Genomic DNA, 55565 nt, shown 5'->3' on the forward strand with positions numbered 1-55565 from the left:
AGCAAATACCGGCAGATGCCTGCTTTGTGACCGCGCAAATACATGTTCGATCAATGATCGCGCCTGTGTCGTTCTTGCAACGTCGGGCCGGACGCCGCGCCCGGCCGCGTCGTGGGAAAATACGCGCCATGGCACTTTCTCCCGTCCCCGAATCCCGTGACAGCATCGATGCGCTGTGCGAAATCGACGCCGAGCGCCGCTTTGGCGGGCTGGCCCGCCTGTACGGCCCCGACGCGCCGGGCCGGCTGCGCGATGCCCACGTGGCGGTGGCCGGGCTGGGCGGCGTCGGGTCGTGGGCCGCCGAGGCGCTGGCGCGCTGCGGGGTGGGGGCGCTGACCCTGATCGACCTGGATCACATTGCCGAATCCAATATCAACCGCCAGGTCCATGCGCTGACGCCGAGCCTCGGCCAATCGAAGGTCGAGGCCATGGCCGCGCGCATCCAGGCCATCAACCCGGCTTGCGTGCTGACGCGCGTGGACGACTTCGTCGAGCCGGGCAATGTCGGCCAGGTGCTGGCGGGGTATTACACGGCGGTGGCCGACTGCACCGACCAGATTTCCGCCAAGATCGCCATGGTGCTGCACGCGCGCGAGCGCGGCCTGCCCCTGTTGTTGTGCGGCGGGGCAGGCGGCAAGACCGACCCCCTGGCGCTGCGCGCCGGCGACCTGTCGCAGGCGGTCAACGACGCGCTGCTGGCCAAGCTGCGTAATACCCTGCGCCGCCAGCACGGTTTTGCCAAGGCCAGCGATGCCCGCGGCAAGCCCCTGAAGCGCGTGCCGCGCATGGGGGTGCGGGCGCTATGGTTCGACCAGCCGGCCATCCTGCCGGCGGCCTGGAGCCGGGCCGCCGAGGCCGACGACGACCTGGGCGCCGCGCCCGCCCCGGCCGCGCCGCAGGGCCTGTCGTGCGCCGGATACGGCTCGGTGGTGATGGTCACCGCCGCCATGGGCCTGGCGGTGGCCAACGAGGCCGTGCGCCTGGCGCTGGCCGCGCCGGCCCGCTGATCAGCGCCCGGCCAGCAGGTCGAATTCCATGCGGATCTTCTGGAACGGGAATTCCAGCCGCGCGAAATAAACCACCCGGTCCGCGATGCAGGCAAAGCGGCGCAGCTCGGCGACCGGCGCCGAGACGGGGATGTGCAGCGCCTCGGCGGATTCGCCGCCGGCCTCGATGACATTCAGCACCTGGCGCGCCTGCGAAATCTGGCTGCCGTAGAACTGGTCCAGCACCGGCGCCACGGTGCTGGTGCGGATGCGTGCCCGGTGCTTGCGGAACAGCCCGCTGTCCAGGTAGACCTCGCTGTAACAGAACGGCCCGGCCTGGGTGACGTGCACGCGGCGCAGGTGCTGGAAACGGCCATCGCGCGCGAATTCGCAGGGCATGCCGAGCGGGTCGGGCAGCGCGACGCCGGCGCTGGACTCCATCAGCGAGACGGTGCCGAGCTGGTTGCTGAGCGCCACCGTCTCGTCCCAGCTCTGGGGGATCAGCAACGTCGGCGTCTGCGGCAGGGCTTCGTTGACGAAGGTGCCGGCCCCGCGCGAGCGGCGGATCAGGCCTTCGCTCTCGAGCAGGCCGAAGGCTTGCCGCACGGTCGAGCGCGCCACGCCATAGCGTTCGACCAGGACTTCCAGCGGCGGCACTTGCTGGCCGGGGCGCCAGCAGCGGCTGTGGATGTTGCTGCGGAATACCGCGGCCACCTGCAGGTACAGCGGCTGGGGGCTGCGCGCGAACAGTCGGCCGGCCGCCATGATCAGGCGCCGCGGCCGGCCAGCAGCGCATCCGCCATGTCGCGCAGCCGGTGCTTCTGGATCTTGACCGAATTGGCGCTTTCCACCGACGGGAAGGCGTCCAGCGCCTGGAAGCCGACGGGCACCTTGAAACCGGCCAGCGCGCGGCGGCAGGCGGCGCGCCAGCCATCGGGGTCGGGCCGCGCGCCGTCGCGCAGCAGCACGAACGCGTAGGGCACGGTCTTGCCCTGGTGGGTCGCTCCCACTACCTGGCAGGCCCGCACGCCGGGCAGGGTCTCGACCAGCCGTTCGATCTCCGCCGGGTTGACCAGGAAGCCGGCCAGTCGCAGCGAATCGCCCATGCGGGCCTGGAATACGAACTGGCGCTCGCTGAGCGTATAGCCCAGGTCGCCAGTTTTGAAGTAGCCGTCGTCGACGAGGGCGGCGGCGGTGGCCGCCGGGTTGTCCAGGTAGCCGCGCATCAGGCTGGGCGCCTGGATTTCCAGCTCGCCGGACTGGCCGTGCGGCAGCACCTCGCCGGATTGCGGATCGCGGGCCCGCACGCGCGCTCCAGGGTAGATGAGGCGGCCGCCCGCCAGGTAGCGCACCGACACGTCGCCCTGGCTCGCGTCGAGCGGCTGCGCGGCCACCAGCGCGACCAGTTCGCTGGACCCGTACAGGCCGGTCAGCGGCACGCCGTGTGCGGCGGCCAGGTCCAGCAGGTTGTCGAGCGCCGGCGCGAAGCTGGCGAAGCCGCACAGGCGCAGCGTGTCGAAGTCGCCCGGGCGGCCATCCTGGAACCATTGCGCCAGCGCCTCGTTGTTGGCGTAGGCATGAGTGACGCGGTGGCGCCGGATCGCGTCGATGGCGCGGCCGGCGTCATACACCGGCTCGCACACCACCGGCACGCCGCGCGCCAGCGCCCCGGCCAGCATGGCGAAGCCGAATGCGCCGCAGAAGGGCGCCGCGGCCAGCACGCGGGTGGCGTCGTCGTAGCCGTAGGCATGGGCGATGGCGTCGCCATGGCGCAGCAGCGTGCGCTGGTCGTGCAGCACGAACTTGGGCAGCGAGGTGGTGCCGGAGGTGGTGAAGCACAGTACGCCGTCGTCGCGCCCGGCCGGCGCCGGCACGGGAGCGGCGCTGCGCGCCAGGCTGTCGAAGTCCAGCAGCGGCAGGCCATGCGGCGGCGGCGCCTGGCCGGCCGCGTCCAGCGCGATCACGCCGCGCAGGCCGGCCAGCGCTTGTGCCGGCACGTCGGCCAGGATGGCCGGGAAGTCGATGCCCTTGAAGCCGGGCCAGTACACCAGCCAATCGGCCCGGCCCCGGCCCAGGATGTCGGCGACTTCCGCGGCGCGGAAGCGCGTGTTGACGGCCAGCACCAGCGCGCCCAGGTGCGCGCAGGCCAGGAACGACACGACCCATTGCGCGCAATTGGGCAGCCACAGCGCCACCCGGCTGCCCGGGCCGACGCCGGCCTCGGCCAGGCCGGCGGCCAGGGTGCGCGAGGCGTCGCGCAAGGCGGCGAGCGACAACGGGCGGTCGCGGTCGATCAGCGCCACGGCGCCGGGGTTCCTGCGCGCCAGGCTTTCCAGGCGGGCAGTGAAAGCCGCGGCGGGCCGCGGGGGTGTTGTGTGGGCCGACATTCTTGTGGTTATATGCTTAAAGTACGTATTTAAGTACTTTATTGAAATCCCATGGCGGATACAAGCGTGCCCCGGCACGACGACAAGAGGAGACAATCCATGCGGCAACCCTCGCGCTTTTCCCTGATGAAACGCCTGGCCGTCGCGGCGTTGGCGGCGCTGTGCGCGCCGGCGGCGCAGGCCGCGTACCCCGACCACCCCGTGACTGTGGTGGTGCCGTATCCGCCCGGCGGCGGCGCCGATATTTTCGGCCGCGCCATCGCCCATGCCATGGAGCCCGGGCTGAAGCAGACCGTGCTGGTGGAGAACCGCCCCGGCGCGGGCGGCAATGTCGGCATGGCGCATGTGGCGCGCAGCGCCGCAGACGGCTACACGCTGGGCCTGGGAACCATCGGCACGCAGAGCATCAACCAGTTCCTGTACGACAACATGCCGTTCGACCCGGCCCAGGACCTGGTTCCCATCGCGCTGGTGTCGACCACGCCGAACGTGCTGGCGGTGCGCACCGATTCGCCCTTGAAGACGCTGGCCGACGTCATCGCGGCGGCCAAGGCGCGCAAGGACAACAAGATCACCTACGCCTCGCCCGGCGTCGGTTCGTCGGTGCACCTGACCGGGGCGTACTTCGAGGCGGTGGCCGGCATCGAGCTGCTGCATGTCCCGTTCAAGGGCACGTCCGCGTCGCTGCCGGCGGTGGCGGGCGGCCAGGTCGACCTGCTGTTCGACAACCTGCCCGGCTCGCTGGCGCAGATCCGCGATGGTTCGCGGGTGCGCGCCATTGCCGTCACGTCGCTACAGCGCGATCCCGCGGTGCCCGACTTGCCGACCTTCGCCGAGGCCGGGCTGCCGGGTTTCGACGTGACCGCGTGGTTCGCCCTGTACGCGCCGCGCGGCACGCCCGAGCCGGTCGTGCGCGCCTTGATCGACGCGGCGCGCGCCGGCCTGAAGGCGCCCGAACTGGGGCGCCAGTTCGCCGCCATGGGCGCGCAGCCCGGCACCTTGTTCGGTGCGGACCTCGGCGCTTTCGAGCAGCGCGAGCGCGACAAATGGGGCAAGCTGGTCAAGCAGCGGGGCATCGCGGCCAAATGAAGCACGCTACTGCCCTGGTCACCGGCGCCAGCCGCGGCATCGGCCGCGCCATCGCCGCGCGCCTGCTGGAAGACGGCTACGAAGTGGTGAACTTCAGCCGCGGCGCGCCGGCCAACCTGATGCCGGGCGAGACCTTCGTCTCGGTCGACCTGAACGATGCCGAGCGCACGCGCCAGGCAGTCGCCGAGCTGGCCGCGCAGCGCGAGGTCCTGCAACTGGTGAACAACGCGGGCATGATCAAGGTCGCCGAGATCGACCAGGTGTCGCCGCAGGCCTTGCAGGACACCCTGGCGGTGAACCTGGTGGCCCCGCTCCTGTTGCTGCAGGGGCTGCTGCCGGCGATGCGGCGGCGCGGCTATGGGCGGGTCGTCAACATCGGCAGCCGCGCCGCGCTGGGCAAGCCGGGGCGGACCGCCTACGGCGCCAGCAAGGCCGGCCTGGTGGGCATGACGCGCACCTGGGCCCTGGAGCTGGCGCCCGCCGGCATCACCGTCAATGCGGTGGCGCCCGGCCCCGTGGCGACCGAGCTGTTCAACTTGTCGAATCCGCCCGATCATCCGCGCACCCGCGAGCTGGCGGCTGCCATTCCCGTGGGGCGCATCGGCCAGCCGGAGGAAGTGGCGCACGCGGTCGCCATGCTGCTGGATCCGCGCGCCGGCTTCATCACCGGCCAGACCCTGTACGTGTGCGGCGGGTTGACGGTGGGCGCGGCCTGAGCCGTCCCGCCGTCAGCCGCCGCGCAGGGTCACGTCGAACCAGCCGCGCAGCGCGTTGGACAGGCGGATGCCTTGCGCCGCGTGCAGGTCGTCCAGGGTCAACACGCGCTCCTGCGCGCGCCCGCTTGCCAGCAGGTCGGCACGCTGCACGCCCGGCAGGCAGCCGCTGGCGGGCGGCGGCGTGTACCACACGCCGCGCACTTGCAGGTAGACGTTGGTGCGGCTGCCTTCGCACAGTTCGCCGCGCTGGTTCAGGAACAACAGGTCGAAGACTTCCGGGCGCGTCGCCAGCCAGGCGGCGGCCGCGCCGTACCAGGGGCGGTGCGTGGTCTTGTAGCGCAGCAGCGGCTGGTGGGCATCCAGCAACTGGTCGGCCAGCATGACTTGCTGGCCGGGCGCCAGCGGCGGCAGCGGCGCGGTCTGGATGCTGCGCCGGCCGTCGCGGTCGAGCAGCAGGCGCAGGCGATGCGGGCCGGGCGTGGCCAGCGCGGCCGCGGCGGCGCGCAGTGCGTCTTCGACGGCGGCTCCCGGCCACGCGTAATCGAGCGCGGCACAGGCGGCTTGCAGGCGCGCCAGATGGCGGGCCAGCAACGGGATGCGGCGCCCGGCGTCGACCAGCAGGGTTTCGATCAGTTCGACAGACATGTGGCGTTCCAGTGCGCGGTTCGTGGGGCGTTGGTTCGTTTCATGCGGAGGGCAGTGTTCGTCGGGCGTCCTGGCCAGGGCCGGGCGGTGCGGGCCGGCCACGTCGCTCGGCTCGGGCGCGCCAGCAGGCGCCCTCGGCCCCTGCGGGGGCTGCCCTCGCTCCAACTGGCCGGCCCGCACCGCCCGGCCCTGGCCAGGACTCACGACAATGGTATGCCTCGGGGCCGCTGAGCCGGTGGCGATGGCGGACGTGGGTGTCAGGTCCTGTGCCAAGGAGTGGCGGGCGGGGCGTCCTGCAGGATGCGGGCTTTCCATAGGCATTCCTGCCATTCGAGTTCGGGGTCGGAGTCGTGCACGATGCCGCCGCCCACACTGTAGACGCCGCGGCCGGCTTTATCCAGCACCAGCGTGCGGATCGCCACGTTGAGCGAGAAATCGCCGTCGGGCGCCAGCCAGCCGATGGCGCCGCAATACAGCCCGCGTGGCGCGATCTCCATCTGGCGGATGCGGCGCATGGCCGCCACCTTCGGCGCGCCGGTCACCGAACCGCAGGGGAACAGGGCACGCAATACCTGTGCCAGGGTGGCGAGTGGCGCCCGCGCGGTGACAGTGGAGGTCATGGTCCATACCGTCGGATAGCGCTCCAGCGAGAACAGCGACTCGACCCGCACCGAGCCGGGTTCGGCCAGCCGGCCCAGGTCGTTGCGCAGCAGGTCGACGATCATCAGGTTCTCGGCGCGGTTCTTGGGGCTGGCGTGCAGTTCGCGGCCCAGCCGCGCGTCTTCGGCGGGGTCGGCGTGGCGCGGCGCGGTGCCTTTCATGGGGCGTACCGTCAGGCGCGCGCCGTCGCGCCGCACGAACAGCTCGGGCGAAAACGACAGCACCACGCGCTCGCCATCGTCGATGCAGGCGCCGTGCGCCACCGGGTGCCGCGCGGCGATGCGTCGGTACAGCTGCTGCGGGTCGCCCTGCACGCGCACGTCCAGCGGCTGGGTGTAATTGACCTGGTACAACTCGCCGGCCGCGATCAGGGCGCGGATCGCCTCGACCTGGCGCAGGTAATCGGCGCGCGCCATGCGCGGCTGCAGCGATTCGATGCGCGCGTCGTCCGGGCCGGCCGGCGCCGGCCATGGAGCCTCGCGCGCCATGCGTTCGGCCACCAGCGCCACCAGGCGCGGCGCGCCGTCCTCGCCGCGCGGCGCCACCGGCACGCCGCCGGGCGGCGGCAGGGTGGTCTCGGGGGCCAGCCACTCGCCCAGTTCATAGTCCAGCAACAGCGCAACCCAATGGCCGGCGCGGCGCGCCGCCTCGATGGCATCCAGCGCGGCCGGCAACTCGTCCGGCCGGCGCGCCTCGATGCGCTGGCGCAGGCCGCCCAGGCTCAGCGCGCGGCCCGCCAGCCGGTCCTCAAAACGGCATTGCATGATATCGAGGCGCCAGGCACCGGGTTGTAGAGAAGGCAGCCATCGCGACACGACAGGTGTCAGACACCCGGCGCGCCGGCCGTCGCCATGGCGCGGGCCTGCAGGCCGGGAGTCTGACACCGCCCGGGGAGGCAGCCATCGCGACACGACAGGTGTCAGACACCCGGCGCGCCGACCGTTGCCGTGGCGCGGGCCTGCAGGCCGGGAGTCTGACACCGCCCGGGGAGGCAGCCATCGCGACACGACAGGTGTCAGACACCCGGCGCGCCGACCGTTGCCGTGGCGCGGGCCGGCAGGCCGGGTATCTGACACCGCCCGGGGAGGCAGCCATCGCGACATGACAGGTGTCAGACACCCGGCGCGCCGGCCGTTGCCGTGGCGCGGGCCGGCAGGCCGGGTGTCTGACACCCTCTGTGGGCGGCGTGTCCTGCACATCCAGGAAACCTGCCGCTCTCCCAATATGCGACTGCATGACGACCCTATCGTTGCTGCGCCAGGAACTCCGTCAGCACCCGTCCGGTATGGGAGCGCTCGCGCAATTCCATGACCTGCTCGGGCGAGCCCTCGGCCACCAGCCTGCCGCCGCCCGTGCCGCCTTCCGGCCCCAGGTCCAGCAGCCAGTCGGCCTCGGCGATCACGTCCAGGTTGTGTTCGATCACCACCACGGTATTGCCTGCCGCCACCAGCCGGTGCAGCACGTGGATCAGCTTTTCCACGTCGGCCATGGAAAGGCCCACCGTGGGCTCGTCCAGCACGTACAGCGTATGCGGAGCGCGCGAGGCGCGGCCCGTGGTGATGACGCCTTCGGTCAGGCGCGCCTTGGACAGCTCGGTGACCAGCTTGATGCGCTGCGCCTCGCCGCCGGACAGGGTGGGCGAGGGCTGGCCCAGGGTCAGGTAGCCCAGGCCGACGTCCTGCATCAGCTGCAGGGGCCGGTGGATCTTCGGATGCGCCGTGAAATAGTCCAGCGCGTCATCGACCTCCATATTGAGCACCTCGCCGGCATTCTTGCCGCGCATCTGCACCGACAGCGTATCGCTGTTGAAGCGCGCGCCGTTGCAGGCGTCGCACGGCACTTTCACGTCGGGCAGGAAGCTCATCTCGATGGTGCGCATGCCCTGGCCTTCGCAGACCGGGCAGCGGCCGTCGCCGGTGTTGAAGGAGAAGCGCGCCGCGCCCCAGCCGCGCATGCGCGCCTCGCGAGTGTCGGCGAACTGCCGGCGCACGTCGTCCCAGAAGCCGATATAGGTGGCCGGGCACGAGCGCGGCGTCTTGCCGATGGGGGTCTGGTCCACCTCCAGCACGCGGTCGATGGCCTGCCAGCCGGTGATTTCCTCGCAGCCGTTCCAGCGCGGCGCCTTGCCTTGCGAAACGGCCTGCACCAGGTTGTCCAGCAGCACTTCGCGCGCCAGGGTGGACTTGCCCGAGCCCGACACGCCCGTGACCACGCTCAGCCGGCCCACCGGGATGCGCGCGTCGACGTGGCGCAGGTTGTGCAGCCGCGCGCCGCGGATCTGCATCATGGGCGTGTCGGCCTCGACCGGCCGGCGGCCTTGCAAGGGGTGGGCCAGTGGCTTGGCCAGGTAGCGGCCCGTCACCGACTCGGGGTTGTCGATCAGGTCCTGCGCGGTGCCCTGCGCCACCACGCGGCCGCCGCGCACGCCGGCCCCGGGGCCGATGTCGATGATGTGCGAGGCGCGGCGGATGGTGTCGTCGTCGTGTTCGACCACCACCAGCGTGTTGCCGTTGCCTTCCAGGCGCGCCAGGGCGTCGAGCAGGATGCGGTTGTCGCGCGGGTGCAGGCCGATGGTGGGCTCGTCCAGCACGTAGCACACGCCCTGGAGGTTCGACCCCAGTTGCGCGGCCAGGCGGATGCGCTGCGCCTCGCCGCCGGACAGCGTGGGGGCGGCGCGGTCCAGCGCCAGGTAGTCCAGCCCGACTTCCTTCATGAAGTTCAGGCGGCCGCGGATTTCCGCCAGGATGTCGCGCGCGATCTCGCCCTCGCGGCCGCGCGCCACCAGGCCGGTGAAAAACGTGTGGGCGTCGGATACCGGCATGGCGGCCAGCTCGGCGATCGAGCGGTCGCGCCAGCGCACCGCCCGGGCCACGCGGTTCAGGCGCTGGCCGTCGCACTCGGTACAAACGCCGGCTTCGCCTTCGTAGGCGGCGTTCCAGGCGTTCTCCTCGCCGGTCTGCTCGGCGTCGAAGTCCTGCAGTTGCAGCCCGGTGCCGAAGCAGCCGGGGCACCAGCCGTGCTTGGAGTTGTACGAGAACAGGCGCGGGTCGGGCTCGGGAAAGCTGGTGCCGCACGACGGGCAGGCGCGCTTGACCGAGAAATGCTGCTGCTGCAGTTCACTGTCGAGCGCTTCGTGCAGCTTGTCGACCGGCCACACCATGCTCATCACGCCCTGGCCGTGTTCCAGGGCGCTCTTGACGGCCTGGCGCAGCGCCGCCTCGTTGTCGGGATCGACCACCAGGTCGGCCACCGGCAGCTCGATGGTGTGTTCCTTGTAGCGGTCCAGGCGCGGCCAGGGGCTTACCGGAATGAACGCGCCGTCGACCCGCAGATGCGTATGGCCCTTCGAGCCGGCCCATTTGGCCAGGTCGGTGTAGTAGCCCTTGCGCGCCGTCACCAGCGGCGCCAGCAGGCCGATATGGCGGCCCTTGTGCTCGCGCATCAGGCGCGCCACGATCTGGTCGGCGTTCTGCGGTTCGACCGCCACGTTGCAGTCCGGGCAATACTGCGTGCCCAGCTTCACGTACAGCAGGCGCAGGAAGTGATGGATCTCGGTCATGGTGGCCACGGTCGACTTGCGTCCGCCGCGGCTGGTGCGCTGCTCGATCGCCACCGTGGGCGGAATGCCGAAAATCGCGTCCACGTCCGGCTTGCCGGCCGGCTGCACGATGGCGCGCGCGTACGCATTGAGCGATTCCAGGTAGCGCCGCTGTCCTTCGTTGAACAGGATGTCGAATGCCAGCGTGGACTTGCCCGAGCCGGACACGCCGGTGATCACCGTGAACTTGTCGTGCGGGATCTCGACGTTGACGTTCTTCAAGTTGTGCTCGCGCGCATTGCGGATCTCGATCGCCTGCGCCTCGCGGCGGCGCCGCACCACCGATTGCAGCGGCGTGCCGCCGCCCGCGCCATAGGCCGCCACCGGTTCGGCCAGCACCGGCGTCAGGCCGGCCTGCTCGGCGATCTGCGCATCGGCGTCGTCGGCCACCACCACGTCGCCCGGCAGCACGCTGACCGCGTAGTCGCGCAGGGCCGCGCCGGTGTGCGAGCGCGGATTGTCCATCAGGTCCTGCGGCGTGCCCACGCCAACCACCTCGCCGCCGGCGTCGCCGCCTTCGGGGCCCAGGTCGATCAGCCAGTCGGCGGCGCGGATCACGTCCAGGTTGTGCTCGATCACCAGCAGCGTATGGCCCGCCGCCAGCAGCTTGCGGAACGCCCGCATCAGCCGCGCCACGTCGTCGAAGTGCAGGCCGGTGGTGGGTTCGTCGAACAGGAACAGGCTGCCTTTCTTGGCCACCTTGGCGGTGGCGATGCCGCTGCGCGCCGCCTCGGCCAGGTGGCCGGCCAGTTTCAGGCGCTGCGCCTCGCCGCCGGACAGGGTCGGCACGGGCTGGCCCAGCCGCACATACTCCAGGCCGACGTCGGCCAGCGGTGCCAGGCCGGTCTGCACGTCGCGCAGGCCCTTGAAGAAATCCAGCGCCTCGCTGACCGTCATTTCCAGCACCTGGTCCACCGAGGCGCTCTTGCCCAGGTGCTCCACGCGCACTTCCAGCACCTCGGGGCGGAAGCGCCGCCCGTCGCAATCGGGGCAGCGCAGGTAGACGTCGGACAGGAACTGCATCTCGACATGCTCGAAGCCGGTCCCGCCGCAGGTGGGGCAGCGGCCGTCGCCGCTGTTGAAGCTGAAGGTGCCGGCGGTGTAGCCGCGCTCGCGGGCCAGCGGCGCCTGCGCGAACAGCTTGCGGATGGCGTCGAAGGCGCCCACGTAGCTGGCGGGGTTGGAGCGCGCGGTCTTGCCGATGGGGGTCTGGTCCACCATCACCACGTCGGCGATCTGCTCGGCCCCGAGCAGGCGCTCGTAGGCGCCCGGTGCCTCGGTGGGCTTGCCCTGGTGCTTGAGCAGGGCCGGATACAGCACGTCCTGCACCAGGGTGGACTTGCCCGAGCCCGATACGCCGGTGACGCATACCAGCCGGCCCAGCGGCAGTTCGACCGAGACATTGCGCAGGTTGTGGGCGGTGGCGCCTTCCAGCACCAGGCGCGGCGTGTTGGCGGCCACCGGCATGGGACGCGGCGCCTCGACGCGCTGCCGCCCGCCCAGGTAATCGCCGGTGAGCGTGGGCGTGGCGCGCAATTGGGCGGGCGTGCCGTCGAACATGATGCGTCCGCCGCGCTCGCCCGGCCCCGGGCCGATGTCGATGATGCGGTCGGCCGCCACCATGACCTGCGGATCGTGCTCGACCACCACCAGCGTGTTGCCGGCGTTGCGCAGCCGGTGCATGACTTCCACCACGCGGTGCATGTCGCGCGGGTGCAGGCCGATGGACGGCTCGTCCAGCACGAACAGCGTGTTCACCAGCGAGGTGCCCAGCGCCGTGGTCAGGTTGATGCGCTGCACTTCGCCGCCCGACAGCGTGCGGCTCTGGCGGTCCAGCGTCAGGTAGCCCAGGCCTACGTCGCACAGGAACTTCAGGCGCGCGCGCACTTCGGCCAGCAGCAGGTCGGTGGCCGCATCCAGCGCGCCGCTGAACGACAGGGTGTCGAAGAACGTGCGCACGCGCTCGATGGGCAGCAGCATGACATCGTGGATCGACAGGCCATCCAGCGATTCGAGCTGTTCGCGGGTCCAGGCGGCGCTGGCCGGCATGAAGCGCTGGTAGCGTGCGTCGCCGGGCGGGAGCACTTGGTCGGCTTCCATTTTGCTGCCTAAGCGCCACAGCAGTGCGTCGGGCTTGAGCCGCGCGCCGTGGCAAGTGGGGCAGGGCGTGTAGCTGCGGTACTTGGACAGCAGCACGCGCACGTGCATCTTGTAGGCGCGGCTTTCCAGCCATGCGAAGAAGCGGTGCACACCGTACCACTGGGTTTTCCAGGCGTTGTTGCCGCCCTTCCAGTCGGGGTCGCCGTGCAGCACCCAGTCGCGTTGCGCCTCCGTCATGGCCCTCCAGGGCACTGACATGGGCACGCCGGCGCGCGGCGCGTACTTGGCCATGTCGTCCTGGCATTCCTTGAACGAGGGCGTCTGCCAGGGCTTGATGGCGCCCTCGCGCAGGGTCTTGTTCTCGTCGGGAATGACCAGGCCGTAGTCGATGCCGATGACCCGTCCGAAGCCCCGGCAGGTCTCGCACGCGCCCAGCGGCGAATTGAACGAGAAGCTGCTGGGCAGCGGGTCGGTGTATTCGATGTCGCAGTCGGCGCAGTGCAGGCGGTCGCTGTATTTCCACACTTGCGCATCGGCGCCGTCGTCGTCCAGCACGTGCACCGCCATGTGGCCGCCGCCCATGCGCAGGGCAGTGTCCAGCGCTTCCATGACGCGCTCGCGTTCGGCGCCCGACCAGCGGAAGCGATCCTGCACCACGTGCAGGATGCGGCGCTCGCCGGCCGCCGCCGCGGCCTTGGTCTTGCCCTTGCCCGCCCGGCCCTTGCCGGCGGCCGGCGCGCGCGCCGCGGCGCTTTCTTCATGGTGCACGCGCGTATAGCCCTGCTGCTCGAGGAAGCCGCGTACTTCGTCTTCGGTGAAATTGGCGGGCACCGCGATGGGGAAGGTCACCACCAGGCGCGCGTCGCCGGTGGCCGGCGACCGTTGCGCCAGCGAGGCGTGGATCGAGTCCGGCGTGTCGCGCCGCACTTCGGTGGCGCAGCCCCGGCAATACAGCTTGGCGCCGCGCGCGAACAGCAGCTTGAGATGGTCGTTCAGCTCGGTCATGGTGCCGACCGTGCTGCGCGAGCTGCGCACCGGGTTGGTCTGGTCGATGGCGATGGCCGGCAGGATGCCTTCGATGCGGTCGACCTGCGGCTTGTCCATGCGGTCCAGAAACTGGCGCGCATAGGGCGAGAAGGTTTCCACGTAGCGGCGCTGGCCTTCGGCGTACAGCGTGTCGAAGGCCAGCGAACTCTTGCCCGAACCCGACACCCCGGTAATGACCACCAGCTCGCCGGTGGCGAGCGTCAGGTCGAGGTTCTTCAGGTTGTTCTGGCGTGCGCCGACAATGCGAATGTGGGAGCTCATGGCGGGGAGGGGAAGGGCAGGACGAGGATGGCCGGGAAGGCGACAGGATATCGCTGAAAATATCTGTATATATAAACAGTATCTCAGATTCTCATTATTCCCGGTAGCGCGCCATCGACAGGAGGAGAATCGCCGTGGATAATGCCTATATTGTGAATATATTGTCCATATTATGGTCAATTATGGCGGCCGGTGCGGGTTCCGGCAGCTTGCCGATGCGATGATAATGAATACCGGGCGCGGGCCTTGCCGCGCCGCCCGCCGGACCTTTTGCGAGACACCCATGAATTCCGAAGCTGCCGCCGCCCCGCTGTCCCGATTGATGGCCGACCGCGTCGTGCCGGTACTGCGCTACGGCGATGCCGCCACTGCCGGCTATGCGGCCGAGATCGCCATCCAGGCGGGCTGCGCCGCGCTCGAGCTCACCTGGACCATTCCCGGCGTGGCCGACCTGGTGCGCGCCCTGCGCGACAAGCACGGCGACGCGCTGGCGCTGGGCGTGGGGACCGTGCTCGATGAAGCCCAGGCGCGCGAGGCGCTGGTGGCCGGCGCCGATTTCATCGTCTCGCCCGGACTGGTGCCCGGCATTGCCGACATGGCCCATGCGGCGGGCGCGTTGTGCCTGCTGGGCGCCTTCACGCCCAGCGAAGTGCTGCAGGCGCGCCGCGCCGGCGCCGACATCGTGAAGATCTTCCCGGCCGACACGGGCGGCCCGCGCCACCTCGCCGCATTGAAATCGGTGTTCCCCGACACGGTGTTCTGCCCCACCGGCGGCGTGACGCGGCAGAACATGGGCGAATACTTCGCCGCCGGCGCGGCCCTGGTGGGCATTGGCGGCAACCTGTACGACAAGACGGCCTTCGCCGCGCGCGACACCGCCGCGCTGGTGCGCCAGGTCATGCAGACGCGCGAGGCCGCCCATGGCTGATTTCGACATCGTGGGGCTGGGCGAGGCGCTCATCGAATTCAACCAGACGCGCCGCGGCGAGCCCCAATACCTGCAGGGCTATGGCGGCGACACCTCCAACGCGGTCATTGCCGCGGCGCGCCAGGGCGCGCGCTGCGCCTACCTGACGCGCGTGGGCGGCGATGCCTTCGGCGAGCAGATCCTGCAGCTCTGGCGCGCCGAGGGGGTCGATACCTCGGGCGTGCGGGTCGACGAACAGGCGCACACCGGCGTGTACTTCGTGCAGCATGGCGCCGACGGCCACGTGTTCAGCTACCTGCGCCGCGATTCCGCCGCCAGCCGCATGCAGCCGGGCGATCTGGACAGCAGCCTGCTGGAGCGCACCCGCTACCTGCACGTGTCGGGCATCAGCCTGGCGATCAGCGCCAGCGCCTGCGACACCGCGTTCGCCGCCATCGAGCGCACGCGCGGCGCGGGCGGGCTGCTCAGCCTCGATTCCAACCTGCGCCTGCGCCTGTGGCCGGTCGCCCGTGCCCGCGCGATCCTGCGCGAAGCCTTGAGCATGGCCGACCTGTTCCTGCCCAGCATGGACGACCTGCGCCATCTCACCGGCCACACCGACCCGGACCGCACGCTCGACTGGATCCGCGCCGCCGGCGCGCCGGGCGTGGTGGTGCTGAAGCTCGGCAAGGACGGCGCCATCGTCGATGACGGCCGCGAGCGTCGGGCCGTGCCGGGCGTGACGGTGCAGGCCGTGGACGCCACCGGCGCGGGCGACTGCTTCGCCGGCAACCTGCTGGCGCGCCGCTGCGCCGGCGACGACTGGCTGGCCGCCGTGCGCTACGCCAATACCGCCGCGGCCCTGTCGACCACCGGCTACGGCGCCGTGGATCCGCTGCCGCGCCCCGCCGCGGTGCAGGCGCGGCTGCGCGCCGGACAGGCCGGGCCGGCCTAGGCCGGCTGGCGGCCAAGCCGTTTTCAGGCTAGAATGCCGAGTTATTCCGTTTTTTGCCACCAGCCTGTAGCCCCTGGCCAGGACCGATCCGGTTTCTTTCCAAGGGCGCGCCGGGCGGGTTTGGGCACCATCGAACCTTACCGGAGAATCCATCATGGCTGAGCGTAAACGCGTCCGTCGCAACACCCTGGAACGCCGTTGCCTGGGCAAGTCGTTCAAGCGCCTGTTCGTCAACGCGCCCAAGGGCGTCTTCAAGATGCTGGAAAAGATCAAGCGCGTGTAATTCGCCCGCTTGCACAAAAAACCGCCGGCTGCCGGCGGTTTTTTTTCGCCTGCCTGCCGGCCCTATTGCGCGGCCGCCAGGTGCGCCCGGCCCACCAGCGTCTTCCAGCGCGCCACCTCGGCCTGCACGAAGCTGCCCAGTTCCTGCGGGGTGCCGGACTGCGCCTCGGCGCCCTGCTCGTGGAATTTGTCGATCACGCCCGGGTCCCGCAGGGCGGTGTTCAGCGCCGCGTTCAGGCGCGCGACGATGGCCGCGTCGGTGCCGGCCGGCGCGAACAGCGCATACCACTGCGGCACGCTGACGTCCGGCACGCCCAGCTCGGCCAGGGTAGGCACGTCCTTCAGGGCCTCGGCGCGGCGGTCGCCCGCCAGCGCCAGCGCCTTGACCTTGCCCGACGCCAGGTGCGGATAGGCGCTGAACAGGCTCGGGAACATGACCTGGGTGACGCCGGCCAGCGTGTCGGTCATGGCCGGCGCCGATCCCTTGTAGGGCACGTGCAGCATCTCGATGCCGGTGCGCAGCTTGAACAACTCGGCGGCCACATGCGGCGCGGTGCCCAGGCCGGCCGAGGCATAGCTGAGGCTTTCAGGGTCTTTGCGGGCCTGGGCGATCAGCGCGTCCACCGAATCGATGTGGGCGCTGCTGGACACCACCAGCAGGGTCGGCGAGGAGGCCATCATGCCGATAGGCTGGAAGTCGCGCACCGGGTCGTAGCGCAAGTGCTGCAAGGCCGGGTTGATGCCGTGCGTGGCGATGTAGCCCAGCATGATGGTGTAGCCGTCGGGCGTCGATTGCGCCACGTATTCGCTGGCGATCGCACCCTGCGCGCCGGCCTTGTTCACCACGATGACCGGCTGTCCCAGCGCGGCGCCCATTTTCTCGCCCACCACGCGCGCCAGCGTATCGTTGCCGCCGCCGGGCGCGGTGGGCACCACCAGCGTGATGGGGCGTTCCGGCCATGCCGCCTGGGCGGCCGCCGCGGCGCCGGCGCAGAGCAGGGCCGCGCAGGCGCGCAGCGCGTGGAATGGGATGCGGGAAAGAATCGGCATGTTTGTCTCCGTGAGTGTTCTTCGATGGGCCGGTCGCCGCGCGCCTCAGAATAGGCCGGCGGGCACGTACAGCTGGCCGTCCATGATCTTGCGGGCCGTACGGATCAGGCTGGCGGCGCGCACGCGGCCGGCGGCCGGCGCGGCGGCGATCTCGATGTCGATCTCGATGCGCCCGGCGGGGTGCGCCACGGCAATGCGGTGCCGGCCGGCCGGCCGCGCCGCCAGGGCGGGGCAGGCCACTGTCCCGGGCGTGACGAAGGCCGTGGCCACGCCGATGGCGCCCGTCACCGCATGCGAGCGATGGCAGCTCGCCGGCGTGAAATAGCGCGACACCACTTCATCGGGCGTGGCGCCGGGGCTGACCACGACCGGCTTGGGCACCACGCTGTGCGCGACCTCGCCCAGGCCCATGCGCCGGGCGGCCTGCCGCCGCAACGATTCCAGCCGCGCCAGCAGGCCGGCGTCGGCGTCCAGGGCGGCCGGCGTCTCGTCGCCGCGCAATCCCAGCGCTTGCGCCGCGATCATGACCAGCGGCATGGCCGCGTCGATACACGTGACCCATATGCCATCGACCAGGTCGCGTGGCTGGCCGGTGGGGAACAGCCGTCCCGAGGTCTTGCCCCAGGCGTCGACAAAATCGAGCCGGATCGGCGCCCCGGTGCCGCTAACACCGTCGATGCGCGCGTCGCCTTCGTATTCGGGCCGGCCATCCGGTGTCTGCACGGTGGCGTCGATGGTGGACTGGGTGTTCACATTGAAGATGCGCACCCGCGTCTCGCCCCGGCGGCCCCGCACCAGGCCCTGGTCGATGGCGAACGGGGCCACGCCCGACAGCATATTGCCGCAATTCGGCCGCGTATCGACGGCGGCGCGGTCGACGCTGACCTGCGCGAACAGGTAGTCGACGTCGCAGCCGGGGCGGCGCGAGGGCGCCACGATGGCGACTTTGCTGGTCAGGGCGTGGCCGCCGCCCAGGCCGTCGACTTGCAATTCATGCGGCGAGCCCATCGCGCACAGCAGCACGCGGTCGCGCCGCGCGGGGTCGGGCGGCAGCCAGTCGGCGCGGAAGAAGGGGCCGCGCGAGGTGCCGCCGCGCATCAGTACACAGGGAATGGCTTTCAACATGATCGGCATCATCGAACAAATGCCATAATCAGTGAATTGCAAGTTTTATATTGATTAGTGCATGGCACGCATCAAATTCGATTTGCAGGAACTACAGGCTTTCGTGGCGGTGGCGGAACGCTCCAGCTTCCGCGCCGCCGCCGATGACCTGCACCTGTCGCAGCCGGCGCTCAGCCGGCGCATCGAGAAACTGGAAACCCTGCTGGGCGCGCGCCTGCTCGAGCGCACCACGCGCCGCGTGGCGCTCACCCAGGTGGGGCGCGTCTTCCTGGAGCGTTCGCGCGCCGCGCTGGATGAACTGGAAAGCGCCATTCTGGGCGTCGATGACCTGGCCGGACAGCTCAGCGGGCTGGTGACTGTGGCCTGCGTGCCGTCCGCCGCGTATTACTTCCTGCCCTCGGTGCTGCGCGAGTTCGCCGCCCGCCACCCGCGCATCCGGGTGCGGGTGATCGACGAGGGGGCCAATGCCGTGCTCAACGCGGTCACGTCCGGCCGTGCCGATTTCGGCATCAATTTCGTCGGCACCCAGGACGCGGAAGTCGATTTCCGCGCCATCTTCAAGGAAAGCTTCGTGCTGGCGGTGCGCAACGACCATCCGCTGGCGGGCCGCAAGAATCTCATGTGGGACGAGCTGGCCGGCGAGCGCTTCATGACGGTCGCCAAGGAAAGCGGCAATCGCCTGTTGATCGATGTGGCGCTGGCCAAGGCCGGCAAGCGCGCCATGAGCGCGTTCGAGGTCAGCCACATATTGACGCTGCTGGGCATGGTGGAAGCAGGGCTGGGCGTCGCCGCGGTGCCGCAACTGGCCCTGCCGCTGACCACGCACCCGACGCTGGTGGGCGTGCCGCTGTCCAGGCCGCGCGTCAGCCGCACGCTGGGCCTGATCGTGCGGCGCGGCCGGCCTCTCTCGCCGGCCGCCCGGGTGCTGTATACGCTATTGAAAGATGCCGGCCGCGCGGCGCGTGGCTGAAATAGGCCTTGCCCGCCGGCGCGGGCCGTCTCATTCGACCGGATCCAGCCAGGGGCGCAGGAAGTCCATGAAGACGCGCGTCTTGGCCGGCAGCACGGGCGACGGGAACACCGCGAACACCGACAGCGGGTCGGTGCTCCAGCCCGGCAGGATGCGGCGCAGGCCGTTGCGATGGATGATGGGCGCCAGGGCGCGGCAATTGGGCAGCCGCGTGATGCCCAGCCCCAGTCCCGCGAGCGTGCCGATGACGCTGATATTGTTGCCGGCGATCGCGCCCCGGATTTGCACGCGCTCGCTGCGCTCGCCGTTGCGCAGGGTCCAGAACGAATGCTCGTGGTCGATGGCGGTGCGCAGGCATTCGTGCGCGGCCAGGTCGCCCGGCTGGCGCGGTTCGCCGTGCGCCTGCAGGTATTCCTGCGACGCATACAAATAGCTTTCCAGCGCGACGATCTCGCGCACGGCCGGGTCTTCCGCCGCGCCGGGCTCGGCCGCGGCCGGATGGCGGTCGAAGCGCAGCGCGATATCGAACGGGCCGCCCTGCGAATTCTCGACAGCCTTCTGGTTCAGGTCGAACTCGCATTCCAGGTCGGGATAGCGCTCGGTGAACGCCTTGAGCGCCTCAGGCAGCAGCCAGATGGCCATGCTGTACGGAATGGAAATGCTGAGCCGTCCCTGCGGGCTGGCGGACAGGGCGAGGATCTGTTCATGCGCCAGGCGGGCTTCGTCGACCAGTCCCTGGCAGCGCCGGAGGTAGGCGGCGCCCGCGTCGGTCAATTCCAGCCGCCGCGTATTGCGATTGATCAGCCGCAGGCCGATGGCGCGCTCCAGTTGGCCGATACGACGCGACAAGGTCGATGTCGGCATGGACAGTGCGCGGGCAGCCAGGCTGAAACTCTTGCGCCGGGCCACCTCGACGAACAGCGCAATATCGTTGAGCTGGACGGGATGGGATTCCATGAATATTCCGGATGGCGGGGCAGAGTTTACCCGCCGCGGCCGCCGTAGAAGCCCGGTTTCGTACAAAAATGAAAAAACATGACAGATTTTTTTGCAAAATCAGGCGGGTCGGATACGTTGACAACACGCATATCCCATACACTGGAGCCCTTGTTTTTACCCATCACATAATCAGAACAGACCGTCGCAGTCGTCCACCCGCGAGCCGGCACAGCGCATGAGTGACCCGCATTACGTGTTTACGGTACTGACGCCCACCTATAACCGGGCCGCCACGCTGTACCGTGTCTATGAATCCCTCAGGCGGCAGACCTGTCGCAATTTCGAGTGGCTGGTCGTCGACGACGGCTCCACCGACCGCACGCACGAGGCCGTGCTGGCCTGGCAGGCGCAGGCCGATTTCCCCATACGCTACGTCTGGCAGAAGAACCAGCACAAGAAAACCGCTTTCAACCGCGGAGTGCGCGAGGCGCGCGGCGAATTCATCATCACCCTCGACAGCGACGACGAAATCCCTCCCGATGCGCTGCAGATCCTGCGGGACGCATGGGAGCGCATCCCGCCCGACCGGCGCGATGCCTATGTGGCGGTCACCGGGCTGTGCGCCCGTCCCGACGGCACCATCGTGGGCGATCGCTTTCCCCAGGATGTCTTCGACACTTCGGCGGTCGAGCTGTATTTCCGCCACCGTATCAAGGGTGAAAAATTCGGCAGCATGCGCACCGAAGTGTTGCGCCGCTTTCCGTTCCCCGAGGACGTCGCCGGCTTCGTGCCGGAAAGCCTGATCTGGTGGGCCATGGCGCGCGCCGGCTATCTCAGCCGCTGTATCAACCAGGTGGTGCGCATCTATCACCCCAGCGCCGACGGCTTGAGCCGCGGGGCCGTTTCGGTGCGCAACAATGTGCAAGGCTTGTATCTATTGGCCTGGGACATCCTGCAGCATCACATGGACTGGTTCCGCTACCGGCCCAAGGAGTTCCTGATGGCCGCGGCGCGCTATACGCGCTTCCGCCTCGATCTCGAATATTCGGGCCTGCCCACGGCGGTACGGGCCTACCGCCTGACGCAGCCGGCGGCGCGCGCCCTGGTGCTGCTCATGTGGCCGCTGGGATATCTGCTGTACCGGCGCGACCGGCGGCGCGGGCTGGCGTAGCGCAGCTTGACTTAGCGCGCGCTCTAACTTCTAGCATGGCCGGCATGGAATCCTTCCTCACCATCGAGCAGATGGCGCGCCGGGCCGGGCTGAGCGCGCATGCGCTGCGCTATTACGAGCGCATCGGCCTGATCCGCGATGTGCCGCGGGGGCCGGGCGGCCAGCGCCGCTACGGTCCGGGCGAGATCGCGTGGGTGGAATTCCTGCTGCGCCTGCGAAACACCGGCATGCCCATTGCGCAAATGCGGGAGTTCGCGGCGCTGCGCCATGCGGGAGACGCCACCGCCAGTGCGCGGCGCGCCATGCTGGAGCGCCACCTGGACCAGGTACGGGCGCAGCTCGACGCGCTGGCCCGCGCGGCCGGCGCGCTGGAGTCCAAGATCGCCGTCTATCGCGCCATGGAAGGCGCTGCCGCATCGGCTTCCTCCTCATCTTCGTCAAGGAACCGCGATGCACAACCCACACTTCGACCCCAATCCGTCCGCCGGCGCGCCCGACCGCTTTGAGCGGGGCCTGGAAAAACTGCGGGAGATCGACGGCGCGGCCGGCCAGGCCGTGGTCGACAGCCTGGCCGACATCGCGCCAGACTTCGCCCGCTACCTGATCGAGTTCCCGTTCGGCGACATCTACGCGCGGCCCGGCCTGTCGATGCGCGATCGCGAGATCGCCGTGGTGGCGGCCCTGGCCGCGCTCGGCCATGCCCAGCCCCAGCTTGGCGTGCACGTCCAGGCCGCGCTGAACGTGGGCGTCACGCGCGACGAGATCGTCGAGATCCTCATGATGATGTCCGTCTATGCCGGCTTCCCGGCGGCCCTTAATGCCTTGTCCACCGCGCGCGCCGCGTTCCGGGCCCATGCGGGCGAGGCTCATCGGGCGGCACAGGTGTCAGGCACCTCCGCCGGAGGTGTCTGACACCTATGAACAAGCTACCGGAGTTCCAGCGCACCTGGCAGGCCTGGTGTATGACACCGGGGGTGTCAGACACCTTGTATCTTGCGCGCAGTGGTGATTAGCTATTGCCACTAGCGGATCTGGTGAGCTGGTTCAGACACCTCTGGGCGGTCTACCGGGCCTCCGGCCCGCCTTCATCCTCGTCGTCCTCGTCCTCTTCATCGTCGTCGGGCAGCGGTTCGTCGCCCAGCGCGAAGGGCAGCACGTCGGCCAGTTGGTCGGACCAGGCGGCTTCTTCGCCTTGCTGGTCGAGCTTGACGAAGCGCTCGCCCTCGGCGAGGGTGATCTGTATGGCCCACAGGTACAGGCAATCGTAGGTATCGTCGTCGGACGGGTCGAGCCCGCCGCGGTTGCCCAGCAGGCGCGCGGCGGGGCCGCCCAACTGCACGTGGGGCTGCTGGTCGTCCGGCGCATCCTGGCCCAGCGGGATGCCGAAGGTGACCCATTCGGTGCCTTCCTCGCCCAGCTCGACTTCGGCCAGCACCGGCTTGCCCAGGTAGGCACTGAGGGCATCGGCGGTCTTGGCCAGCATGTCCAGTTCCTGGGTGCTGAAATGGGTCAATGAGGCCGGCGGCGTGGCGGAGGCGGACATGGCGGTTCCTGTGGGCGCGGGGGCGCTGCGGTGGTGGATTCGGACAGCGATATTGTCGCGCGTTTGCGCCCGCATTTCGCGCCGCCGGGCCCGGCGGCGCTAATATCGCGGCTTTTCCGCCGTCTTTCCCGCCGCCAGTTCCGCCCGACCATGCCACACGCCACGCCCGCGCCGTCGCCCCGCCACATGTTGTTCCCGTTGCTCGCGGCCCTGATCTGGTCGCTGAACATGGTGGTCACCAAGATGGCCGCGGCCGTCATCGCGCCGGCCACCATCGGCTTCTACCGCTGGGTGCTGGCGGCGCTGGTGCTCACGCCGCTGGTCCTGCCGCGCGTGTTGCGCCAGCGCCATGCCATCGTCCCGCACCTGGCCAGGCTGGCGGTGCTGGGCGCGCTGGGCATGGCCGTGTACCAAGGGCTGACCTACGTAGCCGCGGCCACCACCACGGCCACCAACATGGGCATCATTACCGCCATGGTGCCGTTGCTGACCATCGCGCTGGGTTGCCTGCTGCTGCGCGAGCGTCCCGCCGCCACGGCGCTGCTGGGCGGCGCGCTGTCGCTGGCCGGCCTGGGCGTCTTGCTGGGCGAGGGCGATCCGGCCCGGCTGCTGGCCGTGGGCGGCAGGCCCGGGGATGCCTTGATGGGCCTGGCGGCGCTGGCTTATGCGCTGTACGGGGTGCTGCTGCGCCGCTGGTCGCTGCCGATCGGGCTGTGGCAATCGCTGTATGTGCAGGTGCTGTTCGGCATCCTGTTCCAGCTGCCCTGGTTCCTGCTGGCGCCCGCATCGCCGCTCACGGCCGCCAACCTGCCGCTGGTGCTGTACGCGGGCATTTTCCCGTCATTGTTCGCGCCGTATCTGTGGATGCAGGGCGTGCGCCACCTGGGGCCGAGCCGGGCCAGCATCTTCCTGAACCTGATGCCGGTGGGCACCGTGGCGATCGCCGCCGCCGCGCTGGGCGAAGTGCCGCACCTGTATCACGTGGCGGGCGGCCTGATGGCGCTGGCCGGCGTCAGCCTGGCGCAGTGGCGGCCGCGCGGCGCGGCGCGCCGGCCCGCCTGAACGGTTCCGGCCTACAATCGTCGTTTCTGTCCGATTCCCGTCTTTCTGCATACGAGCCCATGGCCCAATACGTCTACACCATGAACCGCGTCGGCAAGATCGTGCCGCCCAAGCGGCAGATCCTGCGCGACATCTCCCTCTCGTTTTTCCCTGGCGCCAAGATCGGCGTGCTGGGCCTGAACGGCTCGGGCAAGTCGACGCTGCTCAAGATCATGGCAGGCGTCGACAAGGAGATCGAAGGCGAGGCCGTGCCCATGCCGGGCCTGAACATCGGCTACCTGCCGCAAGAGCCGCAGCTCGATCCCGCGCATACGGTGCGCCAGGCGGTCGAGGAAGGCCTGGGCGCGGTCGTGAACGCCAAGAAGCGCCTCGACGAAGTCTACGCGGCCTATGCCGAGCCGGACGCCGACTTCGACGCGCTGGCCGCCGAGCAGGCCGAACTGGAAGCCGTCATCGCGGCAGCCGCTTCCAGCGGCGCCGACGACATCGAACACCAGATGGAGATCGCCGCCGACGCCCTGCGCCTGCCGCCCTGGGACGCGGTGGTCGGCAACCTGTCCGGCGGCGAGAAGCGCCGCGTGGCACTGTGCCGCCTGCTGCTGTCCAAGCCCGACATGCTGCTGCTGGACGAACCCACCAACCACCTCGACGCCGAAAGCGTCGAATGGCTGGAGCAGTTCCTGCACAAGTTCCCCGGCACCGTGGTGGGCGTGACCCACGACCGCTACTTCCTCGACAATGCGGCCGAATGGATCCTCGAACTGGATCGCGGCCATGGCATTCCCTGGAAGGGCAACTACAGCTCGTGGCTCGAGCAGAAGGAAGCCCGCCTCAAGCAGGAAGAAGCCGCTGAATCGGCGCGCCAGAAGACCATCAAGAAAGAACTCGAGTGGGTGCGCCAGAACCCCAAGGGCCGCCAGGCCAAGGCCAAGGCCCGCCTGTCGCGTTTCGAAGAGCTGTCTTCCTACGAATACCAGAAGCGCAACGAGACCCAGGAAATCTTCATCCCGGTGGGCGAGCGCCTCGGCAACGAGGTCATCGAGTTCGACAACGTCAGCAAGGCCTATGGTGACCGCCTGCTGATCGACAACCTCAGCTTCAAGGTGCCGCCCGGCGCCATCGTCGGCATCATCGGCGCCAACGGCGCCGGCAAATCGACCTTGTTCCGCATGATCGCCGGCCGCGAGCAGCCCGATTCGGGCGAGATCAGGATCGGCCAGACCGTCAAGCTGGCGTTCGTCGACCAGTCGCGCGATTCGCTGCAGGACAACAAGACCGTGTTCGATGCCGTGTCCGACGGCGCCGACCTGCTCACGGTGGGCAAGTTCGAGATGTCCTCGCGCGCCTACCTGGGCCGCTTCAACTTCAAGGGCGCCGACCAGAACAAGATCGTCGGCCAGCTTTCGGGTGGCGAGCGCGGCCGGCTGCACCTGGCCAAGACGCTGGTCGCCGGCGGTAACGTGCTGTTGCTGGACGAACCGTCCAACGACCTCGACGTGGAAACCCTGCGCGCCCTGGAAGACGCGCTGCTGGAATTCCCCGGCTGCGTCATGGTGATCAGCCACGACCGCTGGTTCCTGGACCGCATCGCCACGCACATCCTGGCTTTCGAAGGCGACTCCCAAGTGGTGTTCTTCGACGGCAACTACCAGGAATACGAGGCCGACAAGAAGCGCCGCCTGGGCGAAGAGGGCGCCAAGCCGCGCCGCCTGCGCTACAAGGCCCTCAAGTAAGAGGCCCGCCATGCTGCTGCAAGCCGCCGATTCGACGCTGCTGGTGGTCGACATGCAGGAACGCCTGGTGCCGGCCATCGCCGGCGCCGACGCGATGCTGGGGACCGCGCACAAGCTGGCGCAGGGCGCGCGCCTGCTCGGCGTGCCGGTGGTCGCCACCGAACACAACAGCGGCGCGCTGGGGGCAACCGTGGCGCCCCTGCGCGATTCGGTACAGGCGGTGTTCCAGAAACGGCATTTCTCGGCGGCGCGCGAGCCCGGTTTCGAGGCCTGGCTGCCGCCGGCCCGGCATACCGTGCTGGTGGTGGGTTGCGAGGCGCACGTCTGCGTGCTGCAGACCATCGTGGGCCTGCTGGAACTGAACTATCGCGCGGTGCTGGTGTCAGATGCCGTAGGGTCGCGCCGGCCCGACGACCGCCATGCCGGCATGCGCCGCATCCGCGCCGCGGGGGCCACGGTCGTCACCGCCGAGATGGCTTTGTTCGAGTGGCTGGAAACCTGCGATCACCCGCAGTTCCGCGACGTGTTACGTTTAGTGAAATAGTCGCGGCCGGGCGCAACATCTGCCGGCATCAACGCATGGCTTGCCTACCCCTGGATACAATTTATGGGCATCCCTAACAGCTCCGGACGGCGTATTTTGCGATTCTGAAGGTTCAAAGTATGTGAGGGGACGCGGTAGTGCCGGTAGTGGCCTGTCTGGTTGTCAGCGCGCTTCCCGGGCACAAGAATAGGAGCCTCATCATGATGAAAATTGGTACTTTCTCGAAGATTTGCACGGCCATCGTGCTGGCCGCCTCGGTGGCGGGTTGTTCGTCCTGGGACAGCATGAGCCGTCGCCAGAAAAGCACGGTGGGCGGCGCGGCCATCGGCGGCGTGGCCGGTGCCGTGATCAGTAACGGCGGCATCCTGGGCACCGTCGGCGGCGCCGCCTTGGGTGGCATCATCGGCGACCAGGTCGGCAAGTAAGCCGCGTCGCCCACCGCCCAGGCAAGCAGCGCTGCCTGCCACGCACGGAAGGCCCGATACCGGTTCGAACCGGTGCCGGGCTTTTTTTGCGGCTGCCCGCGCGCCGCGGACGGCCGGGAAGATGCGGGCGTCCGCGCTTACCGGGCGTCCGGGCCGGCGTCGTCCGGAAGAATCACGAACGCCTGCGGCTGGCCGTCCAGATAGCGCACGCGGAACGGCTGGCCCGCGGCGGGATAGCGCACCTCGTGCCGGCTGGGATAGACATTGAAATCGGAACTGTCGAAGTGCGTTTCTATGCGCTCGCCATCGGCTTTTTGCAGCATGACGGTATAACGCCGCACGGGGCGGTCGTTATAGATATTGCCGGTCTCCCTGCTGGAGACGATCACGGCCTGCCCGGGCGTTCCATAGTGGTAAACCAGCGGGGCCGTCAGGCGCGAGCCAAAGAAAAACAGCGCGGGCGTGCCGAACGGAATGCAGATCATCAAGGCGCCGATCGCCACCATGAGCGGCGTGCTGGATTGCGGCACTCCCATCAGCCGGGCGACTGCCGCCAGCAATAACACCAGGGCGACGATAAGCACGGGAAACGGCCATACCTTGTCGGCCACCCAGACCAGTAACGACACCAGAGCTTCCATCATGATGGTCCTATGTGCGGGCGCTCAGGCAGCCAGCACCAGCACGGTAAGCTGGCTGGGGGCCACGCGGCAGGAAACCGGGCAATTGATGAGGTTCGCCGGCCCGATGCTGGTCACCCGCGTGCTGGGCGTGCCCCGGACGATGACCGTGAACGCGCCGGTGAGGTGCTGCTGCCTCGACATCACGGTCTGCGACACCAGCCCCAGCCCGATGCCGGGAGTATCGCCCATGGTCAGCGGGCGGACGCTCATCAAGTTGTGCCAGGGGCCGCCGCCGGCTAGCACATTGAACGCAATCGGGATGGTCAAGGGCCCCAGGGCGATATTCGGATAAGGAATGGGCGGGATGGGGGTCTTGCAGACATCCGGAAAACCCAGATCCAATCCGCCAAACTGTGCATTTGCAAACATGAGCCTGTCCTTGGATATATTGCAGGGAGTCCTAGCCGACGAGAATCTGCTTGCCGTCGGCTTTCACCAACGTTTCGCCATTGATGAGCGTCGTATTCCCGCTTAGCCGGGCGATGAAATCCGCCGCATAGTCGAGGTTGATGGCCTTGACTGTATCGGTGCCGGTCACGTAGCGCGCAGACCGGCCCGTGGTTTCGCTCACGGACCGGAAATACGATTCCCGCTGGTCGCCCGTGTACCGGGCCGTCATGGCGGCGACATCGAGCTCGACACTGGCCAGCGTATAGCGCTGGCTCTCGACGGCCCAATCTGCGGCTTCGATGGCGCCCGAGCGCGCTTTCAGGCTGAAGGCGTCCGTCGCTATCGCAACGCGGTCGTTTGCCGTCAGGGAGAGCCTGTCCGCGGACAAGGCCAGCTCGCCGTCGACCCGCAGGTTCGCGCGCCCGCCGGCGCCTTGCTCCAGCACCGCAATAATGTAAAGCCCGCCCGCGGCATCGCCCGATACCAGCACCTTGTCGCCCGGCTCGGGCATCAGCAGGCAGCTGGCCGCGCGCTTGACCCGGTATTGGCGCCCATGTTCGCGATTGCTGACGGTAAAGTGGACACTGTCGTGCGCGTCGACCAGGAACGCGCTGTGCACATGGATGTCGCCGCTGAACGAATTCGCCGGCTTTTGCAGCAGCGGGTCCAGGGGTCCGGCGTCGCCGTCCGTCCCGCAAGCGGCTTCCTCCGGGATGCCGTTGTCCCGTTGTCGATGGTTCATGACAATTTCACCCATTGTTCGGCGCGCAGCAGTTCATGGTCCGGGGGCAGGATGCCGGCCCTGGACCCATAGCGGGTTTCGTGATCGATGACCGCATGGTGCGTGCTGCGCATGAAGCGCCCGCCGCTGAAATCGGCATGGCTGATATTGGAATAAGAGAAATCCGTGAAACTCATGCTGCAGTCGGAGAAGTCGGCGTGCTGCAGGTTGGCGCGAGTCAGTATCGTCATGTTCATGTCGGCGCCACGGAATACAGCGCCTTCGCAGTTGGCGCCGGAAAAGTTGGCGCATTCGAGTTGCGCGCCGGCAAATACGGCATGGGACGCGTCGGCATCCAGCACCAAGGCCTGCCGCATATTGGCCTGGACGAATCGGCACGCCTGCAGCCCGCAGCCCTTGAAACATGCCTGCGCCAGGTCCGCATGCGAAAAATCGCTGCCCGCCATATCGCTGTCGGTGAACTGGCTCTGGACCAGCTGCGCGCCCTGGAAATCATAGTCTCTCGCGCGGCACTCCATCGCGATCAGGTTGGTGAAACGGGCATTCTCCAGCTCCAGGTTGCCGAAATCGAAGTCGGCCAGTACCAGGTGCAGGAAGGCGGAGTCCTGGAACCGCAGCCGTACCTGTTGATTGCCGGACATGACCAGCTTTTTCACCTGGGACGCCTCTATGCGCAGATCGAGGACCGGCGCGTTGACCAGCGAGCCTTCGGCGTACTGGCATTCACTGAATACGCACCCTTCAAAGGCGCATGCGAGGAACTGGTGCGCATTCAGCGTGGCGCCTTCGAAGACACAATCCACGAACCGGCAGCTCGTGAATATGCAATCCTTGAGCGTTGTCGCCGACCAGCGCACGCCGGAAAAGACCACCGTATCGACATGGCATGAGCGCCAGTCCATTTCCGTAAAAGTGTTGTGTTCAAAAATACACTGGCTGATCTCCGCCCCATGCCACGCCATGGCCTGCCATGACAGGCCTTTCCATAGCAGGCCTGTGACGGGTTCTCCATTGTCCACTTGGGCGAGGAATTGCTGTTGTGCTGCCTGGGGCTGCATGGCTCATTGACGTACCGGATAAATGTTGGATCTATCCATCAACATGTCCTGCTGGACGGTGTTTGAATCAGCCTTGATCATGGATAGCTCCGCACTGAAAAAGGACACATGCCGCAGCCTGGCTCCCGCCAGGTCGGCCGACTTCATCTGGGCCTCGCTGAAATCCGAGTTGGCCATGTTGGCTTCGGACAGGTCCGCGCGGATGAACAGGCTCTGCTTGAAGAAACTGTCCGCGAGGCGGATGCCCTGCAGCCTGGCTTCCGAGAAATCACAGGTGCTCAAGTCACTGGCGATCACGGCGCCTCGGTTGAAATGGACTTTCCTGAAACTGGATGCCGAGATGGTCGAATGGGAAATATCGGCGTCCAGGATGGCGCTTTCGGGGGCGATATAGAGCTTTGATGCCTGGCATCCGGAAACCTGGAGCCCCCGTATCGTCCGCATGCCGACAAACGACATGGAGTCGATCCGGCAGGCGTCCATGCGCAGGCCGTTCATCATCCCGGCGATAAAGGCATGCCTGAGGAAATCGCATTGTTCAAATGCGATACGCTCCAGCCTGCCGCGCATGTACGAGAAATTGACAAACCGGCAGCCTTCGAACACACAGTCTTTCAAGCTGATCCGGAAATGCATCCATGCGGCCAGGTCCGACTGTACAAAGCGGCAGTCCTCGAATTGCGCCTTGTCCGACTGCACGTCCGCAAGCCGGCAACCGATGAACTGGCAGCGCCTGAAGCGCGCTCGGCTCCAGTCGGCCGAAGAAAAATCGCAGCCGTTGAAGACCACCTGGTCCAGGTCGCCGCCCGCCATCCGCGCCTTGGTGAAATCGCAGTCCGCGATGCGGCTTTGCCTGATCGCCAGGCCATCCAGGTTCCAGCCTGAATAACTGGCTCCAGTCGCGGAAAAGTCGCGCAGTTCGTAGCCGTCGTGGCCGGCGGGCAAGGGTTCGGCAGCCAGCTGGTTCAGCCCGAAGATGCGGTGCAGGCGCCGCGGGTTGCCGGCAGCGCGCCTTGGCGCCACGGCGCCCGGCGTTTTCGAGAGCGCGGCCTCGAACTGTTCGAGCTGCTGTAACCGCAACTGCCGCAACTGGTCTTGCGCGGCGTGGCTGTCCAGGACCTGCGGCGCCGCGCCCGGCTCGACCTGTCGCTCGGCGTCCTGTCTCAAGGAAGCCAATAACGCTGCGCGGCGCGCTTGCAGAAACTGCTGCCGCTCGTCTTTGGTCGCCTGCGGCACATCAGCGGCTGCCTGGCGGGGCGCCTGCCGGCGCCCGCGGAACTCTTTCCTGGCTGCCCGCGGGCTCATGGCCTGCTGTTGCTGTTGGAGGAAGTCTTCGATGACGTCGTCGCGCGCGATCTTTCCGTTCCGGCTTTTCGCCAGCCATGCCAGTTCTGCCTCCAGCCGGGCCGCATCTTCGGATCGCGTGGCGTGGTCCTCGCCACGCGAGGCGTTGCGGGCCAGTTCCCGCTCCAGTTTCGTGAGCTTGTTCCGCAGCAATGGCGAAAGTTCGATCTCGTCGGATGCGCTATGGCGGATGAAGCGGGCGTCGACCAGCTGTTTGTCCAGCAGCGCGTGGAACGGGCCGGACTGCGGATGGACGCGCTGGCGGAAAATGCCTTCGTAGTACGCCGGTGGTCGCGCCAAGTCGCTATGCTCGGCGGCGTACAAAATATGGCTGACGTCGCTGGCGTCGTCTTCGTCGACAGATACCGCGCCTTGGTACAGCAGAATCGCTTTTTCAAGGTGCGGGTATGCCCAGTAAGTGGTCAGCCGCAGCGGGACTTCCTCCAGGAAGCCGGCTTCCCGGGCAGTCGCCGATTTGCTGATGAAGGCCCGCGCGACCAGGGGTGGCACGGTCGTGGCCAGGGTTTCCTTGTCGGGGTGCAAATGGGTGAAGACGATCCGGTCGCCTGCCCGCAGGCGGTCGAGCCGCTGTCGCGGGGGACTCTGGTTGAAATACGCCCAGTCGATATCCCGCGCGAAACCGGGAAATTCATGAACCCGCCAGTGATCGTCATAGGTCCCCAGCATCCGGTTCCTGCCGGGGGTCTCGACCGGGATGGCGGAGTAGCCGGCCGGGGCATGGCGCTGCCCCTCGCGCACGACGGGGTGCGCCGGATCTTCAATATTCGGCAAGAAGCGGACGCGCAGTCCGTTGATTTCTGTTTCCCGGTGTCCCTTGCCCCGCGGGTTTTCCTCGAATCCCGCGCCGCCATAGGCGTTGCGCCAGTTGATCGCGATTCTCTCGAACGGCAGGGCAGGGCTGGGCTTGCCGCCCGACCAGTAGCGATCGCCGGTGACCCACAAGTCTTTCCTGGCATTATTGACTGCCACCGACACCGCGGTCCGGCCATGGATGGCATATTTGCCGAACCCATAGCCGTTCACAATGATCTCCGGCGTGCGCTTGGGAATGCCGAAGTCCAGCACCTCCGCGTCGAAATTCAGCACTGATTCTTCGTTGAAGATGCCCCATAGCCGTTGCTCCGTATCCAGGTGGAAGCCTGAAGAAAAATCCACCATCGCGTAGGCGGTTACGGCCAGATAATCGGTGTTCAGATACCTGTATGGACGGGTCAGGCAGGAAAGACGGTTGGGCTTGATGACTTTCATTTAATGGGCGCCGGGTTCCCGGCGCTCAGATAATCAGGAAAAGCGCCTTGAGCACCGTCTTCATCGCGCCATATTCCATTTCCACCGGCTTGTTCCGGATGGAAAGCCCGGCGATATCCATCTTGATGGCCCCGAGATCCATTTTCTTCACATAGTAGGTGTTCTGTGAAACGGCGGCTTGATGCCGCAGCCCGGTGACCGACTGGTGCAGGCCGCGGAATTGGAAGATCTCCGCAAACGCCTCGCCTTTCCAGACGCCATGGGTGAAATTCGATTTGCTGGTTTCCTTGACCGTCGCTCCGTTCCAGAGCAGCTCGGGTGTTTCGAAGCTGATGCTGGCCGGCGCCTTCACGGTCATCGCGTCGCCTTCCATCTTGATGGAATGCGCATCGCCGCCTTTCTGGATTTCCACCGGCCCCGCGCTCGCGAGCAGTTTCATGCTGGTGGCGGTCTTGAATTCACCCTTGCCGCCGGTGGCCTCGAGGTAGACATCGGTCGGGGCCTTGAGGGTGGCATTGTCGCCCTCGAACGCCAACTGGTGGTCGGCGCCGCCTTTCTGCAGGTTGACGTTGTTATCGCCGGTCGACTTCACCAGTACGATATCGTTGGCCTCGAACTTTCCGTAGCCGGTATTCGCCTTGATGTGGACATGGCCATCGGTGGACGTCATGTCGATATCGGACGTGGTGGTATTCGTATACTTGTGCGAGAAAATCTCGATCCGGTCGCCGTCGGTGACCCGCAGCGTGTCGACGCCCTCGACCGTGGTATCCCGGTATGCCCCGATCTTGTTTGTCTGGTAGTCGCCGATGGTGTTTTCTTCGAAAGTGCCGATCGTGGTGGTGCGGGATTCTCCTACATCGCGGGTTTCCAGCCCTTCCACCACCACGTGCAGGTCTTTTTCCGAGTGCAGCTTCACATATTCGCTGCCCAGCTTGTTTTCAATGTACAGGTGGCTTTCGTTGGCGGGGCTGCCATAGTGCGAGCGGCTGCTGAATCCCACGATGGTGGGGGAGGGGCAGAAGCCGTCCGCCGGCATCTGGTGGTCGTTGTAGACGCGGCCCGTCACCAGCGGGCGGTCCGGGTTGCCGCCGATGAAATCCACCACCACCTCCTGGCCGACCCGCGGCGTGCTGACCGCGCCATAGCCGTTGCCCGCCGAATCATTCGATACGCGCACCCAGCATGAGCTGTTCTCGTCGGCCCGGTTATAGCGGTCCCAACGGAAATGGAGTTTCACGCGCTGGAACTCGTCGGTATATACCTCGGCGCCGGCCGGTCCCGTCACCACGGCAGTCTGCGGGCCGGTCGTCCTGGGAATGGGCGTCACCAGGGGCGCCCGGAACGGCAGGCTGGTGGGCTGCACCGTGAACTCGAAGCGGTACTCTCCCTTGCCTTCGCCGGACTGGTAGCCCGCCTCGGTCAGGAAGTATTCCACCGAGACGATCAGGTATTCGCGGATATCCGCCTTGCGCGGGCTGCGCCGCAGGCGGAACGTGTAGCCCGGCGCCAGGCCGCGCACATTGGCGCTGCCGCTGCAGCGTTCGCTGGCGGACCGGGTTTCTTCGAGCCGGACCTTGACGTAGTGCTCGCCCTGCTGGATATCGACGTATCCCGCCTGCCATTCGTAGATCTCGCGATTGGCCTGCGCGACGGGGTAGCTGTCCTTGAGGCGGGTGTGCAGGTCGAGGCTGGATTTCTTGAAGTCGTAGTCATTGACGACGTATTCGATGCCCCGCAGTTCTTCCCCGCTGCTCCAGGCGTGGATCGTCTGCTCTTCCGCCAGCACGTTGTCCTCGCGCGGGAAGTAATCCAGCGAGGCATAGTCCGGCAGCGGCTCGTGCTCGTTGATGTCGTCGATCAGCACCAGCGTGTGCTGGTTCTTGTCGTGCTTGAAGTAGTAGTAGATCCCTTCGTGTTCCATCAGCCGGCTGATGAAATCGAAATCGCTTTCTTCGTACTGGACGCAATATTCGCGGGTCCGATAGCTGCCCTGCAGTCTTTTCTCATAGGCATAGCCGGAATACGAGCCCAGCACTTCGTCCAGTATCTCGACGACGCTCTTGTTCTGATAGATCTTGCAATCGCGGTTGCGCGTCAGGTACCACAGCCAGGGACGCACGGTGGCCCGGTAGCGCGCCAGGCGCAAGCCGCCCGATTCCTGCCCCACGTACGCGAACCGGGTGACGTCGCCGCTGAGATGGCGCTTGGCGCCATGCTGGGTCTCTATTTCCAGGGTCAGCGGCTTGCCCAGCACCGAGGTGCCGCTGATTGCCGTGGTTTCCGCCACCAGTTCCACTTCAAACTCATACAGTTCGGACAGGGCTTCCCGCCCGTGCATGGTTTTGAACTTCAATGCCGCCCCAAGGGCGGTTTCAGCGACGACGACTCGATTCATGACCCCGGCTCTGTGCAAGGTGTTGGGCGCGGATATACCTGCTCCGACTGTGACACTTTCGAGGCAATACTAGATTTCCAAGATGCTGTTCACATGACAGTCAGCAAAACTTACATTTAAAGAAAATATGTTGAAAATATGGGCGCATATCCATCTATGGCCAGGGGCCGGCCCGTCCGGCCTCGCAATGCGCCGCGCGGCGCGCAAATAAAAAGCCCCGGCGCGCAAACGCCGGGGCCTTGCGTTGGCGCCTGCCGCTCCGTGGAGGGCCAGGCGCCTGGCTGGCTGCCGCTCAGGCTTCTTTCTGCGGCATTTCGATCTTGACCTCGAGCACTTCCAGGGTGTCCTGGCGTTCCAGGTGCACCTTGATGTCGTCGGGGTTGATGTTCACGTACTTGGAGATGACTGCGACCAGTTCTTGCTGCAGCTGCGGCAGGTAATCGGGCGAAGCGCCGCGCCCCGAGCGCTCGTGCGCCAGGATGATTTGCAGGCGTTCCTTGGCGACGACCGCCGAGGTCTTCTTCTGGCCCAGCAGAAACGACAGGAAGGACATTGCTTACTTCCCTCCGAACAGGCGCTTGAACAGGCCGGGCTTTTCGTAGTCGGTAAAGCGCAGCGGCTTTTCCTCGCCCAGGTAGCGGGCGACCACGTCCTTGTAGGCTTCGGCCACATCGGTGTCGCGCAGGTGGATGGCGGGCAGGCCCTGGTTCGAGGCCTGCAGCACCGCTTCGGACTCGGGGATGACGCCGATCAGCTTGATGCGCAGGATGTCTTCGATGTCGGTCAGGGACAGCATTTCGCCGTCGTTGACTCGCTTGGCGTTGTAGCGCGTGAGGAGGAGGTATTCCTTGACCGGCTCGTCGCCTTCGATGGCGCGGCGCGACTTGGCCGCCAGGATGCCCAGGATGCGGTCGGAGTCGCGCACCGAAGACACTTCCGGGTTGGTGACCACCAGCGCGTCGTCGGCGAAGTAGGCGGCCATGAGGGCGCCGGTCTCGATGCCGGCGGGCGAATCGCACACGATGTAGTCGAAGCCCATTTCCTTCAGGTCTTCGATGACCTTGGCCACGCCTTCCTGGGTGAGGGCGTCCTTGTCGCGGGTCTGCGAGGCCGGCAGGATGAACAGGTTCTCGAGCTGCTTGTCCTTGATGAGGGCCTGCTTGAGCGAGGCTTCGCCCTGGATCACGTTGACGAAGTCGTACACCACGCGGCGCTCGCAGCCCATGATGAGATCCAGGTTGCGCAGGCCGACGTCGAAGTCGATGACGGCGGTCTTGTGGCCGCGCATGGCCAGTCCGGACGAGAAGCTGGCGCTGGTGGTCGTCTTGCCGACCCCGCCCTTGCCGGAAGTCACCACAACAATACGTGTCATGACCGTTTAACCCTTATGTTCGAATAAATCGCGTTATCGTAAAGCAAAAAGCCGCTGTAAGGCTTCTTACAAGATGTAGAAGTCGTGCCACGGCGCAAGCCCCGGCTCACTTCTTGAGCGCCTCGATGCGCAGTGTTTCGCCGTCCAGGCGCACCAGCGCCGGCTGGTTGTGCAGCGAACCGTCGAGCTTGTCTTCGACCACGCGGTAGACGCCCGCCACGGCCAGCAGCTCGGCATCGAGCTGGGTGGTGAAGATGCGCGCCGAGGTGTCGCCGCGCGCGCCGGCCATGGCCTTGCCGCGCAGCGGCCCGTACACGTGCACGTTGCCGTCGGCGATGACCTCGGCGCCCTGGCTGACCATGCCGATGACCACCAGGTCGGTATGGCGCGCGTAGACGCGCTGGCCGGAGCGCAGCGGCTTGGTGATGACCAGGGCGGTGGCGGGCGCCGGGGCCGGCTCCGCGGCGGCGGCGTCCGGCGGGGGGGCGGCTTCGCCGGCGGATTCGGCCGGCTGCGGCGCGGATGCGCGGGTTTCCAGGGCTGCGGCAGGCGTGCCGGGCACCGGCGTGGCCACGTCGTTGGGCGGCGCAGTATCGATCACCGCGGGCGGCCGGGCCACCGGGGTGGACAGTTCCACCGGCGCCAGGCCGGCCGCCTGGGCGGCCTGCAGGTTGGCGCCTTCGGCCACCACGCCGATGGGCGGCAGGTTGTGGCCGCGCAGCGCCGCCAGCAGGGCGGGCCAGTCGATCGGCGCGTCCACCCGGCTGGCGTCGACCACCACGGGCTCGTTTTCGAAGAAGCTGCCGGCGTCGGCCATGCGTTGGTCCAGCGCCGCGCTCAAGCGCTCCAGGTCGGCGCTGTGCAGCACGACGCGCACCGCGTACAGGGTGGCGCTTTTGAAATCCAGGGCGAGGGAATCGGTAGTCATGGTCGCGGTGAGATCAGGCCGTGGCCCAGGAGTCGCGCAGCGTGACGATGCGGTTGAGCACCGGCGCCTCGGGAGTCGAGTCTTTGCTGTCGACCGTGAAATAGCCCAGGCGCTCGAATTGCCAGGTGGCGCCCGGTTCGGCCGCGGTGCCGGGCTCGAGCCAGGCGTCCACCGTCTGGCGCGAATCCGGGTTCAGGCAGGCCAGGAAGTCCTTGTCGCCGGCATCCGGGTGCGGGTCGGCGAACAGGCGGTCGTACAGGTGCACGCGCGCGGGCACGGCATGCGCCGCGCTGACCCAGGTGATGTTGCCCTTGACCTTGACGCTGTCGGCGCCCGGCGTGCCGCTCTTGGTGTCGGGCAGGTATTCGGCCTGCACTTCGGTGACCCGGCCGGATTCGTCCTTGGTGAAGCCGGTGCAGCGCACCACGTAACCGTACTTCAGGCGCACGGTATTGCCCGGGTACAGGCGGAAGTACTTCTTGGGCGGCTCTTCGCGGAAGTCGTCGCGCTCGATCCAGAGTTCGCGCGAGAACGGGAATTCGCGCATGCCGGCGGCCGGGTCGTGCGGGTTGCGCGGGGCGCTGCAGGCTTCCTGCCGGCCTTCCGGGTAGTTGGTGATGACCAGCTTGAGCGGGTCCAGCACCGCCACCGAGCGCGGCGTGCCGGGGTCGAGGTCGTCGCGCACGGCCTGCTCCAGCAGGCTGTAGTCGATGCGCGAATCGGACTTGGAAACCGCGGTGCGGTCGCAGAACAGCCGGATGGCCGAGGGCGTGTAGCCGCGCCGGCGCAGGCCGAACAGCGTGGGCATGCGGGGATCGTCCCAGCCGTCCACGTAGCCGTCGCGCACCAGTTGCAGCAGCTTGCGCTTGCTGGTGACCACGTAGGTGAGGTTCAGGCGCGCGAATTCGTATTGGCGGGGCAGGGGGCGCGCCAGTTTGCCGAGCTCGGCCAGGCGCGCCAGGATCCAGTCGTAGAAGGGCCGCTGGTCTTCGAATTCCAGCGTGCAGATGCTGTGCGTGATGCCTTCGAGCGCGTCCTCGACCGGATGCGCCCAGCTGTACATGGGGTAGATGCACCACTTGTTGCCGGTGCGATGGTGCGTGGCATGGCGCACCCGGTACATGACCGGGTCGCGCAGGTTGATGTTGGGCGAGGCCATGTCGATCTTGGCGCGCAGCACCAGGCTGCCGTCCGGATGCTTGCCGTCGCGCATCTCGGCCAGCAGGGCCAGCGATTCGGCCGCCGGGCGGTCGCGCCAGGGCGAGGCCGTGCCGGGTTCGGTCAGGGTGCCGCGGTTGGCGCGGATCTGCTCGGCCGATTGCTCGTCGACATAGGCGTGGCCGGCTTCCACCAGGGCCTGCGCGAACTCGTACATGTAGCCGAAGTAATCGCTGGCGAAATACAGGTTGTCGTTGCCGTCGGCCTTCCAGTCGAAGCCCAGCCAGTGCACCGCGTCGATGATGGCATCGACGTATTCCTGGTCTTCCTTTTCGGGATTGGTGTCGTCGAAGCGCAAGTGGCACACGCCGCCGTAGTCGCGCGCCAGGCCGAAGTTCACGCAGATGCTCTTGGCGTGGCCGATGTGCAGGTAGCCGTTGGGTTCGGGCGGGAAGCGGGTGCGGATGCGCGCCGGGTCGGGCGCGCCCTGGGCCTGGACGGCCGCCGGGCCGGGGGCGCCGGCCCAGCGCTTGCCCTGGAAGCGGTCGGCCTGCAGGTCATCTTCGATGATGTTGCGCAGGAAATTGCTGGCGGCGGGAGGCGTCGAGGCGGTGGTCATGCTGGGAGCTTGGGAAAAGGCAGCGGCAAAGCGTCAATTTTGCCACGTCCGGACCCCGACCCCGGTATTGCCCCGTTCCCCATGCCGCCGTAACAGGCTCTACACTACCGGCCATCATGGATACTGTCCCCCTTCTACTGGCGCGCATCCAGTTCACTGCCAGCCTCAGCTTTCTCGCCCTGTTCATGGCGCTGGCCCTGGCGCTGGCCTGGATGCTGCTGTTTTTCAAGCTGCGCGCGCACGCCACCGGGCTGCCCGGCTGGACCGCCGCCTACCGCTTCTGGGTGCGCATTTTCGCGCTGTCCTTCGTGCTGACCCTGGCGGCGGCCCTGCCGGCCCTGATCCAGCTCGGCAGCCTGTGGCCCGGCCTGATGGACAAGATCGGCAACGTGGCCGGCCCGTTCATCGGTTTTGGCGTGCTCTCGGTGTTCATCCTGAAATCCTGCTTCCTTGGCGTCATGCTGTTCGGCCAGCGCCGGGTATCGGGCGCGGTGCACACCCTGGCGGTGTTCATGGTGGCGGTCGGGCAGGCGGCGGCGCTGTTCTGGGTGGTGGCGCTGCAGTCGTGGGTGCAGACGCCCGCCGGGGCCACCCTGATCGATGCGCGCTACCAGGTCTATGACTGGCCGGCGGCGATCTTCAACCCTTCGCTGGGCTGGAACCTCGGCCTGATGGCGCTTTGGTCGGCGCTGGCGGCGGCGTTCCTGATGCTGGGGGTGACCGCCCTGCAGGCGCTGCGGCGCCCGCTCGACGACGGCGAGCGCTGCGCCTTCAAGACGGCGCTGGTGGTGGCGGCGACGGCCTCGCTGCTGCAGGCGCCGGTGCTCGACGGGGCGGGCCGCGTCATGGCCGAGCACCAGCCGGCCAAGGCGGCGGCCGCCGCGGGCTACTGGCACAGCGGGCCGCAGCCGCACTGGACGCTGGCCGGCTGGCCGGATGCGCGCGTCCAGGCGAACCGCTATGCGGTGACGCTGGACGGCGCGGGCGCCGGCTGGCTGGGCCGCGATCCGCAGGGCCGCTACCAGGGCCTGGACAAATTCTCGGGCATGCGCCCGCCCGTGGCGCTGACCTTCTGGGCGCTGCGCGTGGCGCTGCTGCTGGGCCTGGTCATGCTGCTGGCGGCCGGCACGACGCTGGCCCTGACCGCGCGGCGCGGGCTCGACCCGGCGCAGTTGCCGCCCTGGTGGCTGCGCGTGCTGGTGGGCACCATGTACGCGGGCGGCCTGGCCGTGCTGGCCGGCGGGGTATTCTCGCTGGTCGGCATGCAGCCCTACGCGGTCAACGGCACCGTGACGCAGACCGAAGTGCTGGGCACGGCTGGCACGACCGCGCTGGCGGCCAGCCTGGCCGGCTACGTGGCGCTGTACGCCGTACTGCTGGCGGCGTTCAATGGCATGCTGTTCCATGCGGCCCGCTACGGGGTGGTGCCGGTACGCAAACCCGGAGGATCGCCCCAATGATCGACATGCTGGCCGCTTCGCTGGGCGTGAACGCCAACGACCCGACGTTCTGGATTCCGCTGGTCTTCATGCTGCTGCTGTTCCTGCTGATCGCCGGCGGGTTGGTGCTGGACGGTTTTGACCTGGGCGTGGGCATGTTGCTGCCGCTGGCGCCGGCCGACGAGCGCGGCCGCATGATGAGCCTGCTCAGCCCGTGGCGCGACGCCAACGAGTTCTGGCCGCTGTTGGGCATCGGCCTGTTCGCGTCGGCATTCCCGCTGGCCTGGGGCGTGATATTCGGCAAGCTGTATGGGCCGCTGGCGCTCATGGCGCTGGGGCTGGTGCTGCGCAGTGTTTCGTTCGAATTCCGCATCCGCGCCCGCGCCGAACTCAAGGCGCGCTGGATCACGGGCTTCTGGCTCGGCTCGCTGGCCACCGCCTTCGGGCAGGGCATGATCCTGGGCCGCATCGCCACCGGCTACCAGACCGCCGCCGGCTACGGCTGGTTCTCGGTCTTCATGGGCTTCTGCGCGGTGGCCGCCTATGTGTTGTTGGGCGCGGCCTGGCTGGTCATGCGGGTCGACGGCGACCTGCAGCGCCGCGCCGCCCGCTGGGGGCGCCACGCCATCCGCTGGACGGCGGTCGGCATGGCGGCCACGTCGGTCATGCTGGGCCTGGCCAATGCCGGCATTTTCTATAAATGGAGCAACTCCGGCGGCCTGGCGGTGGCCGTGGCCGTGTGGGTCGTGATGCTGGTGTGTTTTTCCACCGCCGAGATGCTGCTGGCCCGCGTGCCGGGCCGCGCGGATTCCTACAGCTGGCTGCCGTTCGTGCTGTGTGTCGTGCTGTACGTGCTGATGCTGGCCGGCCTGGCCTACAGCCTGTTCCCCTACCTGATCCTGGACGACATGACCCTGTGGGACGCGACCGCCTCGATCGGTTCGATGCGGCTGGTGCTGGCCGGCGCGGTGATCGGCGTGCCGGTGGTGCTGGTTTTCAACTTGCTGGCCTACCGCTCGGTATTCGGCAGGGAGCGCCGCGGCGCCTAGGGTTCAGAAGCCGCCAGGGGCAGGGTGATGCGCACCAGCAGGCCGCCTTGCCCGGCCTGCAGCAGGGCCAGCGTGCCGCCATGCGCCCGGGCGATCGCCTCGGCCAGGGCCAGGCCCAGGCCGACGTTGCCGGTGCGGGTGCGGGCGTCGTCCAGCCGGGCGAATGGCCGGAGCGCTTCGGCGCGCCGCTCGGCGGCGATGCCGGGGCCATGGTCGGCCACTTCCAGCACGGCCTGCGCGCCTTCGCGGCGCAGCCGCACTTCCACCGGCGGCTTGCCGTGGTGCAGCGCGTTGCCGATCAAGTTGTCCAGCAGGCGGCCGAGCGCCACCGCGTCGCCCTGCACGGTCAGGGCTTCGTCCGGCGCGTGCAGGGTGACCGGGGTGCCGGTGCTTTCCCAGGCGCCCACCCGCTCGGCCAGCCAGTCGGGCAGGGCGAGCGGCGCGTAGCGGTAGGCGGCCGGGTCCGTGCCGCGCACGAAGCCGATGAACTGGTCCACCATATGCTGCATGTCCTGCAGGTCTTTGCGCAGCCCCTCTTTCAGGGCCGGGTCGTCGGCCATTTCGATGCGCAGCCACATGCGCGACAGCGGCCCTTTCAGGTCGTGCGGCAGGCCGGAGAGCAGGGTGCGCCGCACGGAATCGGATTCGGCCAGGGCATCGAGCATGGCATTGAACCGCTCGCCCAGGGCGCGCGTTTCGTGGGGGCCGGACGGTTCCACGCGCTGTGGCTGGCCGGCGGCCAGGCGGTCGGCCGCGTCCGCCAGCCGGGTCAGGGGCCGGGTGATGTGCCAGGAGAAGCCCGCCGCCAGCAGCAGCACCAGGCCCAGCCCGCCCAGCCAGAACGCGATCAGCGGCGTGGCCACGGGCGGGTCGAGGCGGTCGAGCGGGATCACCAGCCATTCGCGCAGGCGGGGCGCGTCCTCGGTGTCCGGGTTGCGCGCCAGCGAAATGAAGATCTCGGGCCGCGGGCCGTGCGACAGCGCCACGCGGGTGCCGTCGTTGAGCCGGTCGTTCAGCTCGCGGATCGGCCCGCGCAGGTCGCGCCGGATGTCATCGGGCGGGGGGGCGTGCATGCGGCGGAAGCGCTCGCGCCGTGCCTCTTCGTCCTCGTCGCGGCCCGCCCCGGGCGGCCGGCGCTCGAAGCGCTGCAGGCGCGCCTCGGCCGGCAGCGTGCGCGACCACAGCCTCCATTGGTTCTGGGAAGCATTGCGCACGAACTCGGCGCGCTCCTCGGTCGGGATCTGCGACACCGCGGCGCGCAGGGTGCGGATAGTCGTGGCGATGTAGCCGATCGCCACGTCCTCCAGGAATTTCTGGCGGTAGTACGAGACGGTGGCCAGCGTGGCGGCCTGCGCCAGCAGCACCGCGCCCAGCACGAGCAGGACCAGGCGCGCCCGCAGCGAACGGGGCAGCAGGAAGCGGGTGAGGTGCTTCACGTCCGGCCCCTAGGGGGAGAACCGGTAGCCGATGCCCCAGACGGTCTGGATCCAGCGCGGCTGCTTGGGGTCGTCCTCGATGGCGCGCCGCAGGCGCAGGATGGCGATGTCGATGGCGCGGTCGTTGCGCTCGCCGCCGTCGTCGTCGCGGGCCAGCGCCAGCAGGCGTTCGCGCGACAGGGGCTTGCCGGCGTTGCGCACCAGCGCTTCCAGCAGGTTGATTTCGCCGCCGGTGAGCTTGACCGGTTCGCCCTCGCGCAGCAGCTGTCGCATGGCCGGATCGAACACGAACGGCCCGAAGGACACCGGGGCGTCCTTGGTCAGGGCGGAGGGGCCGCGCTTGCGGCGCAGCACGGCTTCGATGCGGGCCAGCAGTTCGCGCGGGTCGAACGGCTTGCCCAGGTAATCGTCGGCGCCCGCCTCCAGCCCGATGATGCGGTCGACGGCTTCATCGCGCGCGGTGAGCAGGATGACGGGAATGTCTTCGCCCTGTTCGCGCAGGCGCCGGCAGGCATCGGCGCCGTCGCCGCCGGGCAGCATGCGGTCCAGTACGAGCAGGTCGGGCGCATAGCGCGCGATGCGCGCCGGCAGGTCGCTGGCGTCGGGCGCCAGCAGCGTGTCGTAGCCGTGCCGGTTGAGATAGTCGGCCAGCAGTTGCCGCAAGGCCGGGTCGTCGTCGACGACCAGCAGCTTGGTATGTGGGGTATCCATGGTCGCCATAGTGGCCGCGGATCGGTCGGGGGGCAAGAGGCGGGAAATGGATTGAAATATACCGTGATGGCTGGTCGTTTCACTAAAATAACCAGTGATCCCCATGCGCTCGCTTAATAACGTTTACAGATGTCCCGCCTTCCGGTCTTTACACTGATTCGTGTCATGACCACGCGCGAATTCCCGCGTAAGCGAGTAGCCCGTCCCCTTTTGGCGGCGGCGCTGGCCGGCAACATGGCCCTGGGCGCTTGCGCCTCTCTCGATACGCCCGCATCGGGCGCCGTGGCCACGGAAGACGCTACGGCGGCGCCGGCGGGCCAGGCGCGCGCCGGGTGGCAGCGCGCCGATGTCGAGCGCGCCGCCCGGTTCGGGATCTCCGTGCTGGCGCCGGCCCAGCCCATTCCGGTGGCGCCCGCCACGCTGGCGCCATCGCGCGAGCTGGACCTCGATCCCGCGCCGTGCGGCTTGCGGCCCGCCGAAGGCCTGACCGACGCCTCGGTGCAGTCCGGCGCCGCGGCGCCGGCGGAGCCGGCTGCGCTGCCGATCCAGTGCGCCAGTGTGTTTCCGGATGTCCCGCCGGTGGCGCCGCAGAATTATTCCTTCGGGCTAGAAACCCTGGACCCCGTGCCGGGCGGGTCGGTCATGGTGGTGACCGGCGTGGCCCAGCCCGCCAGTCCATGGTTTTCTTCCGTGGGCTCGCAGCAGGGCTTCGCGTACAGCGGCGGGCGCTGGACTTACCGCGATACGGCCGGGCCGACGGTCGCGCTGGGCAACCTGACCGCCAACGCGCCGATCTGGGGCAGCACCGTGCCGATCGGCGGGCTGCAGGTTTCCGACTGGCGCGGCGGCGCGCAGGCGGTGCCGGAGGGCCAGCTGGCTTATTCGTCGGCGCTGGGCAAACTCAACTACACCGACGCCTCGGCGACTTCCGGGGCCATCGATTATGGCGTGGCCGCCGGCAGCGGCACGCTGCGCTACGGCGTGACGCCCCGGCTGACGCTCGAAAGCCAGATGCAGAGCGCGCCCTCGCTGTACACGCGCGGCCTCGGCACCACGTATTCCGCCGGCGCGCTGGGCACGTTCCAGGCGGGCGCCACCCACAGCACCTTCGACCACATCAATGCCTGGCGCTATCGCTTCGGCTACAACGTGAACCTCATGGAGTCCGTCAGCCTGGCGGTGACCAACGAGCAGACCGATGCCGGTTTCGGCGATCTGGCCCTGTATCGCGACGGCGCCGCGGCCAACGCGCAGATGCGCAATACCGTGGCGGCCGGCGTGCCGCTGCACGGCTGGGGCACCCTGAGCGGCACCTACACCGGGTTGCGCGAGAACGGCGAGCCGGTGGAGCAGCGCTTCGGGCTGCAGCACAGCATGCTGGTGGCGCCCAGCGTACGCCTGGCGGTGGGCGCCGACCGGGACGTGATCTCGGGCAATTATGAAATGCGCGCCGGCGTGACCATGCCGGTCGATGCCTTCATGCGCGGGCGCTGGCTGCCGTGGTAGTGGCGCCGCGGGCACGCCGCGCTGGCCATGCCGGAATTGAGGCTTAAAATCCCCGCCATGATGCATTCCGCTACTCTCCATGTCTGACCCCCGCGCCCAGGAAGTCCTGCAGCGCGTCTTCGGCTACGAATCCTTTCGCGGCGACCAGCAGGCCATCGTCGATCACGTCATCGGCGGCGGCGACGCGCTGGTGCTCATGCCCACTGGCGGCGGCAAGTCGCTGTGCTACCAGGTTCCCGCCCTGGTGCGCGCCGGCACCGGCGTGGTGGTGTCGCCGCTGATCGCCCTGATGCAGGACCAGGTCGACGCGCTGACCGAGCTGGGCGTGCGCGCGGCCTTCCTCAATTCCACCCAGGACTGGCGCGTGGCCCGTGATGTCGAGCAGGCTTTCCTGGCGGGCGAACTCGACCTGCTGTACGTGGCGCCCGAGCGCCTGCTGACCGACCGCTGCATGCAGTTGCTGGAACGCGGCCGGATCGCCCTGTTCGCCATCGACGAGGCGCACTGCGTGTCGCAGTGGGGACACGATTTCCGCCCCGAGTACCTGGGGCTGTCGATGCTGCACGAGCGCTGGCCGGATGTGCCGCGCATCGCGCTGACCGCCACGGCCACCGCGGCCACCCGCGTGGAGATCGCCCAGCGCCTGGCGCTGGACGAGGCGCAGCATTTCGTGGCCAGCTTCGACCGCCCCAATATCCGCTACCGCATCGTCGAGAAGAACGAGGTGCGGCGCCAGCTGCTGGACCTCATCCGTACCGAGCACGAGGGCGATTCCGGCGTGGTGTACTGCCTGTCGCGCGCCCGCGTCGAGGAAACCGCGGACTTCCTGTGCCAGAACGGCATCAATGCGCTGCCGTACCACGCCGGGCTCAGCACCGCGGTGCGGGCGGCCAACCAGTCGCGTTTCCTGCGCGAGGACGGCATCGTCATGGTGGCCACCATTGCCTTCGGCATGGGCATCGACAAGCCCGACGTGCGCTTCGTGGCCCATATCGACCTGCCCAAGTCGGTGGAAGGCTATTACCAGGAAACCGGCCGAGCCGGCCGCGACGGCCTGCCGGCCACCGCCTGGCTGGCGTACGGCCTGCAGGACGTGGTGCAGCAGCGCCGCATGATCGACGAATCGCCGGGCGACGAGGCGTACCGCCGCCGCCTGGGCCAGCAGCTCGACGCCATGCTGGGCCTGTGCGAAACGGTCGAATGCCGGCGCGTGCGCCTGCTGGCCTACTTCGGCCAGACCATCACCGCCTGCGGCAATTGCGATGTCTGCCTGGAGCCGCCGCAGGCCTGGGACGGCACCGTGGCGGCGCAGAAAGTGCTGTCGGCGGTGTACCGCCTGTGGAAAGAGCGCGGCCAGCGCTACGGCGCGGGCCACATCATCGACATCCTGCGCGGCAAGACCACCGACCGCACGCGCCAGCACGGGCACGAGACGCTCAGCGTGTTCGGCGTGGGCGCCGACCTGTCCGAAAATGCCTGGCGCGGCGTGCTGCGGCAATTGCTGGCGCAGGGGCTGCTGGCCGTCGACCACGAAGGCTATGGCACGCTCGCGCTCACGGAAGGCAGCCGCGCGGTGCTCAAGGGCGAGCGCCAGCTGATGCTGCGGCGCGAGCCGGAACGCAAGGCGCGCGGCGCCAAGTCGGGCGGCCGCGCGCGCGCCGCCGCCGTGGACTTGCCGGCCGAGGTCCAGCCGCTGTTCGAGGCGCTGCGCAACTGGCGCGGCGAAGTCGCCAAGAGCCACGGCGTGCCGGCCTATGTGATTTTCCATGACGCCACGCTGCGCGAGATCGCGCTGGCGCGGCCGGCGTCGATGGACGAGCTTGGCCACATCAACGGCGTGGGCGTGCGCAAGCTCGAGGCCTACGGCGAAGACATCCTGCGGCTGGTGGCGTAAGCGGCAAGCCGCGTGATCTGGGCGAGGTACCATGCAAGCAGTGCAGGCAGGGCTTCCGGTGAGGTGTCAGACACCTGCGGTGTCTGACACCCCGTGCTATCCGGAGTGTCCGACGCCCATTCTGCCGAGGCCCGCCCATCGGTGAGGTGTCAGACACTTGCGGTGTCTGACACCTGTGCTATCCGGAGTACCCGACGCCCATTCTGCCGAGGCATGCCCATCGGTCAGGTGTCAGACACCTGCGGTGTCTGACACCCGTGCTATCCGGAGTGCCCGGCGCCCATTCTGCCGGGGCGCCGCTTCCATCATTTGCCGAACAGGTCGCCGCTGCCCGACGGCGGCGCCAGGCCCAGGTGGCGCCAGGTGGTCTGGGTGGCCATGCGGCCGCGCGGCGTGCGTTGCAGGTAGCCGTGCTGGATCAGGTAGGGCTCGATGACGTCTTCGATGGTGTCGCGTTCTTCGCCGATCGCCGCCGCCAGGCTGTCCACCCCGACGGGGCCGCCGTCGAACTTGTGGATGATGGCTTCCAGCAGCTTGCGGTCCATCAGGTCGAGCCCCTGCGGGTCGACTTCCAGCATGGCCAGCGCCCGGCCGGCCGAATCGGCGTCGATGGTGCCCTGCGATTTCACCTCGGCGTAGTCGCGCACCCGCCGCAGCAGGCGGTTGGCGATGCGCGGCGTGCCGCGCGCGCGGCGCGCCACCTCGGCGGCGCCGTCCGGGGTGATGGCGGCATTGAGCAGCCCGGCGCTGCGCGTGACGATGTGCGCCAGGTCGTCGGCGTTGTAGAACTCCAACCGCGACACGATGCCGAAGCGGTCGCGCAGCGGGTTGGTCAGCATGCCGGCGCGCGTGGTGGCGCCCACCAGGGTGAACGGCTGCAGGTCCAGTTTGACGCTGCGCGCCGCCGGGCCTTCGCCGATCAGGATGTCGATCTGGAAATCTTCCAGCGCGGGGTAGAGGATTTCCTCGACCACCGGCGACAGGCGGTGGATTTCGTCGATGAACAGGACGTCGTTTTTCTCGAGGTTGGTCAGCAGCGCCGCCAGGTCGCCCGGGCGTTCCAGCACCGGGCCGGACGTCTGGCGCAACTGCACGCCCATTTCGTGGGCGATGATGTGGGCCAGCGTGGTCTTGCCCAGCCCCGGCGGGCCGAACAGCAGCACGTGGTCGAGCGCTTCGCCGCGCTTGCGGGCGGCGGCGATGAAGATCTCGAGCTGTTCGCGGGCGCGCTGCTGGCCGACGTATTCCTGCAGCGCCTTGGGGCGCAGGGCGCGTTCGATGGATTCTTCGTTGGGCGACACCGGTTGCGGCGTCACCAGCCGGGGGGCATCGGGCAGGGAGGAAAGCGAGTCGGACTGGATGGCCATGATTCAGAGCGGGGCAGGCCGCGAAAGGCCGGCGCGGATGGATCGTACACCACGCAGGGTACACCACGCGGCGGCCCGGCGGGAATGCGGCGGACCCGGCGCCCGGCAAGTGGCGATATCATGCACCGGTTCGCCATACCGCTTCCAAGGATAACCATGTCTGCCGCCTTGCCCACCTATGAAGATGTCGTCCGCGCCAGCGAAGTGCTGGCCGGCGTGGCGCACCGCACGCCGGTGCTGACTTCGGCCACCGCGGATGCCCGCGCGGGCGCCCGCCTGTTCTTCAAGTGCGAGAACTTCCAGCGCATGGGCGCCTTCAAGTTCCGCGGCGGCTACAACGCCATTGCCCGGCTGACGCCGGGGCAGCGCGCGGCGGGCGTGGTGACGTTCTCGTCGGGCAACCATGCCCAGGCCATTGCGCTGGCCGCCCGCCTGCTGGGCGTGCGGGCCACCATCATCATGCCGCACGACGCGCCGGCGGCCAAGCGCGCCGCCACGGAGGGCTACGGCGGGCAGGTGGTCACCTACGACCGCTATACCGACGATCGCGAAGCCGTGGCGCGGCGCATCCAGGCCGAGACCGGCGCCACCCTGATCCCGCCCTACGATCATCGCGACGTGATCGCCGGCCAGGGCACGGCCGCCAAGGAATTGTTCGAAGAGGTGGGCCCGCTCGACGCGCTGTTCGTCTGCCTGGGCGGCGGCGGCCTGCTGGCCGGCTCGGCGCTGTCGGCCGAGGCGCTGAGCCCGGGCTGCCAGGTCTATGGCGTCGAACCCGAGGCCGGCAACGACGGCCAGCAGTCGCTGCGCAAGGGCGAGATCGTCCGCATCGCCACCCCCAAGTCGCTGGCCGACGGCGCCGTCACGACCCACCTGGGCCAGCTCACCTTTCCCGTGATCCAGCGCCTGGTGAGCGACATCGTCACGGTTACCGACGCGCAACTGGTCGACACCATGAAGTTCTTCGCCGAACGCATGAAGATCGTGGTCGAGCCCACCGGCTGCCTGTCCTCCGCGGCGGTGCTGCAGCATGTGGTGGCCATGCCGGGCAAGCGGGTCGGGGTCATCATCAGCGGCGGCAACGTCGACCTGGCCGCCTACGCCGGGTTGCTGGCTGCCTGACGTCCGCGCCGGCTTGCGGCTGGCCGGCGCGCAGGGCAGAATGACCCTACTGGCTTGGCAGAACAGGGGCAGCGGCAATGCGTATCCTGCTCATCGGCGGCACCGGCTTCATCGGCCGGCATGTGGCGGCGCGGCTGGCGGCGCGCGGCCATTCCCTCATGGTGCCCACGCGCAATTACGCCCGCGGGCGCGACCTGCTGCCGCTACCCACGGTCACCCTGGCCGAGGCCGACGTGCACGACGACGCCGAACTCGACCGCCTGCTGCGCGAATGCGATGCCGTCATCAACCTGGCCGGCATCCTGCATGGCGGCAGCGGCCGCCCCTACGGGGCCGGCTTTGCCCGCGTCCATGTGCAACTGCCCCAGCGCATCGCCCAGGCGTGCCGGCGCAATGGCGTGCGCCGCATGCTGCACATCAGCGCCATGGGCGCCGATTCCCAGGGGCCGAGCATGTACCTGCGGTCCAAGGGCGACGGCGAAGCCGCCGTGCGCGCGGTGTTCGCCGCCTGGCCCGAAGGCGCCTGCACCATCTTCCGGCCTTCGGTCGTGTTCGGACCCGACGACCACCTCACCACGCTGTTCGCGCGGCTGGCGCGCTGGCTGCCGGTCGTGCCGCTGGCGGGCGCGGGGGCGCGGATGCAGCCGGTCTATGTGGGCGACGTGGCCGCGGCGCTGGAAACGGCGTTGAACAACCCCGATACGGCCGGCAAGGCCTATGGCTTGTGCGGCCCGCAGGTGCATACCCTGGCCGACATCGTGCGCCTGTGCGCCGCCTGGAGCGGCCATCCCCGGCCGGTGTGCGCCCTGCCCATGGGGGTGGGGCGGCTGCAGGCGCTGTTCTTCGAGTGCCTGCCGGGCACGCCGCTGATTTCGCGCGACAACCTGGCGTCGCTGACGGTCGACAACGTGTGCGGCGGCCCGCTGGCGCCCGAATTGGGACTCAGCCCCGTGGCCATGGAGGCGGTCGTGCCGGCGTACCTGAAGCCCGCGCGGGCCTGAGTCCCGGCCGCGCCTATCGGCCGGTCTCCAGCCCGCCCGTTCCCATCGGCACCAGCCGGGCCTGTACTTCCCGCACGGCCACCTCCAGCTGTGCCGCCAGGGCCTGGGCGGCTGGCGACAGGCTGCGATCGCGCCGGTGCAGCAGGCCGATGTCGCGGTGCGCCGAGGCATCGCACAGGGCGGCGCATTGCAGGCCGGCCAGGTTCAGTTCGGGCAACGCCAGCCGCGGCAGCACGCTGACGCCCAGGCCCTGGCGCACCATGCCGGCCGCGGTGCCCATGTTGGTGACATCGTAGACCGGCACCGCCGCGCTCGCGCCGGCGTCTTCGCGCAAGGCGCGGTCGAACTGCTGGCGCGCGTTGGAGCCCTGCGACAGCAGGATCAGGTCGTAGCGCAGCACATCGCGCCAGCGCACCGCCGACAGGCCCGCCAGCGCGTGGCCCGCCGGATAGACGGCGCAGAAACAATCCGCCACCAGCGGATGAAAGCGCAGGTCCGGAGCCGGCTCGCCCTGCGCCGCCAGCGCGAATTCGATCTGGTTGGTGCGCAGCATCGCCAGCAATTCGTCGTTGTGGGCTTCCACTACGCGGACTGTCAGCGCCGGGTGCAGCCGGCGCAGCCGGCCCACCGCCGGCGGCGCCAGGGTCAGGGCGGTCGAGGGCAGGGCGCCCAGCACGATGTTGCCGCGCCGCACCGCCGCCAGGTCGGCCAGGCTGCGATAGGCCTCTTCCAGGTCGGTGATGGGCCGCTGCGCGCGCGCGTGCAGTTCCTGGCCGGCGGAGGTCAGGCTGATGCTGCGCGTGGTGCGCTCGAACAGCCGCAGCCCGAGCACTTCCTCCAGGTCGCGGATCAGGGCGGTGAAGGAGGGCTGCGTGACGCCCAGGCGGTCGGCGGCATGCGTGAAGGAGCCGGTTTCCACGGCCAGCAGGAAGGCCTTGATGGGCCGGTATTTGATATTCATAGCCATAAACTAATAATAGCTAATAAATATCGATTTGATCGTAATAATGTCCTGGCTGAAGATGCGGGCTCGACGAATTTCCGGAGCAGCAGCAGCCATGGATGCCCCCCATCCCACGCCGTTCCGCCTGGGCGCCCAATGGCGTACCGGCGGCGCGGGCGATCCCGTCATTACCTCCATTGACCCGGCCGATGGCAGCATCGCCGGGACCGTGGTGCGCGCCACGCCCGCCGATGTCGACCAGGCGGTATCGCTGGCCTGGGACGCATTCCGCCGGCAGCCGTGGCGCAAGCTGCGGCCCGACCAGCGCGCCGCCACCTTGTATGAAATCGGCCGTCGCCTGCTGGCCGAGCGCGAGCCGCTGGCGCGGCTGCAGATGCGCGACAGCGGCAAGCCGTGGAAGGAATGCCTGCACATGGTCGACAGCGCGGCCGGGCACTTCCGCTATTACGCCGCGGTATGCGAGACCTGGCAGAACGAGCTGACCTCGCCGCGCGGCGAGTATTTCTCGATGGCGCTGGCCGAGCCGTTCGGCGTGATCGCCGCCATTACGCCGTGGAACTCGCCGATCATGAACGAGGCGCAGAAAGCCGCGCCGGCCCTGGCGGCCGGCAACGCGGTGCTGCTCAAGCCTTCGGAGGAAACCCCGCAGCTGGCCCTGGAACTGGCGCGCATTTGCACCGAGGCGGGCTTGCCGGAAGGCTTGCTGATCGCCCTGCCCGGGCATGGCGAGGATGTGGGCGCCGCCCTGGTCAGCCACCCCGGCGTGCGCATGGTGTCGTTCACCGGCGGCACCGAGACCGGCCGCGCCATCGGCGCCGTCGCCGGCCGGCGCCTGATCCCGGCGGGCCTGGAGCTGGGCGGCAAGTCGCCGCACATTGTGTTCGAGGATGCCGATCTGGACCGCGCCGTGGCGGGCGTCATGTCGGGCATTTTCGGATCGGCCGGGCAGAGCTGCGTGGCAGGCTCGCGGCTGTTCGTGCAGAAATCGGTTTATCCGCGCTTCATGGAAGCGCTGGTGGCGCGCACCCGCGAATTGCGCGTCGGCCTGCCGCACGACCCGGCCACGCAGATGGGGCCGCTGGTGTCGCGCGCCCACCGGGACAAGGTGGCGGGCTATGTCGACATCGCGCGCGGCGAAGGCGGACAGGTGCTGGTCGGCGGCGCCATGCCCGCCGATCCGGCGCTGGCGCGCGGCTGGTTCTACCCGCCCACCATCATCGACGGCCTGGACAACCGCGCGCGCGCCTGCCAGGAGGAGATTTTCGGGCCCGTGCTGGTCGCCCTGCCGTTCGACGACGAGGACGACGTGATCGCGCAGGCCAACGACACGGCCTTCGGCTTGGCGGCCGGCATGTGGACCGCCGACTATGCGCGCGCCTGGCGGGTCGCGCGGGAGATCGAGGCCGGCTCGGTCTGGATCAACACCTACAAGCAATCGCACATCGCCACGCCGTTCGGCGGGTTCAAGGACAGCGGCCTGGGCCGCGAAAAGGGCCTGCACGGCCTGCGTCTGTACAGCCAGGTCAAGAGCGTGTACTGGGGCCTGCATCAACAACCTATGGGACTTTGAAGTCATGACGCAAGAAGCAAGCAACGCGGCGCTGCCCCTGGCGGGCGCCCGCATCCTGATCGCCGGCGCCGCCAGCCTGGTGGGCTCGCACACCGCCGAAGCCCTGCTCGAGGCCGGCGTGCGCGAAGTCGTGCTGCTGGACAATTTCGCCTTCGGCACGCCCGAGGCCATCGCCCATTTGCAGGACGATGCGCGCGTGAAGGTGGTGCGCGGCGACCTGATGCGCCTGCCCGACCTGCTGGCGGCTACCGAGGGCGTGGACGGGGTATTGCACCTGGCCGCCTACATGACGCTGGGCTTTGCCCAGACGCCCTGGCAAGCGGTGGACGTGAATATCCGCGGCGCCCAGAACATGCTGGAGGCCTGCCGCGCCAACCGGGTGCGCAAACTGGTGTTCGCCTCGTCCAACGCGGTGTACGGCTACGGCGCGGGCATTGCGGGGGCACTGGCCGAGAACGGCCCGTTCCATTCCACCGGCGCGCCGCCGGCGGCCATTCTGTACGGCGCCTCGAAGATCATGGGCGAGCAATTGTGCCGCCAGTACTTCCAGAAATTCGGCCTGGACTATGTGGTGCTGCGCTATTCCACCGTGTATGGCGAGCGCCAGCACTACCGCGCGGCGAATTCGCTGTACATCATGGACACCTATGACCGCGTGCGCAGGGGCGAGCGTCCCGTATTGCCGGGCGATGGCACCGACACCAAGCACTTCGTGCATGTGTCCGACGTGGCGCGCGCCAACGTGGCGGCATTCGAGAGCGCGGCGACCGACATCGCGGTGAATGTGTCGGGCCCCGCGCCCATCACCACCGGCGAACTGGTGCGGCTGGTGCTGGACTACTGCGGCAGCGACCTCGAGCCCGAAGTGCGGCCGGACCCGCCCGGCACGGTGCGGCTGACCTCCGGCGGCGCCTTCCATATCCCGCACGACCTGGCGGGCCAGTTGATCGGCTGGCAGCCGCGCGTCGAGATGCGCGACGGCGTGGCGCGCCTGCTGGCCTGGCGCGAGGCGCAAGAGGCCGGCGCGGGCGGCTGAAGCGCGCGCCGCAGTACCCGCGCGGCGCGCTGTGCGGCGCCGCGCGGGCTAAGGGTTTTTTCTGTCAATCCAATAAGGTGGAGACAAGCATGTTCAAGTTACGCAACCTGTTCGCGGGCCTGGTGGCTGGCCTGGCCAGCCTGGGCGGGGCCGCGCCGGCCTGGGCCTGGCCCGACCCGCCCGTCGAGCTGATTGTCGGCTTCGCGCCGGGCGGCGGCACCGACCTCACGGCCCGCGCCCTGGCGGTGTTCCTGGAAAAGGAGCTGGGCGGCAGCGTGGTGGTGGTCAACAAGCCCGGCGCGTCCAGCGCGATCGCGCTGTCGTACGTGGCGCGCGCCAAGCCGGACGGCTACACGCTGGCTATGACCAACATGCCCGGCCTGGTGTCGCTGCCGATCGAGCGCCAGCCCGGCTTCGCGGCGGGCGATTTCACCTATCTGGCGAACCTGGTGCGCGATCCCAGCGCCTTCAGCGTGGCCATGGACAGCCCTTACCGGACGCTCGGCGAGCTGGTCGCGGCGGCCCGGGAAAAGCCCGGGCTGATCAGCTACGGCTCGACCGGCGTGGGCACCGACGACCACCTTGCCATGGTGCTGTTCCAGGGGCTGACTGGCACGACGCTGAACCACGTGCCCTATAACGGCGCCGGACCGCTGCGCACCGCGGTGCTGGGCGGCCACACGGTGATAGGCGGCATCAACCTGGGCGAGGCCATGCCGTACCACGGCAAGAACATGCGCATCCTGGCCCAGGCCAGCGCGCAGCGCTCGCCGCTGGCGCCCGACGTGCCCACATTCAAGGAGCAGGGCGTGGACCTGGTGTTTGCGTCCGAGCGCGGCATCGTCGCGCCCAAGGGCCTGCCGCCGGAAGTCGAACAGAAGCTCGCCAGCGCGCTCGAGCGCGTGGCCGCCGACCCGGCGTTCCGCCGGCAGATGGCGCAGCAGTTCACGGAAATGGATTATCTGCCCGGTCCCGCGTGGCGCGCGCGCCTGCAGCAGGACGACACGCGCCTGCGCGCCATCTGGGCCAAGACGCCCTGGGTGGAATGAGCCCGGCGCCGGCCTGCCGGCGGGCGCGTCGCGAGCTGAACAGGGCCTAGCGCACCAGCGCCTTGAGCGCCAGCCGGATGCCGTCCGATACGCCGGTGCCCTCGGGCAGGGTCTTGAGGGCGGCCTGCGATTCTTTTTCGGAATAGCCCAGCGCCAGCAGGGCGTTGAGGATGTCGGCCTGGCTGTCGGGCACGGCATGGGCGCTGGCGCCGATGTCCGCGCCCAGCTTGCCGCGCATTTCCAGCAGCAGCCGTTCGGCGGTCTTCTTGCCGATGCCCGGCACGCGCGTCAGGCGGCCCGACTCTTGCAGCGTGATGGCTTGCGCCAGGTCGCTGACCGACAGGCCCGACAGCACCGCCAGCGCGGTGCGCGCGCCGATGCCGCTGACCTTGATCAGTTCGCGGAATGCCCCGCGCTCGGCGGCGGTGGCGAAGCCATACAGGATGTGCGCGTCCTCGCGCACCGCCAGGTGGGTGTGCAGCGTGACTTTCGCGCCGGTTTCGGGCAGGGCGTAGAGGGTGCTCATGGGCACCTCGATGTCATAGCCCAGGCCGTTGACGTCCACGCAGATGGTGGGCGGCAGTTTCTCGATCAGGGTTCCGGTGATGCGTCCGATCATGGTGCGGGTGCCAGGCAGGAAGTGAAGGGCGCGCCGCGCGCGCCTGCCCGCATTCTATACGGTGCGGGGGCTCTTGCTGGAGTGAACAGGCCCTAGCCCACCAGCCGGCCGCCGCGCAGCCGGGCGCCCGCGCCGGCGGGCAGCGCGGCCGTCAGGTTGCCGAGCCGCGCCTGCAACGGCCCGACGTGGGCGTGGCAGATGGCGCAGGCCAGCGCGTCGGCCGAGTCGGGCGCGGGCGTGCCGTCCAGCGACAGCAGGCGCTGCACCATCATCTGCACCTGCTCCTTGGCCGCGCGGCCGGTGCCCACCACGGCTTTCTTGATCTGCAGCGCGGTGTATTCATGCACGGCCAGCTTGCTGTCGGCCAGCGCGCACAGGGCGGCGCCGCGCGCCTGCCCGAGCAGCAGGGTGGAGGCGGGATTGGTGTTGAGGAAGACGATTTCCAGCGCGGCCACGTCGGGGCGGGTATCGCGCGCGACCTGGCGGAGATTGTCCAGGATGACTTTCAGGCGCTCCGGCAGCGCCAGCGCCGGCGGCACCACGATGGTGCCGCTGGCGACGTAGCGCAGGCGCATGCCTTCGGCATCGATCACGCCGAAGCCGGTGCGGCGCAGGCCGGGGTCGATGCCGAGGACGCGCATCAGTG

General features: G+C 68.5%; 49 protein-coding genes (1 of these 49 cut by a window edge). 23 read left to right on the forward strand and 26 right to left on the reverse strand.

Features of this window, described 5'->3' with window-relative positions; all coding sequences use genetic code 11:
• The first annotated feature begins 128 nt into the window (after positions 1-128).
• The gene (locus ACKTT0_RS13570) at positions 129-1007 is read left to right on the forward strand and encodes a tRNA threonylcarbamoyladenosine dehydratase (protein ID WP_407850391.1); all 879 of its coding nucleotides are present in this window, start codon (positions 129-131) and stop codon (positions 1005-1007) included.
• Here the strand turns inward: ACKTT0_RS13570 and ACKTT0_RS13575 are convergent, their stop codons facing one another.
• Positions 1008-1751 (reverse strand): GntR family transcriptional regulator, encoded by a 744-nt coding sequence (locus ACKTT0_RS13575; RefSeq protein ID WP_407850392.1) that lies wholly within the window; start codon positions 1749-1751, stop codon positions 1008-1010.
• 2 nt (positions 1752-1753) lie between these two features.
• Positions 1754-3373 carry an AMP-binding protein gene (locus tag ACKTT0_RS13580; RefSeq protein WP_407850393.1) on the reverse strand — a complete coding sequence of 540 codons (1620 nt, stop codon included), beginning with the start codon at positions 3371-3373 and terminating at the stop codon, positions 1754-1756.
• A 99-nt stretch (positions 3374-3472) separates the two neighbouring features.
• Here ACKTT0_RS13580 and ACKTT0_RS13585 point away from each other — a divergent pair, with 99 nt between their 5' ends.
• Both ACKTT0_RS13585 and ACKTT0_RS13590 read left to right on the forward strand, forming a co-directional pair.
• Positions 3473-4462 (forward strand): Bug family tripartite tricarboxylate transporter substrate binding protein, encoded by a 990-nt coding sequence (locus ACKTT0_RS13585; protein WP_407850394.1) that lies wholly within the window; start codon positions 3473-3475, stop codon positions 4460-4462.
• A complete protein-coding gene (locus ACKTT0_RS13590; RefSeq protein ID WP_407850395.1) occupies positions 4459-5178 on the forward strand; it encodes an SDR family oxidoreductase in 720 nt (239 codons plus the stop codon). The genes ACKTT0_RS13585 and ACKTT0_RS13590 overlap by 4 nt, the downstream gene beginning before the upstream one ends.
• A 12-nt stretch (positions 5179-5190) precedes the next feature.
• Here the strand turns inward: ACKTT0_RS13590 and ACKTT0_RS13595 are convergent, their stop codons facing one another.
• From ACKTT0_RS13595 to uvrA, 3 genes are all read right to left on the reverse strand, one after another.
• Complete coding sequence (locus ACKTT0_RS13595) at positions 5191-5823, reverse strand: aminotransferase class IV family protein (protein ID WP_407850396.1); 633 nt, start codon at positions 5821-5823, stop codon at positions 5191-5193.
• 257 nt (positions 5824-6080) lie between these two features.
• Positions 6081-7247: an aminodeoxychorismate synthase component I gene (locus ACKTT0_RS13600; RefSeq protein ID WP_407850397.1), complete on the reverse strand. Its 1167-nt coding sequence runs from the start codon at positions 7245-7247 to the stop codon at positions 6081-6083.
• A gap of 479 nt (positions 7248-7726) precedes the next feature.
• Complete coding sequence (gene uvrA, locus ACKTT0_RS13605; RefSeq protein ID WP_407850398.1) at positions 7727-13489, reverse strand: excinuclease ABC subunit UvrA; 5763 nt, start codon at positions 13487-13489, stop codon at positions 7727-7729.
• A gap of 283 nt (positions 13490-13772) precedes the next feature.
• Between uvrA and ACKTT0_RS13610 the strand changes: the two genes are divergently transcribed.
• The 3 genes from ACKTT0_RS13610 (at position 13773) to ACKTT0_RS13620 (ending at position 15634) form a co-directional block, all read left to right on the forward strand.
• A complete protein-coding gene (locus tag ACKTT0_RS13610; protein WP_407850399.1) occupies positions 13773-14417 on the forward strand; it encodes a bifunctional 4-hydroxy-2-oxoglutarate aldolase/2-dehydro-3-deoxy-phosphogluconate aldolase in 645 nt (214 codons plus the stop codon).
• Entirely contained in the window at positions 14410-15351 is a 942-nt protein-coding gene (locus ACKTT0_RS13615) for a sugar kinase (RefSeq protein ID WP_407850400.1), read from the forward strand. The genes ACKTT0_RS13610 and ACKTT0_RS13615 overlap by 8 nt, the downstream gene beginning before the upstream one ends.
• A gap of 154 nt (positions 15352-15505) precedes the next feature.
• The gene (locus tag ACKTT0_RS13620; RefSeq protein WP_005016451.1) at positions 15506-15634 is read left to right on the forward strand and encodes a hypothetical protein; all 129 of its coding nucleotides are present in this window, start codon (positions 15506-15508) and stop codon (positions 15632-15634) included.
• A gap of 62 nt (positions 15635-15696) precedes the next feature.
• Here the strand turns inward: ACKTT0_RS13620 and ACKTT0_RS13625 are convergent, their stop codons facing one another.
• Positions 15697-16683: a Bug family tripartite tricarboxylate transporter substrate binding protein gene (locus ACKTT0_RS13625; RefSeq protein WP_407850401.1), complete on the reverse strand. Its 987-nt coding sequence runs from the start codon at positions 16681-16683 to the stop codon at positions 15697-15699.
• A 45-nt stretch (positions 16684-16728) separates the two neighbouring features.
• Positions 16729-17808 carry a 4-oxalomesaconate tautomerase gene (locus ACKTT0_RS13630; protein ID WP_407850402.1) on the reverse strand — a complete coding sequence of 360 codons (1080 nt, stop codon included), beginning with the start codon at positions 17806-17808 and terminating at the stop codon, positions 16729-16731.
• A gap of 61 nt (positions 17809-17869) precedes the next feature.
• On the opposite strand from ACKTT0_RS13630, the gene ACKTT0_RS13635 reads away from it, so the two are divergent.
• Entirely contained in the window at positions 17870-18778 is a 909-nt protein-coding gene (locus tag ACKTT0_RS13635; protein ID WP_407850403.1) for a LysR family transcriptional regulator, read from the forward strand.
• A 30-nt stretch (positions 18779-18808) separates the two neighbouring features.
• Here the strand turns inward: ACKTT0_RS13635 and ACKTT0_RS13640 are convergent, their stop codons facing one another.
• A complete protein-coding gene (locus tag ACKTT0_RS13640) occupies positions 18809-19735 on the reverse strand; it encodes a LysR family transcriptional regulator (RefSeq protein WP_407850404.1) in 927 nt (308 codons plus the stop codon).
• 217 nt (positions 19736-19952) lie between these two features.
• Between ACKTT0_RS13640 and ACKTT0_RS13645 the strand changes: the two genes are divergently transcribed.
• From ACKTT0_RS13645 to ACKTT0_RS13655, 3 genes are read left to right on the forward strand one after another with little or no spacing between them, the layout of a single operon-like run.
• Entirely contained in the window at positions 19953-20888 is a 936-nt protein-coding gene (locus tag ACKTT0_RS13645; protein ID WP_407850405.1) for a glycosyltransferase family 2 protein, read from the forward strand.
• A 44-nt stretch (positions 20889-20932) separates the two neighbouring features.
• Entirely contained in the window at positions 20933-21394 is a 462-nt protein-coding gene (locus ACKTT0_RS13650) for a MerR family transcriptional regulator (RefSeq protein WP_407850406.1), read from the forward strand.
• Positions 21339-21800, forward strand: coding sequence for a carboxymuconolactone decarboxylase family protein (locus tag ACKTT0_RS13655; RefSeq protein ID WP_407850407.1), 462 nt, complete (start codon positions 21339-21341; stop codon positions 21798-21800). The genes ACKTT0_RS13650 and ACKTT0_RS13655 overlap by 56 nt, the downstream gene beginning before the upstream one ends.
• A 151-nt stretch (positions 21801-21951) precedes the next feature.
• Here the strand turns inward: ACKTT0_RS13655 and ACKTT0_RS13660 are convergent, their stop codons facing one another.
• Positions 21952-22431 (reverse strand): hypothetical protein, encoded by a 480-nt coding sequence (locus ACKTT0_RS13660; RefSeq protein ID WP_407850408.1) that lies wholly within the window; start codon positions 22429-22431, stop codon positions 21952-21954.
• Between the two features lie 150 nt (positions 22432-22581).
• Between ACKTT0_RS13660 and ACKTT0_RS13665 the strand changes: the two genes are divergently transcribed.
• The 4 genes from ACKTT0_RS13665 (at position 22582) to ACKTT0_RS13680 (ending at position 26195) form a co-directional block, all read left to right on the forward strand.
• The gene (locus ACKTT0_RS13665; RefSeq protein WP_407850409.1) at positions 22582-23493 is read left to right on the forward strand and encodes a DMT family transporter; all 912 of its coding nucleotides are present in this window, start codon (positions 22582-22584) and stop codon (positions 23491-23493) included.
• A gap of 59 nt (positions 23494-23552) precedes the next feature.
• The gene (gene ettA / locus ACKTT0_RS13670) at positions 23553-25226 is read left to right on the forward strand and encodes an energy-dependent translational throttle protein EttA (RefSeq protein WP_407850410.1); all 1674 of its coding nucleotides are present in this window, start codon (positions 23553-23555) and stop codon (positions 25224-25226) included.
• Positions 25227-25236: 10 nt separating this feature from the next.
• Entirely contained in the window at positions 25237-25770 is a 534-nt protein-coding gene (locus ACKTT0_RS13675; RefSeq protein WP_407850411.1) for an isochorismatase family protein, read from the forward strand.
• Positions 25771-25973: 203 nt separating this feature from the next.
• Entirely contained in the window at positions 25974-26195 is a 222-nt protein-coding gene (locus tag ACKTT0_RS13680; RefSeq protein ID WP_407852430.1) for a glycine zipper 2TM domain-containing protein, read from the forward strand.
• 137 nt (positions 26196-26332) lie between these two features.
• On the opposite strand, the gene ACKTT0_RS13685 is transcribed toward ACKTT0_RS13680, so the two are convergent.
• The 10 genes from ACKTT0_RS13685 to ACKTT0_RS13730 form a co-directional block, all read right to left on the reverse strand.
• The gene (locus tag ACKTT0_RS13685) at positions 26333-26839 is read right to left on the reverse strand and encodes a hypothetical protein (protein ID WP_407850412.1); all 507 of its coding nucleotides are present in this window, start codon (positions 26837-26839) and stop codon (positions 26333-26335) included.
• Positions 26840-26860: 21 nt separating this feature from the next.
• A complete protein-coding gene (locus ACKTT0_RS13690) occupies positions 26861-27247 on the reverse strand; it encodes a PAAR-like domain-containing protein (protein WP_407850413.1) in 387 nt (128 codons plus the stop codon).
• 31 nt (positions 27248-27278) lie between these two features.
• On the reverse strand, positions 27279-28010 hold the full coding sequence (locus tag ACKTT0_RS13695) for a DUF3540 domain-containing protein (RefSeq protein WP_407850414.1): 732 nt from the start codon (positions 28008-28010) through the stop codon (positions 27279-27281).
• On the reverse strand, positions 28007-29068 hold the full coding sequence (locus tag ACKTT0_RS13700; protein ID WP_407850415.1) for a pentapeptide repeat-containing protein: 1062 nt from the start codon (positions 29066-29068) through the stop codon (positions 28007-28009). The genes ACKTT0_RS13695 and ACKTT0_RS13700 overlap by 4 nt, the downstream gene beginning before the upstream one ends.
• Before the next feature lie 3 nt (positions 29069-29071).
• Positions 29072-31681: a DUF2169 family type VI secretion system accessory protein gene (locus ACKTT0_RS13705; RefSeq protein ID WP_407850416.1), complete on the reverse strand. Its 2610-nt coding sequence runs from the start codon at positions 31679-31681 to the stop codon at positions 29072-29074.
• 25 nt (positions 31682-31706) lie between these two features.
• Positions 31707-34079 carry a type VI secretion system Vgr family protein gene (locus ACKTT0_RS13710; RefSeq protein WP_407850417.1) on the reverse strand — a complete coding sequence of 791 codons (2373 nt, stop codon included), beginning with the start codon at positions 34077-34079 and terminating at the stop codon, positions 31707-31709.
• A gap of 292 nt (positions 34080-34371) precedes the next feature.
• Positions 34372-34632: a cell division topological specificity factor MinE gene (gene minE / locus ACKTT0_RS13715; protein ID WP_012247903.1), complete on the reverse strand. Its 261-nt coding sequence runs from the start codon at positions 34630-34632 to the stop codon at positions 34372-34374.
• Between the two features lie 3 nt (positions 34633-34635).
• Complete coding sequence (minD, locus tag ACKTT0_RS13720) at positions 34636-35451, reverse strand: septum site-determining protein MinD (protein ID WP_407850418.1); 816 nt, start codon at positions 35449-35451, stop codon at positions 34636-34638.
• A gap of 106 nt (positions 35452-35557) precedes the next feature.
• Positions 35558-36379, reverse strand: coding sequence for a septum site-determining protein MinC (gene minC / locus ACKTT0_RS13725; protein ID WP_407850419.1), 822 nt, complete (start codon positions 36377-36379; stop codon positions 35558-35560).
• A 13-nt stretch (positions 36380-36392) separates the two neighbouring features.
• Positions 36393-38156 (reverse strand): glutamine--tRNA ligase/YqeY domain fusion protein, encoded by a 1764-nt coding sequence (locus tag ACKTT0_RS13730; RefSeq protein WP_407850420.1) that lies wholly within the window; start codon positions 38154-38156, stop codon positions 36393-36395.
• A 116-nt stretch (positions 38157-38272) separates the two neighbouring features.
• Here ACKTT0_RS13730 and ACKTT0_RS13735 point away from each other — a divergent pair, with 116 nt between their 5' ends.
• Positions 38273-39616, forward strand: a complete 1344-nt coding sequence (locus ACKTT0_RS13735) for a cytochrome ubiquinol oxidase subunit I (RefSeq protein WP_407850421.1) — start codon at positions 38273-38275, stop codon at positions 39614-39616.
• Positions 39613-40644 (forward strand): cytochrome d ubiquinol oxidase subunit II, encoded by a 1032-nt coding sequence (locus tag ACKTT0_RS13740; RefSeq protein WP_407850422.1) that lies wholly within the window; start codon positions 39613-39615, stop codon positions 40642-40644. The genes ACKTT0_RS13735 and ACKTT0_RS13740 overlap by 4 nt, the downstream gene beginning before the upstream one ends.
• Here the strand turns inward: ACKTT0_RS13740 and risK are convergent.
• Together risK and ACKTT0_RS13750 are read right to left on the reverse strand one after the other, a co-directional pair.
• Entirely contained in the window at positions 40641-42080 is a 1440-nt protein-coding gene (gene risK / locus ACKTT0_RS13745; protein ID WP_407850423.1) for a sensor histidine kinase RisK, read from the reverse strand. The two genes, ACKTT0_RS13740 and risK, sit on opposite strands and share 4 nt — an antisense overlap.
• A 9-nt stretch (positions 42081-42089) precedes the next feature.
• On the reverse strand, positions 42090-42791 hold the full coding sequence (locus ACKTT0_RS13750; protein WP_407850424.1) for a response regulator: 702 nt from the start codon (positions 42789-42791) through the stop codon (positions 42090-42092).
• Positions 42792-42920: 129 nt separating this feature from the next.
• Here ACKTT0_RS13750 and ACKTT0_RS13755 point away from each other — a divergent pair, with 129 nt between their 5' ends.
• Positions 42921-44297 carry a fimbrial protein gene (locus ACKTT0_RS13755; RefSeq protein ID WP_407850425.1) on the forward strand — a complete coding sequence of 459 codons (1377 nt, stop codon included), beginning with the start codon at positions 42921-42923 and terminating at the stop codon, positions 44295-44297.
• Between the two features lie 79 nt (positions 44298-44376).
• On the forward strand, positions 44377-46191 hold the full coding sequence (gene recQ, locus ACKTT0_RS13760) for a DNA helicase RecQ (protein WP_407850426.1): 1815 nt from the start codon (positions 44377-44379) through the stop codon (positions 46189-46191).
• Positions 46192-46496: 305 nt separating this feature from the next.
• Here the strand turns inward: recQ and ruvB are convergent, their stop codons facing one another.
• On the reverse strand, positions 46497-47558 hold the full coding sequence (gene ruvB, locus ACKTT0_RS13765) for a Holliday junction branch migration DNA helicase RuvB (protein ID WP_407850427.1): 1062 nt from the start codon (positions 47556-47558) through the stop codon (positions 46497-46499).
• Positions 47559-47714: 156 nt separating this feature from the next.
• Between ruvB and ACKTT0_RS13770 the strand changes: the two genes are divergently transcribed.
• A complete protein-coding gene (locus tag ACKTT0_RS13770) occupies positions 47715-48680 on the forward strand; it encodes a threo-3-hydroxy-L-aspartate ammonia-lyase (protein ID WP_407850428.1) in 966 nt (321 codons plus the stop codon).
• Positions 48681-48757: 77 nt separating this feature from the next.
• Entirely contained in the window at positions 48758-49681 is a 924-nt protein-coding gene (locus ACKTT0_RS13775; RefSeq protein WP_407850429.1) for a complex I NDUFA9 subunit family protein, read from the forward strand.
• Positions 49682-49694: 13 nt separating this feature from the next.
• Here the strand turns inward: ACKTT0_RS13775 and ACKTT0_RS13780 are convergent, their stop codons facing one another.
• The gene (locus tag ACKTT0_RS13780) at positions 49695-50642 is read right to left on the reverse strand and encodes a LysR family transcriptional regulator (RefSeq protein ID WP_407850430.1); all 948 of its coding nucleotides are present in this window, start codon (positions 50640-50642) and stop codon (positions 49695-49697) included.
• A 97-nt stretch (positions 50643-50739) separates the two neighbouring features.
• Here ACKTT0_RS13780 and ACKTT0_RS13785 point away from each other — a divergent pair, with 97 nt between their 5' ends.
• The 3 genes from ACKTT0_RS13785 to ACKTT0_RS13795 all read left to right on the forward strand — a co-directional run bounded on the left by ACKTT0_RS13785 (position 50740) and on the right by ACKTT0_RS13795 (position 54300).
• The gene (locus tag ACKTT0_RS13785; RefSeq protein WP_407850431.1) at positions 50740-52215 is read left to right on the forward strand and encodes an aldehyde dehydrogenase; all 1476 of its coding nucleotides are present in this window, start codon (positions 50740-50742) and stop codon (positions 52213-52215) included.
• A gap of 4 nt (positions 52216-52219) precedes the next feature.
• Positions 52220-53251, forward strand: a complete 1032-nt coding sequence (locus tag ACKTT0_RS13790) for an NAD-dependent epimerase/dehydratase family protein (protein WP_407850432.1) — start codon at positions 52220-52222, stop codon at positions 53249-53251.
• 89 nt (positions 53252-53340) lie between these two features.
• Complete coding sequence (locus ACKTT0_RS13795; protein WP_407850433.1) at positions 53341-54300, forward strand: tripartite tricarboxylate transporter substrate binding protein; 960 nt, start codon at positions 53341-53343, stop codon at positions 54298-54300.
• 46 nt (positions 54301-54346) lie between these two features.
• Here ACKTT0_RS13795 and ruvA read toward each other — a convergent pair whose 3' ends face one another.
• The 3 genes from ruvA to purH all read right to left on the reverse strand — a co-directional run.
• Entirely contained in the window at positions 54347-54919 is a 573-nt protein-coding gene (ruvA, locus tag ACKTT0_RS13800) for a Holliday junction branch migration protein RuvA (RefSeq protein WP_407850434.1), read from the reverse strand.
• A 92-nt stretch (positions 54920-55011) separates the two neighbouring features.
• Positions 55012-55560 carry a crossover junction endodeoxyribonuclease RuvC gene (gene ruvC, locus ACKTT0_RS13805; protein WP_407850435.1) on the reverse strand — a complete coding sequence of 183 codons (549 nt, stop codon included), beginning with the start codon at positions 55558-55560 and terminating at the stop codon, positions 55012-55014.
• Positions 55560-55565, reverse strand: the 3' portion of a protein-coding gene (gene purH / locus ACKTT0_RS13810) for a bifunctional phosphoribosylaminoimidazolecarboxamide formyltransferase/IMP cyclohydrolase (protein ID WP_407850436.1). 1584 nt of this gene lie beyond the right edge of the window; only the last 6 of its 1590 coding nucleotides appear in the window; the start codon falls outside the window, past its right edge — the gene reads right to left on this strand; it ends in the stop codon at positions 55560-55562. Before purH ends, ruvC begins: the two co-directional genes overlap by 1 nt.

The sequence above is a fragment of the Bordetella saccharivorans genome (assembly GCF_045862855.1).
GTDB classification, from domain to species: domain Bacteria; phylum Pseudomonadota; class Gammaproteobacteria; order Burkholderiales; family Burkholderiaceae_B; genus Bordetella_A; species Bordetella_A petrii_F.

Bases quoted from the DNA above. Each gene is read 5' to 3' on its own strand.
- ACKTT0_RS13570 (WP_407850391.1), top strand. From the start codon at position 129: ATGGCACTTTCTCCCGTCCCCGAATCCCGTGACAGCATCGATGCGCTG.
- ACKTT0_RS13575 (WP_407850392.1), bottom strand. From the start codon at position 1,751: ATGGCGGCCGGCCGACTGTTCGCGCGCAGCCCCCAGCCGCTGTACCTG.
- ACKTT0_RS13580 (WP_407850393.1), bottom strand. From the start codon at position 3,373: ATGTCGGCCCACACAACACCCCCGCGGCCCGCCGCGGCTTTCACTGCC.
- ACKTT0_RS13585 (WP_407850394.1), top strand. From the start codon at position 3,473: ATGCGGCAACCCTCGCGCTTTTCCCTGATGAAACGCCTGGCCGTCGCG.
- ACKTT0_RS13590 (WP_407850395.1), top strand. From the start codon at position 4,459: ATGAAGCACGCTACTGCCCTGGTCACCGGCGCCAGCCGCGGCATCGGC.
- ACKTT0_RS13595 (WP_407850396.1), bottom strand. From the start codon at position 5,823: ATGTCTGTCGAACTGATCGAAACCCTGCTGGTCGACGCCGGGCGCCGC.
- ACKTT0_RS13600 (WP_407850397.1), bottom strand. From the start codon at position 7,247: ATGCAATGCCGTTTTGAGGACCGGCTGGCGGGCCGCGCGCTGAGCCTG.
- uvrA (WP_407850398.1), bottom strand. From the start codon at position 13,489: ATGAGCTCCCACATTCGCATTGTCGGCGCACGCCAGAACAACCTGAAG.
- ACKTT0_RS13610 (WP_407850399.1), top strand. From the start codon at position 13,773: ATGAATTCCGAAGCTGCCGCCGCCCCGCTGTCCCGATTGATGGCCGAC.
- ACKTT0_RS13615 (WP_407850400.1), top strand. From the start codon at position 14,410: ATGGCTGATTTCGACATCGTGGGGCTGGGCGAGGCGCTCATCGAATTC.
- ACKTT0_RS13620 (WP_005016451.1), top strand. From the start codon at position 15,506: ATGGCTGAGCGTAAACGCGTCCGTCGCAACACCCTGGAACGCCGTTGC.
- ACKTT0_RS13625 (WP_407850401.1), bottom strand. From the start codon at position 16,683: ATGCCGATTCTTTCCCGCATCCCATTCCACGCGCTGCGCGCCTGCGCG.
- ACKTT0_RS13630 (WP_407850402.1), bottom strand. From the start codon at position 17,808: ATGTTGAAAGCCATTCCCTGTGTACTGATGCGCGGCGGCACCTCGCGC.
- ACKTT0_RS13635 (WP_407850403.1), top strand. From the start codon at position 17,870: ATGGCACGCATCAAATTCGATTTGCAGGAACTACAGGCTTTCGTGGCG.
- ACKTT0_RS13640 (WP_407850404.1), bottom strand. From the start codon at position 19,735: ATGGAATCCCATCCCGTCCAGCTCAACGATATTGCGCTGTTCGTCGAG.
- ACKTT0_RS13645 (WP_407850405.1), top strand. From the start codon at position 19,953: ATGAGTGACCCGCATTACGTGTTTACGGTACTGACGCCCACCTATAAC.
- ACKTT0_RS13650 (WP_407850406.1), top strand. From the start codon at position 20,933: ATGGAATCCTTCCTCACCATCGAGCAGATGGCGCGCCGGGCCGGGCTG.
- ACKTT0_RS13655 (WP_407850407.1), top strand. From the start codon at position 21,339: ATGCACAACCCACACTTCGACCCCAATCCGTCCGCCGGCGCGCCCGAC.
- ACKTT0_RS13660 (WP_407850408.1), bottom strand. From the start codon at position 22,431: ATGTCCGCCTCCGCCACGCCGCCGGCCTCATTGACCCATTTCAGCACC.
- ACKTT0_RS13665 (WP_407850409.1), top strand. From the start codon at position 22,582: ATGCCACACGCCACGCCCGCGCCGTCGCCCCGCCACATGTTGTTCCCG.
- ettA (WP_407850410.1), top strand. From the start codon at position 23,553: ATGGCCCAATACGTCTACACCATGAACCGCGTCGGCAAGATCGTGCCG.
- ACKTT0_RS13675 (WP_407850411.1), top strand. From the start codon at position 25,237: ATGCTGCTGCAAGCCGCCGATTCGACGCTGCTGGTGGTCGACATGCAG.
- ACKTT0_RS13680 (WP_407852430.1), top strand. From the start codon at position 25,974: ATGAAAATTGGTACTTTCTCGAAGATTTGCACGGCCATCGTGCTGGCC.
- ACKTT0_RS13685 (WP_407850412.1), bottom strand. From the start codon at position 26,839: ATGATGGAAGCTCTGGTGTCGTTACTGGTCTGGGTGGCCGACAAGGTA.
- ACKTT0_RS13690 (WP_407850413.1), bottom strand. From the start codon at position 27,247: ATGTTTGCAAATGCACAGTTTGGCGGATTGGATCTGGGTTTTCCGGAT.
- ACKTT0_RS13695 (WP_407850414.1), bottom strand. From the start codon at position 28,010: ATGAACCATCGACAACGGGACAACGGCATCCCGGAGGAAGCCGCTTGC.
- ACKTT0_RS13700 (WP_407850415.1), bottom strand. From the start codon at position 29,068: ATGCAGCCCCAGGCAGCACAACAGCAATTCCTCGCCCAAGTGGACAAT.
- ACKTT0_RS13705 (WP_407850416.1), bottom strand. From the start codon at position 31,681: ATGAAAGTCATCAAGCCCAACCGTCTTTCCTGCCTGACCCGTCCATAC.
- ACKTT0_RS13710 (WP_407850417.1), bottom strand. From the start codon at position 34,079: ATGAATCGAGTCGTCGTCGCTGAAACCGCCCTTGGGGCGGCATTGAAG.
- minE (WP_012247903.1), bottom strand. From the start codon at position 34,632: ATGTCCTTCCTGTCGTTTCTGCTGGGCCAGAAGAAGACCTCGGCGGTC.
- minD (WP_407850418.1), bottom strand. From the start codon at position 35,451: ATGACACGTATTGTTGTGGTGACTTCCGGCAAGGGCGGGGTCGGCAAG.
- minC (WP_407850419.1), bottom strand. From the start codon at position 36,379: ATGACTACCGATTCCCTCGCCCTGGATTTCAAAAGCGCCACCCTGTAC.
- ACKTT0_RS13730 (WP_407850420.1), bottom strand. From the start codon at position 38,156: ATGACCACCGCCTCGACGCCTCCCGCCGCCAGCAATTTCCTGCGCAAC.
- ACKTT0_RS13735 (WP_407850421.1), top strand. From the start codon at position 38,273: ATGGATACTGTCCCCCTTCTACTGGCGCGCATCCAGTTCACTGCCAGC.
- ACKTT0_RS13740 (WP_407850422.1), top strand. From the start codon at position 39,613: ATGATCGACATGCTGGCCGCTTCGCTGGGCGTGAACGCCAACGACCCG.
- ACKTT0_RS13750 (WP_407850424.1), bottom strand. From the start codon at position 42,791: ATGGATACCCCACATACCAAGCTGCTGGTCGTCGACGACGACCCGGCC.
- ACKTT0_RS13755 (WP_407850425.1), top strand. From the start codon at position 42,921: ATGTCCCGCCTTCCGGTCTTTACACTGATTCGTGTCATGACCACGCGC.
- recQ (WP_407850426.1), top strand. From the start codon at position 44,377: ATGTCTGACCCCCGCGCCCAGGAAGTCCTGCAGCGCGTCTTCGGCTAC.
- ruvB (WP_407850427.1), bottom strand. From the start codon at position 47,558: ATGGCCATCCAGTCCGACTCGCTTTCCTCCCTGCCCGATGCCCCCCGG.
- ACKTT0_RS13770 (WP_407850428.1), top strand. From the start codon at position 47,715: ATGTCTGCCGCCTTGCCCACCTATGAAGATGTCGTCCGCGCCAGCGAA.
- ACKTT0_RS13775 (WP_407850429.1), top strand. From the start codon at position 48,758: ATGCGTATCCTGCTCATCGGCGGCACCGGCTTCATCGGCCGGCATGTG.
- ACKTT0_RS13780 (WP_407850430.1), bottom strand. From the start codon at position 50,642: ATGAATATCAAATACCGGCCCATCAAGGCCTTCCTGCTGGCCGTGGAA.
- ACKTT0_RS13785 (WP_407850431.1), top strand. From the start codon at position 50,740: ATGGATGCCCCCCATCCCACGCCGTTCCGCCTGGGCGCCCAATGGCGT.
- ACKTT0_RS13790 (WP_407850432.1), top strand. From the start codon at position 52,220: ATGACGCAAGAAGCAAGCAACGCGGCGCTGCCCCTGGCGGGCGCCCGC.
- ACKTT0_RS13795 (WP_407850433.1), top strand. From the start codon at position 53,341: ATGTTCAAGTTACGCAACCTGTTCGCGGGCCTGGTGGCTGGCCTGGCC.
- ruvA (WP_407850434.1), bottom strand. From the start codon at position 54,919: ATGATCGGACGCATCACCGGAACCCTGATCGAGAAACTGCCGCCCACC.
- ruvC (WP_407850435.1), bottom strand. From the start codon at position 55,560: ATGCGCGTCCTCGGCATCGACCCCGGCCTGCGCCGCACCGGCTTCGGC.